Consider the following 47140-nt stretch of genomic DNA (forward strand, 5'->3'; position numbering starts at 1 on the left):
GATATTGAACACGATTTTAGTGCCTTAAAGCGAGCCAGAATGTATGCTCCTGCTGGCACATCTTTAGATGAACTTATCTGTGCCTACTGCGCTCAATAGTGTCTCTTTTTTATTTGAAATGACTATATCCTTGTGAAAAATCGATCGTACTACTTAAAAAAGAATGGGAAAATGGCGCTTAATTCCACTCTCCCAATTTTTTATTTCTTTGCTGTTTTTTCCTGTTTTAACTCTTCTTCTTGCATCTGCAATAACTCAGGAACCGTTACAAATTTGTACCCTTCTTTTCTCAATCTAGCAATAATATTCGGCAAAGCTTGTACCGTCTTCGAGCGATTGCCTCCCCCGTCGTGCATCAACACAATGCCGCCGGAATTTGCTTGCCGAAACACGTTGTCCATCAACGATTGCGTAGCACTCCGCCAATCTAAAGAATCGGCCGACCACAGGACAACTGTATATTTTTTCTTCTGTGCGTAAGCTGCTAACCCATTGTTTAAAATGCCTCCCGGCGGGCGGAAAAGCGATGTTTTTACCCCGGTTAATTCTGCAATTAACGATGACGTGCGATCGATCTCCCGAGCTGCACCGTCTTCGTTATACTTAATGTATTGGTGGTTCCAACTGTGGTTGCCGATCGCGTGACCTGCAGCCACTACTTGTTTGCCAAGTTCGGGATAAGTGTGCAGATACCTTCCTACCCAAAAGAATGTAGCTTTAATATTGTTTTTCTTGAGAATATCTAGGATTTGTGTAGTTGTTGTCGGCCAGGGGCCGTCGTCAAATGTCAGGGCGATCGCTTTGTGCCGCGAGTCGAGTTTCGCCTGACGGATTGTTACACCTTTCAACTCGGAGGGCAGGCTTGATTGAAAGCGCTTTTCCTCCAAAGAGGCGATCGCCTTTTGGGAAAATTCAACTCGACTGGCGATCGCCCCTTTGATTCCATTAACATTGGCGATCGGCTTTTGTTCTGAGGGTTCGGATACCGCCAACACTTGCGACTGCATCGGTGTCACTGGCCCAGTGGCCCGCAAGTTCATTGGCAACGTCACGCCCAGTAAAAAACTGGCGGCCGCGGCCGTAAAAGCAACGATTAAATTTTTGCGCCGCCTCAACAGCCGTTTCAATTTTGTCACGTCATTCTCTCCTTCGCACCTTGCACAGTTAATTTGAGATTTTATGTCTATGTCCTAGTAATCCACTTAAGAGAATTATCTTAAATCGGATTGCGTCTAAAAATGCTAATACTGCAAATAACCGATCGCGCAGAACTCCGACAGGATAAAAAAATTTAAGACTTATGTACAAAAAACCGCCTAACCGATGAAAATCGGCAAAATTTCAACAGGATTTACGCTCTTAAACCGGGTTTATTTGAAAAATCTGGGTTTCTCAACTAAAAAACTAAATCTAAACCCGGTTTAAGAGTCCTCATGCTTAATATCGTCTCCGATTGACGGTTGACAGCGATAAGATTCGATCGCGCCTGTCCCGTTTAGTACGCTTTCGTAGTGCCGACTTAAGTCCGCACTACGAACCGCTTTTTTTATGGTAATCTGACCCGACATCAAATAAGGATCGAAAACTTAATAACTTAAACATCTGCCACACTTCTCTCTCTCCAGAAGCTCAGGGCTAAAGAGAGGCAGAGCCTCGCCTATCTGCATTACCAGGCTCTTCCTGGTAACGAGCCAATCGCTTAAGTTATTAAATTTTCATTCCTAAGCACAATTACTAGGGTGCGTCAGACACGAAAGCCGAAATTATATCGATCGTTGCACCTGACGCACCCTACAAGTTGATTTCAAGGTGACACTAGCATTCTGGACTGTCTTCGTTATATTCTGGGGGACTCACGAGGCGGACTCTTCTCTTTTCCTGACGCTACAAGTTGATTCAACTTCAAATATTGCACCTATAGCGGTTCTCAAGCGTGGTGAGGTATGCCCACGGAAGCCTTGCCCAATGCCCTATGCGCTGCGCGGGCCAATGCCCTATGCGCTGCGCGGGCCAATGCCCAATGCCCTATGCCCACGGAGGCCTATGCCCTATGCCCTATACCGGATAGTACCTCATATGAGAGATTGAAAGGCTATATATCAATCAAAGTCTTTTTGTGAGTGGGGGGCCGATTCTCTGTTTGTACAAGCCGACAATCCGATCGATCACTTCGTCAGCAGTCAGATTGTCTGTTTGAATTTCCACAGCATCGGCAGCTTTTCGCAAAGGTGCAACCTCCCTGGTGCTGTCCTTTTCGTCCCGCAGGGCGATGTCTTGTTCCAACTGCGCCAAACTAATATTAGCCCGATCGCTCTCTTTAAGTTGTAACAGTCGCCGGCGCGATCGCTCTTGTACCGAAGCCGTCAAAAAAATCTTCAACTCCGCATCGGGAAACACATTAGTGCCGATATCCCTGCCTTCTGCCACAATTCCGCCTTTTTTGCCACAGCGCCGCTGTTCCTCCACCAGAAACTGCCGCACGGCGGGAATCGCTGCCATTTCTGAGACGCGGGATGTCACTTCCAAACTGCGAATTGCTTCGGTTACGTCTTCCCCGTTAATCTTTAGTGTCAAAGCTCCGGGATCGAGGTTGTATTCTAAATAGCTGTAACTGACTAATTCGGCGATCGCGCATTCGTCAGAAATCGGCGTCCCCGTTTTCAAAGCCAGCCAAGTCAGCGCCCGATACATCGCCCCGGTATCCAGATAAAACAGCGAGAGAGCTTTTGCTGCTTGGCGAGTTACGGTGGATTTGCCAGCGCCCGCCGGGCCGTCGATCGCCACAATCGGCCGCCGGTTCAGCAGAATTATATTGTCAATCAACCGAGTAGAGCCTACTCTGGCTGCTACGGCTAAAAGTCCTGCTGTTTCCACAACCTGCAACGGCGCGAGAGTTTCGGGATCGACAAGTTCGGCGTATTCGAGCTTGACAGCAGGCTCTCTGGCGACTTCGGCGCGCGCTGCAGCAAGTGCGGCGGTGGCAGTGCGGTCGCCTGAAGCAAAAGTTTTTGAGGCTTGTTGCAGGGCGCGGTAGAGGGCGCAGGCTTGCTGTTTTTGCTCTGCTGTTAAATACTGATTGCGGGAACTCATCGCCAGTCCCGACTCTTCGCGGGCGATCGGGCAACCAACAATCTCTACAGGCAAGTTAAAATCAACAGCCAGTTGGCGGAGAATTGCTAGCTGCTGAGCATCTTTCTGACCGAAATAAGCTTTTGTCGGTTGCACTAAAGTCAAAAGTTTAGTCACAATTGTCGCGACGCCCTGAAAATGACCAGGCCGAACTAGGCCGCACAATACTGATGTCATCGCCGGCGGCGGTACTACTTGAGTTAAGGATGAAAGCTGAATTTGTGTTTGGGCGGTTTTGTGTGTTTCTGCACGCGCGGCGAAGCTATCCCGTAGGGAATTGACCCCTGAGTTGCCGAACATTTCCGTTGCTGGGGGAGCAAAAATGGCATCAACCCCAGCTTCCGAACACAGCAATCGGTCTTGCTCCAAATTCCGGGGATAATCTTGAAAATCTTCTCTCGGCCCAAATTGCAGCGGGTTGACAAAAATGCTCACCACGACGATCGCATTTTCTTGTCTTGCTCGCTGGATCAAGCTCAGATGTCCTCGGTGCAAAGCTCCCATCGTCGGAACTAAACCGACTGTCAAATGAGGTGCAGCAGATTTTTGTGAATTTAAGTAGCAGCGAAGTGCTGCAATCGCAGTAAACAGGCGCACCGTTATATTCTCCTGAAGGCCTTTGACAGAAGCCAGATTTGTTGACTCAGAATTTGTTCCATCTGATATCTTGCACCGATGTTAGCAACAAGTTTGCCCCGCCCGATCGCGCGATTTTGGCCGCGAGAGCCAGATATTAGTGTCGATCGGATATCTGACATCACTATACCTCTGGCATTCATTCACAAGTTATCTGAAATTATCTGCGTCAATCAGTGTTGATCTACCTGAAATCTGCGGTTGAAAGATCGAGGACTTATGCAATCCAAGTCTATTCTCGATCGGCTTTTGATGAACGGACTCTCATGGGGGCTCCACAAGAAAATTAATTCTTTGTGCAGCAGGCCAGAAACCCTTTGCGAGGCAGAATGCTGCAATATCTGGCCTTTTATTGTACTGTCTGTCTACCGTTTACTGTCCCACAGTTGTTGGCTGCTGCGGTTCCATTACTTCGATTTCCACTCTCGCCACACCGCTGCCGATCATTCCTAGGACGCTGGCGGCACCTGCGGACAAGTCAATCAGCCGATCGCCCACATAGGGGCCGCGGTCATTAATGCGGACGACTACGGTGCGGCCGTTGTCGAGATTTCGCACCATCACTCTAGTTCCGAAGGGCAAGTTGCGGTGGGCTGCGGTTAAATCATTTTGGTTGAAACGCTCGCCGCTGGCGCTGAGGTTGCCGTTAAAGCCCGGGCCGTACCAGGAAGCCCAGCCGTTGAGCCGCACTTGAACGGGGCCCACAGATAGCAGGGGGCGTTCTGGTTGGGGTTGGCCTGCGACTGCTGCCAGGGGTGGAGCGTTCCCCAGCAGTCGGCGGAGGCGATTGGTTACTTGCAGCGCGTCTCGACTAAAGTCGCTGGTGCTGTCGGGGAGGATGGTTTCGGCGTTGATGTTTACCAAGTCCTCGCCGTTTGCCTGGATCAGGTAGCGGTCTCGTTCTTCCCACTTCACTGTAATGCTGTTGGGATCGATGTTGTTGCGGGCTAGCTGGTTGAGTCTTGCTGCTAAGCTCGATGCCCGCGACACAGGATCTGCTTGGACGCTGATTGCGTTGCTGGCGATGTTTCCTACTTTGGGATTGTCTTTTTGGTCTGCTATTTTTAACTGACTGCGAGCATCGGCTTGGCTGTCGCCTGTTTCTCCGATTTTGGCATTTTTTTCCGGACTGGCGTTGAGAAAGGTGATGACTGGAATGTTTCGCACGTAGACTGTCGCTGCTTGTCGCCCACCTAAGTCGTGGGACTGAATTTTGGCGATCGAGTCTCGGTTAATCTCAGCTCTTGCTTGATACTGATACTGTCCGACTTTTTGTGCTTCGACCCGCTTCGCGTTTAACTGCGGGGACGGTTGGGTGGCAATTACTTGCTGGGACTGAGAGTTTTGCTTGACGGCATCTGTTGCTTGTGCGTGACAAGAAGAGGCCGTTCCTACGACAGGAACTAACAGGACAGCGAGTAGACCACCAACAAATTTTTCCTTCATACGTCCATTTTTGTGAAGAGCCATTGCCAAGCGAGATTGGAGGATTTGCCAAGATGCGATCGGGCGCTACAGATTTTTCTGTTGGCCCTTCGCGATTCCTCCTAGAGTCACAGCAGAGTATCGGGCTGCTTTGAGTGCTTTTATGCTTCTGCCCCAAAAATTTTGGTCGAAACTTTCCCGATACTTGACAACTCATACTCGATCCGCAATTTGTGTTTTGGTAACGAACTGCAACAGACTACCACAAACTTTTGCGCTTGGGGATCGCTCACAGCACGAAATTTACCAAAAATTGAGGGTATTTTCACAAATTTCTGTCTCAGATAATGCTTTGATTCCAGTGTTTGCAGACGTTTTCGCAATTCCTGAAAACTTTACAAAACTTTACAAAAATTCACCGGATTTTATTGCTGCGTACTAGACCTCTCCCATAATTATTCTGGAAGAGGCTTTTCGAGCCTGTTTCAGACAGGCCTTTGGAGGAAGGGTCTAATGCTTGGCCTGAAAAAAGCTGTTTGTCCACTGTTAAGCGTTAACCGTTATGGGCATACACTAAAACTTAGAAATCGATTTGGCGGATTTATGGATTATCGAGAAGCAGGTGTGGATGTTGAGGCGGGCAGAGCTTTTGTCTCGCGCATCAAAAATACGGTCAAAAGCACCCACAGAGCGGGAGTTTTGGGCGGATTCGGCGGATTTAGCGGGTTTTTCAGCGTCCCGGAGGGTTTAAAAGAGCCGGTGATGGTTTCGGGCACTGACGGCGTTGGGACTAAGTTGAAGTTGGCCAGCGAGCTCTCGCGCCACGACACGGTAGGTATCGACTTGGTGGCGATGTGCGTCAACGACGTGCTGACATCCGGGGCGGAACCCCTCTTTTTTCTCGATTATTTAGCCACGGGAAAGTTAAATTCTGAACAATTAGCTGCTGTGGTGACAGGGATTGCTGAGGGTTGCAAGCAAGCAGGCTGTGCTTTGCTCGGAGGTGAAACCGCAGAAATGCCCGGTTTTTATCAAGCGGGTGAGTACGATTTGGCTGGTTTTTGTGTGGGAATTGTCGAAAAAAGCAAGTTGCTTGATGGTTCGCAGGTGCGGGTGGGAGATGTGGCTGTGGGGCTCGCTAGTTCTGGTGTCCACAGCAACGGTTTTAGTTTGGTAAGGAAAATTGCGGGCGTGAGGGGTTTTGATTGGCATTCCCAACCCTCTGAGTTGGGCGGCCAAAGTTTGGGAGAGGTTCTTCTCACTCCGACTGCGATTTATGTTAAGCCTGTCCTCGCAGCCATTAACAGCGGTTTAAAAATTCACGGGATGGCTCACATTACTGGTGGCGGTTTGCCGGAAAATTTGCCCCGCTGTTTGGGCGCAAATCAATCTGTGAAAATTGACATTGATAGCTGGCCGAGTTTGCCGATTTTTGACTGGATTGCTGAAGCTGGGCAAGTTGCGATCGCAGATATGTTCAATACTTTTAATATGGGTGTTGGGTTTGTCCTGTTGGTCGATCGCGCTGAAGTCGCAGCCACCGTTCAATGGTTTGAGTCTCAGGAAATTGCTGCTTGGGCGATCGGCGAAGTTATTGACGGAAATGGGGAATTGGTAATCAACGCAGATTAATTTTAGTTGAAGAAATCAAAAAAAAATCGCCTTTTTTTTTTCGGCTTAATGCTTGACTTTGAGTAATCGATGAAGTATTATTAAATAATGGGAGTGGTGACATTTTTAAAATTTAACTCACCACTCCCATTATCTAAAATATACCACAAGAATTCTGGAAAAGTCAATAGGTAATACCTCTTTTTTAAGCCAATTTTTTTCACAAAATTTTAGGAAAGTTGGTTTATTTTACAAGATAAATTTTTGTCCGATGAAGCGATCGCAGATTTCAGGCAGATTAACACTGATTGACGCAAATAATTTTGAATCGATCGCATCAATGCAATTGCAGTCTAATATCAATTCCGGTTGCACTCATAAGTAAGTCGGTGGGGAAAAACACAACTTTGTTAAGAAAGATAAATGAGGCTAAAACCTTAATCCCTCCTGCATTCTGTCTCCTGACTCCTGCCTCATCCCAACTACAAATATTTACGCCTTTCTACTTACATGATGTTAACAGTCAACAGTGAATTTACTATTCCGATGAAGAGAGGATTTGATATAATTTATCCAGTGGCTAAAAAACCAGTGCAAGTCCGCCTTAAATTGTGCAGAGACTTTGCTCGCTGGGCGAGAAACAAATAATCTCAAAATCCAGAAGCTTTCTGCTAGTTTTTATGAATTGCATATTTAACCTGTCCTACCGTAAATCAGCAACGCCAGGAAATATAAACTCGATCTGCAAAAAACTGCCAGAAGTACGTGGCCAATTTACTCGACAATTAAAATGGCTCAACGCTTGTGAATGTTGCCTTCATTTTTTATCCCAAAAATTAGTATTGAAGGCTTGCTTAAACTCAAAATTCTAAGCTGTGTCAGTCTAAACTTAACGCAGCTTCGTCGCCAGCTTTAGACTCTGGGGAGGCTGTTCCTCGATATCTACCTCCCCAGGCAGATCCGGGGAATGAGAAAAAATGAAATAAAATTTTTAAAATATTTATGTAGTTTTGTTACAATAGGCAAAACCTAATATTTTAAACCACACTGGATGACCTTTTTCAACGTCTCCGAACCCCTAATCCGCAGCAAACAGGAACATCTCGACGTACAAGACCGATCGGGCTTGTTGCAACTAAACTGGCAAATTGGAAATATTACTCTTTTCTCAGGATTTTATACCCGGATTGACCAAACTTTTCTGCTTTGGGGTTTGGTGACGGCGGGGATTTTTTTCACGGCTCAATTTGTGCCGCTTAGTTGGAGCTTTCAGGCGATTCTGTGGTCAACACTGACGATTATTGGCACTGCTGGGATGGCTGTGTTAACTTTGTTTTGGGTAAAAGTCGAGCGAGTTAGCTGGATTCTGTATTGTTGGGCGATGCTGATGATAACTGGTTTGGTGCTGACGGATTGCAGTATTTTTCTGGGTTGGGGTGGTTTGTTGCAGCACTTGTGCGATTTGTGGTTGGGGTTGAGCGCGATCGGCTATTTTTGTACTGGACTCGGTTTGCGATCGCGCACTTTTATCGCGATCGGATTAGCTCATCTATTTGCGATCGGATTATTGCCTTTTGTCGCACCTTGGCAATATCTAACCACAGGCATAATTATGGCCGGTTGTTTGCTGTTATTGTCTGAATTGCAGTGGGATATGCGATCGCCGATCGACAATACTTTGCTAAGCGAAGAACAGAAAGAATTTAACCGAATTCAACATCAACTGCGACAAATAAGCTCCACAGTCAACAAATAGGTCAAAAACAAACCACTTACTTTTCTTCGACTTTTAGCAAAATGTGCATGAGACATAAACAATAATTATTGTGGGTAGGCATATATCTTGCCTTTGATTCGCTGTTCTGGCAAAGTCTAATAGCTGCAAATTGTAAAGTTTTTTGTACGACCGCTAACATTTTTCCAAAATCGTACAGAATAGAACGATACAGCATAAATAAACAACCAACTTTAGCCAGAACAGGTGTTTTTCTGTTTGACCTATAAATCGCCAACCATAGGAGAACGGTGTCCGGGAAGCGACTGGCGAACAATGCTGTAACTGCGGCGATAAAAGTTAATTCTGGTTGACCTTCGTGGTTAAAACAAAAAAAGTGGTGCAGGGTTTTTACCGTTTCCCCTGCTTTGCAATCTCCGAGGAGAGGCTAAACCCTCTACTAGAACAGTCTGAGGAGATTGGCACAGAATTTGACAATTGGTCAGGCGGATTTTTGAGTCAGGCTGTTTAATAAAATTTAGAAAATGATCGCTTAGCAGCCTAGCAGGACTTACAATTAAATAAGTCCTGCTTTATCATAGGTTCGCAGTAAGGACTTTAGTCTACCCTCTTGAATTTATACCATTTATAAAAAATGTTGCAACAATAAAATTGTTGGGCGGAGTGAAACGGAGGGTTGTTTTGTTCACCCAATGTGTAAGGTGCGTCGCTATTAGATTGTCACTCTTTTTGAAAAATTTTCGATGTATCCACACCTACATATACTGTTGCATTAATTTGGAAGATTGGTATTACTTGCTTAGCTTTTTACCTGTTAATGTAGCGCGCGCTGCATGGCACTTTGCCTAACTATAATTATGCCACAATATACCACAGCCCGCGCCGCCATCGACATGGCAATCTACGACTGGCTGGGTAAAAAAGCAGGCTTGCCGCATCACCCGCAGGTATCGATTCCGAGTTTGTTGAAAGTGGTTGAATTGTACGAAATGGTGGCGGCGGCGGGTGCTTTTGTAGGGGCAAAAGTGAGCGCGATCCGCCCTTAACACTCATCGCTTAAATGAGGCAGATGCGCTGTTAGCAATAGCTGAAATTCAAGCAGAAACGGGATTATCTTGTACCTATCCGGCGCGGTTTAGCGCGTTGGTGTTGCTGGGGGCGATCGACAATCGATCTGCTACAATCAGTTACAACTAGCTAAGAGCTACAGAAAATTATGACACAAAGCATTCAAGCAAAAGCACTGACACTCGGTGATGTCCAAACAAAATTTAATCTACAATTGTCTGAAGACGAGCAATTTTTCAGAGAATGGATTGATGATTCGCCAGAAATCACAGACGCAGAAAAGCGATATTGAGACAAAGTAAATGTTGGGTATATTAACAGTGCCGAGTACCCCATGATAGAAGATACCGTAAAAGCTGAGTAACCCCAATCCTGATAGACCAACTTTTGGGCTTCTGACAAATGGCAGCAACTTCAGATTGATTAAATTGGTTAAATAAGACAATCCGCAGTACGCTTTATCTTATGAGTTCGTAATCGCGCCAAGGATTGTTACGAAGTGTTTCGCATTTTGAAGCGCGTCGCTGGTATAATTTTTATTAACACCTCTTCTACTTAAATAGATAATATGGAACTAGATTCTGAAAATAACAATAAATTCAGTAAAGCTCACTTTGATTTTAAGAATTTGCCCCAACTCACCAACCCTTGGCGACAGCTAAATCTGCAAGGAGTAGCTTTAGGTTTGATTCGCTTGCCGGCTGGCGAGGGCTACACCTTTACTCACAGCCACGCAGAACAAGAAGAAGTCTATATTGTAGTTGAAGGCAAGGGCTTGATGGTTGTAGATGGGGAACTATTGACACTTGAGGGCGGCGATATTGTGAGAGTTTCTCCTGCTGCAAAGAGAGCATTAAAAGCTGCTGAAAATACAGCTTTATTTGCGATCTGTACTGGAGGATTGGCCGCAGGTTATCCCAAGCAACCCAACGCGCGCTATCTGATAGATGATGGAATCCCCGATTATGACGATGTTCCGCCTTGGTATGAGGGAAATCCCGAAATTGCCGAGAGAAATGCACGGTTAAAAGAAAGGATGTTGAAAGCCCAAGCCAAACGAGAAAGCCAACAGGAATCATCATGAATGAAAGTCATTTTTCCTTACCCCCAAAATGCACAATCCGACCAGCGTTGAAACAAGATATCAAATCAATTAGAATGTTAGTTTGGAGCGCTAAACTCGATCCTACTCAGTTGCGCTGGGAGCAATTCTGGGTCATCGAATGTGAGGGAAAGTTGGCTGCTTGCGGACAGTTGCGGAACTTTTCCGGCGCGCAAGAATTGGGTAGTTTGGTGGTGGCGAAGGATTGGCGCGATCGCAGTTTGGGCACCTATCTCACACAATATTTAATTCAACAGGCTACGGAACCGCTATATTTAGAATGTTTGGGAAAGCGACTCGCAGCATTTTACAGTCGCTTTGGCTTCGTAGCAGTTTCTGTGCAAGATTTGCCGCAGTCCTTGAAATTCAAGTTTGGTTTGTCTCAGTTAGCTAAATTTTTATTCAGAATTCCTGTAACTATTATGCAGTATCGAGAAGGTTCTTGATAATTATGACTTTTATGAATTTAAGATGCTGAATTTATGAATTGACTTTAAGTTTGACTTGTTGAATAATTGCGATTGCAGGGTGCGATCGAGCTGCGCGGATCGAAAACTCCTAGGGCTTCGTGATGTCTGCGTCAGTCTCAGCGTGCATTTTTGATGCCTGAGTACGCAAAATCGGTTCGATCGTTCGGACTTGGGTATTCATCAGACGAGAGAGGAGTTGGGCCCTGACTAGAAACCTATAACGGTATTTTATCGGCGATGGTGTGAGTCGCGCACTAGATATGTACGGATGTTCCGGATTGGTCGATCGAGATTGCGTAAACTTAGAATTCACCGCCTGCAGTAGTCCACTTTGCTAAATTGGCACAGCCACAAGCCAGAGAATTAGCCTCAAACCATCGATCAATCGTTGTTTTACCGTTGCTTACTGTCCTGTGCCAGTACCAGAGACGGAAAGTGTCAGACCGATCGCACCACATACCTTCGACTTTTTATAAATTAGTAAGTGTAAAGCAAGCGAGTCACAACCGATTCAAAAAATCCTCAAATCAAAAAAGAAAACATCTTCACAGCAGCAGTAATGCGGAATCAGCCAAGCGCTAATGTAGCTAACAACATCTACCAGTGAGACAAATCCCAGCAACTAAGCGACAGCTAAATCCTTAATTCAATACCTTGGAATTACTCAATTTAGACTCCCCGCAACCGTCGCTCAAATCCCCAAAAAAATCAAAAAGTTTTTGTTTTTGCTCCGGATGGAAGCACCACAGACAAGAACAATGAAATATCTAGGCCATTAATCAATCTTAACCAGGAAATGCAGCCTCTCAAATAGCAGAAATAAACAATTACACATCCATATATTTTAACACAACAGGAGTAAATATCATGTTCAACGTACTAAAAGCTTTCGGCTCAATCTTTTCTACTCAAGGATACAACACCGCCAACAATATGTTAATCAAAAATTACGTCAACACCAATTTTCACTACTTCAACGAAGAAGCCGTGGTCGATGAATCGATTTACCCGAATCAAACAGGTCGCGTCCGCTTTCAAGGTAGCTGGTGGCCCGCACGGTGCGATCGCCAAATCACCCTCACACCGGGAGATACCGTTTATGTCATCGGCGTTGACAGCATCACTCTGTTAGTTTCCCTCGCTCCCGCCGACTAAATCACAGCATCGAAAATCAGGAAATGCAGCCTTTTAAATAGCAGAAACAGCATCTAAAAATTTCCTATATTTTAACACAAAAGGAGTCCGTAAAATGTTCAATTTAGCAAAAGCTTTCGGTTCTATTTTTTCTGTCCACACCTACAGCACAGCAAATAATATGTTAATCGACAACTACATCAATACCAACTTTCACTACTTCAATGAAGAAGCAATCGTCGATGAATCGATTTATCCGAATCAAACAGGTCGCGTCCGCTTTCAAGGTAGCTGGTGGCCCGCACGGTGCGATCGCCAAATCACCCTCACACCAGGAGACACCGTTTATGTCATCGGCGTTGACAACATCACCCTATTAGTTTCCCTCACTCCCGCAGACTAAATCACAACTCGATTCAAACGACCTAACTTTTTACACCTCACATAACTTTGGCAGGGTTTATTTGCATAAACCCTGCCTTTTTTATGCTTAAATAAGTTGAGATACATACTAGCCCTATTTAAACCAGTGAACTTTCAATCAATCATTGCCACCTTAAATCAATTCTGGAGCGATCGAGGCTGTCTGATCGCCCAATCCTACGACACAGAAAAAGGTGCAGGAACCATGAATCCCCACACCTTCCTCAGAGCAATTGGCCCGGAACCTTGGTCAGTCGCCTATGTCGAACCCTGTCGCCGCCCCACCGACGGACGCTACGGCGAAAATCCCAACCGCTTCCAACATTACTATCAATATCAAGTCCTGATTAAACCATCTCCTCCCAACATTCAAGAAGTTTATTTAGACTCCCTCAGAGCATTAGGAATTCGCCCGGAAGACCACGACATTCGCTTTGTAGAAGACAACTGGGAATCGCCCACCCTCGGAGCTTGGGGTGTGGGCTGGGAAGTCTGGCTCGACGGCATGGAAATCACCCAATTTACCTACTTTCAACAGTGCGGTAGCATAGATTGTCGCCCGGTATCTATTGAAATTACCTACGGGCTAGAACGCCTCGCGATGTATCTCCAAGAAGTTGATGCCATGACCAAGATTCAGTGGAAAGATGGCGTAACTTACGGCGACGTTTACCTACAAGGAGAAATAGAACAGTGTACTTATAACTTTGAAGCTTCTAATCCTGAATTGTTGTTTACTTTGTTTGGATTGTACGAGCAAGAAGCCGAACAACTGACAAAAAAAGGATTGGTTTTGCCCAGTCTTGATTATGTGTTAAAATGTTCTCACACTTTCAATTTACTCGATGCGAGAGGCGTGATTTCGGTAACGGAAAGAACTCGCTACATTACCAAGATTCGGAATTTGGCGCGACGGGTTGCTCAGCTTTATTTGGAACAGCGCGAACAGTTGGGTTTTCCATTGGAAAAAACAGTAAAAGTTTGAGAAGGAAGAGCGGCACGACACGGATGCGGACACGGATACACGGATGAATTTATTAGATAGATTTCTGACTTCTTAAAGAAGTTGGAAATCTGGCTATTATTTTTCCGATCTTCTTCCTGATTCTGACTTCGTGTGGGAGCATCTCATATTTGTAAAAATACTTCTTTTGACTCCTTCTTTCTTCCTCTTTCCTCTTTCCTCCTGTCTCCTACCTCCATTTTTTAGCTTGGCTGCTTTCATTGAGATGCTCCCCTTCGTGTCCTTTGCGTCTTCGCGGTTCAATAAAACTAATTATTCCCTATTTTAAATAAATTAAATGCTTAATTATTCACCAAATAATACAGAAACAATTCCTCAATTGCGCGTTGATGATGTAAGTTTGAAAACACCGATCGCCTCTAGCTACTTATTAGACAATATCTCGTTTGATGTGCACTCTGGCGATCGCGTCGCAATTGTCGGCCCTTCGGGGGCTGGGAAAACAACGCTGTTGCGGTTGTTAAACCGACTCAGCAGCCCCACCAGCGGCTCGATTTATCTGGAAAATCGGGATTACCGACAAATACCTGCGATCGAACTTCGGCGACAAATCACCCTAATTTTGCAAGAATCTAAGCTTTTGGGGATGTCGGTGCGGGAGGCGTTGGCTTATCCTTTGAAGTTGCGGGGCGTGACTCCATCAAACATTGCACAGAGAATTAGCGGGGTTATTGAACAACTTCATATCCCCCAAGAATGGCTCGATCGCACCGAATTGCAGCTTTCCACAGGCCAAAAACAGTTAGTGGCGATCGCCCGCGGCATCATTTTGGAACCCAAAATCTTGCTTTTAGACGAACCAACATCCGCCCTAGACGCAGGAAAAGCCGCTCACATTTTGCAAGTATTGACACAGCTAACTAACAATCAAACCACAATTTTAATGGTCAATCACCAATTAGAATTAGCCGAACAGTTTAGCACGCGAGTCCTGCATTTACAGCGCGGAAAACTCCTCGAAGATTCCCCATCTCATCAAATAAATTGGGTGGAACTGCGGCAAAATTTAATCCAAGCAGAAGCAGAAGCAGAACAAGAATGGTGAACATTTGTAGGGTGCGCCGAGGCGCTATATAATCAATGAGCGCCCCCTCCACCACCCGCACCCGGTTTCACCTTTTTAAAACCCAAAATAGCAATCCCGCTTACCAGCAATGCAATTCCCACAAAATAAAAACAATCATTAAAAGCCATCACATAAGCTTCCCGGCGCACAATATTATCAATTGCCTGAATTGCCCGATCTTTCGCCACGCTCAAATCAGCACCGCGACTCACAAAATACTGAGTCATTTGATTAATTCTTTCCTGCGTTGCGGGATTATACAAAGAAACAGATTCCCCCAATCGATTAGAGTGAAATTGCTGCCGCTGCGTCACCAAAGTTGCTAGCGCCGCAATCCCCATCGAACCTCCCATATTTCGCATCATATTAAACAAACCAGAAGCCGAACCAGCCTCGTGTTTCTCCATACCAGCCGTGGCAATAGTTGACAGCGGCACCATAATTAAAGGCTGTCCCAATGCTCGCACTAATTGCGACCAACGCAACTGATCGATACCCGTATCGTGACTCATGTTGGCATTCATAAAACAACTCACCGCAAACAAACTCACACCTGTAGCAATCATCACCCGTATATCAATTCGCTGCATCAATTTCGGCACGATTGGCACGATGAATAATTGCGGTACGCCAGCCCACATAATTACCTCGCCAATTTGCATGGCATTGTATTGCTGAATCTGACTTAAATACAGGGGCAGAATGAACACCGAACCGTACAATCCTACCCCCAATGAAATATTTACAATAGTTGCCAAGCCGAAATTGCGGCGAGTCAGCAATCGCAGGTTGATAAACGGGTTTTTTCGAGTTAGTTCAATCCAGAAAAAAGCGCTGAGGAATATGGCAGAGATTATGGTTAAACGCAAAACAAAATCAGAACTAAACCAGTCTTTGCGGCTGCCTTCTTCTAACACGACTTGCAGGGAACCTAAGCCGATCGCCATTGAGGCAATTCCCCACCAGTCGCCGCCTTTGAGCAGTTCTAGCCGCATCGGTGTCGGGGCGACGGCATACCACACAGCACTTAGCAGCATCAGCCCCGGAACCAAGTTCAAATAAAAGACATATTCCCAGCCGTAATTCTCCGTCAGCCAACCTCCCAATGTCGGCCCGATGGATGGTGCAAAAGTAGCTGTCAGGGCAAACATCGCCATCCCTATCGGCTGCTTTTTGGGCGGTAAATTTGTCAGCAAAAACGCAAAAGACATCGGAATCAAAATGCCGCCCGTAAACCCCTGCAGCGCTCGAAATACAATCATTGAACTCAAATTCCACGCCCAAGCGCAGCACATGGAAAAGAATACAAAAAAACTTGCATTTACCAAGATGTAGCGGCGAACAGAGAACACCTGCGACAGCCATCCCGTAATCGGAATAACGACTATTTCGGCGACTAGATAGGAGGTGGAAATCCAAGAACCTTCTTCTAAAGTTGCGCCTAAAGCTGCTTGGATATCTCTGAGGGATGCGTTGGTGATTTGGATGTCTAAAACTGCCATGAAAGCGCCGAGAATTGTTCCCATCACGCCGATCCAGGTTTTTAAGGGAACGCGATCGTCGCTTTGCTGTTGGGGAATTGCACTGGTATTTGCCATTGGTTGCACCTCTGGTGTAATTTTTTACCGCAGATGAACGCAGATCGACGCAGGTGGATCTAGTTAGATATTTACCGTTGCGTTTTTATGTTTGATCGGCGCTAGGAATTAAACCCATTTTTTGATAAAGTGGTCGGACTAAGTGTTTTAAAGCGGGCAACTGTTTGCTGAAAACTACCGCTGCTAAAATACAAATTATACCGCCAAGTATGACTGTGTTGGGAGAGCCGATATAATTGGCCAATCCGCCGGCTACTAAATTGCCAAATGGTGTGACTCCAAAAAATGCCATTGTGTAGATGCTCATGACTCTGCCGCGTTTGTCGTCTTCTACAATTGTTTGCAAGAATGTGTTTCCTGCTGCAAATTGGATGATGAAACCCCACCCCACGAATAACATCATGATTAATGACAGCCACAAGACGCGGGATAAACCAAAACCGATCAGTCCAAATCCCATGACGGCGGGGGAAATAGCAATTAATTTGCCGATACCGACGACACTTTTTCGTCCAATTAAATAAATCGCGCCTGAAAATGCTCCGACTCCAGAAGCTGCCATCAAAAAGCCGAGGGTTTCTGCGTCGCCGTGGAGTATTTTTGTAGCAAAAATTGGGACTAATATTGTGTGTGACATTCCGGCGAAGCTGACTAATGATAATAAGATGAGAATTGCTCTAATCGGCGGAAAGCCGAAGGCGTAAACAAATCCTTCTTTTAATCTTTGTAAGGGTTTTGTATTAGTTGCGGCAATTTGGCGCGGCTTGATTTTCATCGCTAATAAGCCTGCAATTACGGCGATGTAGCTGAGTCCGTCAATCAGGAAACAATAACTAGAGCCGATTGTTGCTATCAGCAAACCTGCAATTGCTGGCCCGATCAATCTGGCTCCGTTGAACATGGAAGCGTTGAGGGCGATCGCATTTGCTAAGTCTTCTTTTTTGTCTACGATTTCGGGCACGAAAGCTTGTCGTGCTGGTGCGTCAAACGCATTAATTGCCCCTTGAAAGAAACTCAATACCAGGATTTGCCAGATGTTCACGACTCCTGTTAGCGCTAAAAATGCTAGGGCTAAGGATTGAACCATTGCTAATACTTGAGTGGCAATTATGACTCTGTGCCGGTTCCAGCGATCGATGAAAACTCCTGCAAAAGGCAGTAAAATTAATGTGGGAATTTGACTGGTAAATCCCACTAAGCCCAGCATCCAAGGTGAATCGCTCAAATGGTAGACAAGCCAAATAGTAGCGACTTGGGTCATCCAATTGCCAATGAGTGAGATGCCTTGTCCTGCAAAAAACAGGCGATAATTTCGAGATTTGAGGGCCGGAGGAAGTTTTATGGATTTGATTTTTGCTTGTAGATTCATGTATGAGTACGGATCGAGCAATCCTATTTGATTGGTAAATATTTTGTAGCTAGCGCCCTTGGGCTATTGATTTCCACAATCGCCTAAAAACCTTTGTATTTATTGTTTATAGCGGAGTCTCCCTCCGCCTCGCATCCCCCAATCGAATGGGGAATTTAACTGTGTTGTTGACTCCTTCTTAAGGTATAGAGGATGCTCGTTGATTTGGGAGTCCGATCGCCCAAAAATAATACTTTTGACGTATTTGTGGACATTTGAGTATTCAGGATTTATGCACTCCCATCACAGAAACCGGGTTTTTTGGGGAATTTGCGGGCTGTTACCGCGTATTTTTCGACAAAAAGCCCGGTTTCTGGGCGATCGCGGGTTGCTCAGAAACCGGGTTTTTTGGGGAATTTGCGGGCTGTTACCGCGTATTTTGTCGAAACAAACTCGGTTTCTGCCCTTTTCCTCACTCAATGCTTAACAGCCAAGTCCCCAGGTAACGCATCAATGGAACGTCCCCTGGGGTGCGGATGCGGAGGTTGAAATTGTACATCCCGCCGGGACTTGGGTTCTGGACGTTGGAGAGCACAACTTCAACGTTGCTACCTGCTGGAATTGGTTCTGCGGGATAAATTTCTATGAATCGATTTTCTTTGTCCCAGATTACTTCTTGCAATTGTATTGTTTTGTCTTTGACGCGCACTTTAATATCTTTTTGGTCGAATTCGCCTTTGTAGTAGTCTGGATAGGATATGTTCAGTTGGGCGATCGCCAAACTTACTTTTTTGGAAGGAATTCGCAGCCGGTATCTGTCACCGTTCATCCCTGCTTTGCCGTAATCCAAGCGATAGTTTAATTGGTTGGCGCGCTCGGGGCCGCCGAAAATTGTGAATCCCGGCATTCCTTGGGCTAAACTGATGGCGGGTAAGCCTGTCAGCAAACAACCTGTAACTGCTAGTGCTGAAAATAATCGTCTCATAATCGCTCCTCTGACCAAAATTAGAATGGAACCTTAAATATTTACTGCGGGCAATTTGCAATGAATGCCTTTAATATAGCGATTGTTTTGGCAATTTGATGAGTGCGATCGCCCGAATTCAATCAATTTTTTTTTGCGTAATACTGACAACAGACATTTACACTACAGAATTAGGCAGCGTTATATTGTACCATACTCGGCTGCAAATTGAATAGTTTAACGAAATTGAATCTATAAGACAAGTTAAAGAAGCGAGTGTATTTTTGGCGATCGGCTTTACTATCAACGTGAGAAGCCAGCAGAATAGATTTCCACCGCCACCGGGCCAGCAATTGAAATCGCTTCTTGTCAAACGATGTCCGCGACTCGGCTTCCCTCGCCGAACACCTCTGCGGACTGGGAAATTTGAATTTCCACCTGCGTCTGCAGGTTTTGTCTGACTTTCTGCTGGCGGTTTCAACCGCCCTGTCTCGTCCAGACGCGGTTGAAACCGCCATGTATGCGTGCGGTTTTAACCGCCCTGTCTATGTCTAGAGTAAAGGAGAGTTAGTCAGGAACTCAGGGCTAAAGCCGCTGAGCTTGTAAGAAATTACAAGCTATTCTGACGGGCCTAAGTCTTAACTGACTACGTTATTCAGGTCACGACACCGGGCGAATGCGACGCTAGTTTTCTGCTCTGTCGCTAGTTGTTAAACAGTCTTAAAGTCACTCTCGACAGTGCTGCTAGCCTAACAAGCCTTTATAACCTTGACCGACAAGCGAACATTACCCCAGAAATGGGAGTTTGAGGCAACCATACCTCATCGGAGAGGTTAATTAAATTCCCTCTCCGACCCCCGAAAGGGGATTCAAGGCGATTAAAATCGCCGAGCCGTTTTCCTCTCAGGACTGAAGTCGCTGAGTTTCCCACTTGCCGAGTTTTTCTTATGAAATTAGCGATCGCCAAAGAATTTAAAGCAGAGGAACGCCGGGTGGCCTTAGTGCCCGACGCTGTAGCCCGATTAGTCAAACAGGGCGTAGAAGTTTGGGTTGAGGCCGGTGCCGGGGAAAAATCGTTTTTCTCGGATCTTGCTTACGAAGAAGCCGGAGCTCGTGTTATCGGTGATACCGCTACGCTGTGGGGCGAAGCCGATGTCGTCGTCAAAATCGGGGAGATCCAAGAATCTGAAGTTCATCAACTCCGCGAAGGAGGAGTTTTCATCGGATTTTTGAATCCTTTGGGAAATCCGGCTTTAGTGCAGCGGTTGGCCGATCGCAAAGTAACGGCATTTAGCATGGAAATGATCCCGCGCACCAGCCGCGCCCAAAGCATGGACGCACTGTCATCCCAAGCCAACGTCGCCGGTTACAAAGCCGTACTGATCGCAGCCTGTGCATTGCCAAAATATTTCCCGATGCTGACAACGGCGGCGGGTACAATTCGCCCCGCGAAAATATTGGTAATGGGTGTGGGCGTTGCGGGCTTGCAGGCGATCGCCACAGCGCGCCGTTTGGGTGCAGTTGTCGAAGCCTTCGACATCCGCCCGGAAACCAAAGAACAAGTGCAAAGCTTGGGTGCTAAATTCGTTGATGTCGAACTAAAAGAAGAAACCGTCGCCGCCGGTGGCTATGCAAAAGAGCTATCAGAAGCCGCTAAAGAATACACCCGCCAAGTGCTCACCCAACACGTCAGCGCCTCCGATGCAGTGATTACCACCGCTCAAGTTCCCGGCAGAAAAGCACCTATTTTAGTTACCCGAGAAATGGTTTCTCAAATGAAACCTGGCTCGGTAATTGTTGACCTCGCGGCGGAACAAGGCGGCAATTGCGAGTGTTCTGAAGCGGGGAAAGATGTTGAATGGAACGGTGTTAATGTCATCGGGCCGATTAATTTGCCGTCCTCAATGCCGGTACACGCTAGCGAAACTTACTCGAAAAATATCTCGGCTTTGGTTCAGTTGATGCTGAAAGATAAGGAACTCAATTTGAATTTTGAAGACGATATCATTGCTGGTGCTTGTGTCGCCCGCGACGGTGAGATTAGCAACCAGCGAGTTCGCGATGCTTTGACGGCTGAGGCATCCGTAGTCAATAGTTAGTAGTCAATAGTCAATAGTCATTAGTCATTAGTCATTAGTCATTAGTCATTGGTTATTAGTGGGGATATGGCTGGTGTAATTAGTGTCAACTTAAATCTAAAACCATTGATGAATCTCGTTTTTAGCCAAGGCCAGATCCCCCTAAATCCCCCGGATAGTCGGGGGACTTTGAATGCTTCTTCTCCTCCCTTATTAAGGGGGAGTAGGGGGCAAGCTAAGGGGTAATCTGGCCTCGGCAGTAAACAGGAGTCTGTGAATAGGTTTGAACTGATTGGGAAACGGTAAAGCTTTTACAGTTGATAACTACTAACTAATGACTAATGACTACTGACTAATGACTAATGACTACTGACTAATGACTACTGACTACTGACTAATGACTAATGACTACTGACTAATAACCAATTTCCAATTACTAATTACCAATTGTTATGGCAGAAGGATTGATTGCAGGTTTAGTAGTGTTTACGCTAGCGTCGTTTGTGGGATTTGAAGTAATTAATAAAGTCCCGCCGACGCTGCACACACCTTTGATGTCGGGATCGAATGCGATTTCGGGAATTGCGGTTTTAGGGGCAATTCTGATTTCGGGCCAGGGAAATGTGACTGTTACTTCGATTTTGGGGACGATCGCGATCGCCCTGGCCACAATTAACGTTGTCGCCGGTTTCTTAGTAACCGATCGAATGCTGCAAATGTTCAAGAAAAAAGAGGTTAAAGCGTGAGCGATTTTCTACCCAGTGGCATTCAGCTAGGCTATCTAGTGGCCGCATCTTTATTTATCGTCGGTTTGAAACAATTGGGCTCCCCGGCTACTGCGCGTCAAGGAAACGTGTTAGCTGCGATCGGGATGTTTATTGCGATCGTCGGTACGTTACTCGAAAGGCAAGTTATCAGCTACGAATTGATTGCTGTCGGCATCATCATCGGTTCCATTGTGGGAACAATTATGGCGAAAACCGTTGCAATGACGGATATGCCGCAGATGGTGGGTTTGCTTAACGGTTTCGGGGGCGCGGCTTCTGCACTTGTTGCTGTGGGCGAATTCTGGCGCTATCTCAGCATCCCGCAATCGCCTGCGCCGGATACGACGATTACGATCCTTTTGGGCGTGTTAATCGGCGGAATTACCTTTACTGGTAGCCTTGTGGCGTTTGCAAAACTGCAAGAATTGCTACCGGGTGCTCCGATTTCGTTTCCGTTTCAACAGCCGTTTAATGCGATGCTGGCGATCGCGCTTTTAGCCGGCAGCGGTTATATGGTGTTTCACCCGGAGGATGTGCCGGTATTCCTGGCTTTGGTGGCGATTTCCAATATTCTGGGGATCATGTTTGTACTGCCGATTGGCGGTGGTGATATGCCGGTGGTGGTGTCGCTGCTTAACTCCTATTCGGGGATTGCGGCGAGTGTGGCTGGGTTCATTTTGATGAACAATATGCTGATTATTGCTGGGGCACTTGTGGGCGCGTCTGGAATTATTTTGACGCAGATCATGTGTAAGGCGATGAATCGATCGATCTCTAACGTGTTGTTTGGCGCGTTTGGTGGCGGCGGCGGTGGTGCGACTGCTGGGGCTGCTGCTGGTGCTACTGACAAAACTGTTCGCAGCATCAATCTCGAAGAAAGTGCGATGATGTTAGGCTATGCGCGATCGGTGGTAATTATTCCCGGTTACGGAATGGCTGTAGCGCAAGCCCAGCATTCGGTACGCGAGTTAGCCGACGGTTTGGAAAAAATGGGTGTTGACGTGAAATACGCGATTCACCCGGTGGCTGGGCGGATGCCGGGGCACATGAATGTGCTGTTGGCGGAAGCAAACGTGCCTTATCCGCAGTTGTACGATATGGACGATATCAACCCGCAATTTGAAGAAACGGATGTGGCGTTGGTAATCGGCGCGAATGATGTGGTGAATCCGGCGGCGCGCCACGATACGGCGAGCCCGATTTACGGGATGCCGATTTTGGAGGTTGATAAGGCTAAGCATACGATCGTAATTAAGCGCGGGATGAGTGCTGGTTTTTCTGGTGTTGACAATGAGTTGTTTTATAAGGATAAGACGATGATGTTGTTTGGTAGCGCTAAGGATGTGGTTGCGAAATTAGTTGCTGAGGTGAAGCAGTTGTAGGATTTTTGCGAGGCCGAGAAACCGGGTTTTTTTACGAAAATATTTCGTTGTAGTCGATAGATTTGATGAAAAACCCGGTTTCTTTAGAGAAACTCGGCGGTTGAAACCGCGTCTACACAAACAAAGTCCGCCTTCGCGGACTAAGAAAATAAGCGGGTATTTAAGTCTAGTTTGATATCAATATTCTTCAGTCGGCGGAGGCCGACTTTGTTTTTGTAGAAGCGATTTCAATCGCCGAATCTTATCAGCCGATTCTTGACTTCAGAAGGATCTGCTGTTTCAAAAAATAGTTCCAGCGCCTCGATTAGATTTTGTCGCGCTGCTTCTATATTGTCACCTTGGCTGGCAATATCAAGTTCTGGGCAAAGGGATACATATCCGTCGCCTTCTCGTTCAATAATTGCTGTAAACTGTTGTGTTGACTTCATAATACTATAATAGCATTATTCGACATCGGGGAAGTTTTCGGGAATCCGTTACTTGGCTGATGTAGAAATTCTCAACTTATTGTCGCTCTTGTTGTCTATCAAAATTTTATCGAGGATTCAGTACCGTGAGTAATAGTGGAAAGTTCTTTAACGTCGCAAACCTGACTATCGGTGTACTAGGTTTGTTAGCGGCTGTTGGCGGTGCGGGAATTGCTATTGTTCAAGGTTGGCCGCCCCTGTTATTTGGACAAAATACTCGTTTTTCCTGCCAACTTCAGCCAGATACTCAGCGGGGTAGTGAAGTTTGGACTGTTATGTACCGTCACGATAAAGGTCAACAACCTTGGCTAAAAATGGTCACAACTTTAGGCAGTGATTATACGCCTGTAAGACGCTGCCAAATAATTTCTGAAACCTTGAACGGTTATCGCAAAGATGGTTTAATTAAGTTAGCTTATAGAGACGAGCCTAAGACGCCGAATCAATACGTGATTTGTGCTAAAACTAAGTTAAGTGGCGATGGTTGTCCGCTGGTGTTGACGTTGAATCCCGGTAGCGATACGCAGGCTTATCAAGCAATGCGAGATATGACTGAAAATTTGTTGAATGGTGGTAATGGGGTTTATCAAAATAGCGATGGTAAGTTGGCAACTTCTCAGTTTTCTCCGTCTTCGCCAGAGATTGATTTAACTCCTTTTTTGGCTGAAGAGGATCGGATTGCTGGATCTAATTCTGCTAAGTGATATTAAATTTATAGGAATTACGCATGGGGTTCAGAAACCGGGTTTTTTACGAAAATACTTCGTTACATCTCGCAGATTCGGAAAAAACCCGGTTTCTTTGGTGGGAGTGCGTAAGTCCTGATTCATTAAAAAGTTCGTTTTGGCTAATTGTTATAATCCTCAAGTTGCTGGTAATATCCTGGCTGGCAAGTCGCAGTGCCAGGTATCGGAAACCCAGACACCGCATGACTTAGTGAATTTTGACTCTCTGACAATTTTTAATAAAAACTTAAAGCCTTTATAGGTTACAACTTACAACTCTCTGCACGAGAGAAGAATATTTCTCTATGAAGATACCTCTATTGCCCAAACGACCTATTCGGGGATCATCACCAACCGGGAGGTGGGCTGATGGTGCATTGGTATTGAAAGTTAGTTGAGAGTAATTCAACCATTCTCCTTTCTCTCCTTTCTGTTTCCAGCCGATCGCCTCAGCGTAAGGTACCCATACTTTTCTATCATACTCTTTAGTGCCACCAAGACTTTGATAAATCTGCTTCTGCACCGAAAAGCCGAAGCGTCCATCACTGTATTTTACCCAAAGTCGATCCATCGCCCGCAAATCTGGACAGGAAAAATTTTCGATATTTTCACTGTCTAGCCAACCTTCTTTTTGTCTACCCGCCACTTCTAACATTTTGTTAGCAGTTTCCTCATCTGCTTCTTTCCACTTCCCGGTCGCCAACAACTGTTCCAGTTTAGTATAGTCTGCCTTAGCAAGGGGTTGATTTTCCCAAGACTGATTTGCCAGATAAGTTTTAATTGGAATTCCCCTCGGCAATTTATCCTTCGCCTGCCCGTGAACTGCCACCACTTTACCGCTAGCATCTAAAACAGGCGCGCCACTTATCCCAACAGAAACTCCAGCTATATAATTAATTCCATAGCCCTCCGTCAAGACAACATTAATCCTCGATACTGAACCTTCCAAAAATTCCGGCGCTAAATCTTCGTTTTGAAGAACAGGAAAACCAGAAATATAGATTTTATGTCCTACTTTCAGCTCGTTAGAATCGCCAAGATTGACACTTTGATAAGGACAATTTTCCCCAGCAGACTTAAACGTCACCACTGCTAAATCGTAAGTAGGACTTGTTTGAATACTGTCAGTTGTATGACCTTGTTGATCCTGATAAGTTTGCAGTTTCAAACTATAGCCTTTAACCACATGACCGGCCGTGAGAACAGTGCAAACTCCCTTTTTTCCCGGTACAATAAACCCGGTACCGTGTCCGCCTTGATTTTCGTAGTAAATCAGCACAAGGCTCTTGTTAACTGTTTCAGCAATTTCTTGAGATGACTTCTGCTGGGAGCAACTTGTTAAGGAGAGTCCGATGAGGGTAAAAATTAGCCAGCAAGAGCGGGATTTCATAGATTTTGCTGATAGTTTTAGGGAATAAGAGAGTAAATGAATAATTTCTACAACAGTGATGTGTTGTTTTCTAGGTAGGAGATTAACATGAAAGTATACCATTTTTTTGAAGTGGTAGCTACGGGTAAGGACACGGTAGTGCCCAGAGGTGACAAGTTAAGATTCAGGACTTACGCACTCCGACTAAGAAACCGGGTTTTTACCGAATTTGTGGACAGCAACGAAAGAGTTTTGTAAAAAACCCGGTTTCTGGGCCTCATGCGTAAGTTTTTACAATTAAATTCCCCATTGAACCCAAGATTAGGTAAAATTATTTGGGTGTCTGAGGATAAACTATATGCGCTTAGTTAAATATATTACGATCGCCATTGTCAATGCTTTTGGTGTCGTCATCGGTATTATTTGGGTTGCTGTGCCCGCAACAGTGGCTCAACCTTCCCTCAACTACCAACTCGCACTCTCAGGGCGACAGTCAGACGGCGACACTCCGCAATCGCTCCCGGAACTCTACAAATTGCGCGATCGCCTCAAGGTAGAATTAGATAACAGCGCGAAAAATACCGACAGCAACCTGTTTTCCCCAGAACATTGGAACCGCCAGCAATCTAAAAATCTGGCCGAGGAACTCCAAAACGCTCAAAGTCAGATTCAAACAGAAGAAAGAGCTAAAAATAATTGGGACGATGCTGCTAAAATAGCCGCCAGAGCTGTTGTAATTGGACGCACTTCTAAAGCCGACCCTGCTACTTGGGAAGAGTCACAACGCCTGTGGCAAATGGCGCTCAACCACCTGCGACTCATCCCTCACGGTTCTTTTTTGGCTGAGCGGGCGATCGACAAAACCATCGAATATCAAGGAAACCTCACTGTCGCTACCTACGAATGGCAAGTAGCACGTTCTCAACAGAAAATTAGAGCCGAGGAAGAACAGGTAAGAGAGCTAGCCAGAAAAGAGCAAGAGAAAAAAGAATTCGCCCGCCGAGAAATAGAGAGAAAAGAACAAGAGAAAAAAGAACTCGCCCGCCAAGAAATAGAAAGACAAGAATTTGCCAAACAAGAATTAATCCGCCACGAACGAGAAAAACAAGAATTCGCCCGCCAAGAACTAATCCGCCAAGAACAAGAAAAGCAGGAATTAGCCCGCCAAGAATTAGAAAAGCAGGAACGAGAAAAACAAGAATTAGCCCGCCAAGAATTAGAAAAGCAAGAACTAGCCCGCCAAGAATTAGAAAAGCAAGAATTAGCCCGCCAAGAACTCGCCCGTCAAGAATTAGAAAAGCAGGAATTAGCCCGCCAAGAACTAGCCCGCCAAGAATTAGAAATAAATCAGCAAGCAACTCCTCAACCAACTCCTGAATCAACCGCAACTGCTACTCCCGCCCCTGTAAACCTCGCAGCCTCGCAGACCAACTTCTTCTTTGCGGGAGATACTAACAGAGACGGCGAAATTAATCAACTAGACGAAGCCGGAAAAGAACAATGGTCATTGTCTAGCGGCGCGCTAATTGTGTTTAACGATCCCAAGAACGATCGCACAAAAATAGCCCCTTGGAAACAAACCAAAGTTAGCGTCCCCCGCCGCGCAGCCATGCTTTCTCAAGTTAACTTAACTTTGTCTGAAAACTTCAAAACCTCTCAATTATTTATCACTGCTGATAGCATCGCCAGCCCTCATATCAACGTTTTTCAGAAAATAGGCGATGGATGGCAAGCTGTAGATATATCCGGTACAAAACCCCTAGTTTTCAGCACGAATATTATTTTAGGTGTCGAAGCAAAACAATTTGCCGATCGCAATTGGAACGGCAAAGTCAATCTCAAAGCAACTGCCGAAAACAACGGTCAACAAATCGCCGCCACCACCATCCAAATGGGTGTCAGTCCTTGGATAATACCAGCCAATACCGCACCAGTCACAGAAGTTCAAGTCAGCGACAGAGGGGCCGCCAACAGTGAATTTATCTCGCAACTGAAACAAGCAGTAGAACCCACTGGCGCTCAATTAAAAATTATCCAGGGCGGTAATGCTTGGATGCAAAATATTCAGAAAAACGGTTACATTCAACTTCCCGAAAAATCTGATATACGCCAATTGAATGTGGCTCTCAAAAGCAATGACGAACCCAATAAAAACCCGCCGGATAAATCAAGTGAAGAGCGTAACTTGAGAGTAATTAAAATTGGCAACTCTCGCGACGATAACCCCGTAAGTCAGTGGTCAAATGGCTACGGAAATTTGCAGGTGACACCGCCGATTCCCGGATATCCAATGGGTCGAGCTTATTACGGAAATTCGGGAAATGCTAGTTTTAATCCAGAGGTACTTGATTTTATTCAAGCTCAAAGAATTCAAGGGCCTGCAGTGGATATTGATACTTCTTGGCTTTTGACTCGCCAAGTCGATGAAATTATCAATTTTATTCCCAGTCAAACTCCCGGAAAATATGTAATGGCGATCGCCAGTCCAGAAGCCGGAGTAAAGCTGTTGGAAGAATTGGCGGGGAAAGGTTACGGCGAGGTTACTATCAATCGCGGTTTGAGCAATGAAACTACAGTCAGCGCCGCCTTGAAAAATCAAGCTTTAATTCAACACAACCTCAATTTGCAAAAGCAGAAAATCAACCCGATATTAGACAAGTTGAAAAGAGAGTTTTCACTGACAGACGACCAAATCGTTCAAGTTCCAGCGATGTTTGGCTACAGCGGTTATGCTTGGTGGCCAAATATGGTCAATTCGGTACCAGTCAACGGCAATTTGTTAGTTTCTAATCCCCGCGGCCCGATGATTGACGGCAGAGATTACACTCAAGAAAGATTGCGCCAACTGCTGCTTCCTGCTGGTGTTAGTGTGAGTTTTCTAAACGATCGCTATTATCAAGAATTGAAAGGAAACGTGCAGTCGGCAACGAATACTGTGAGGAAGCCTGAACTGCAGCCTTTTTGGCAGACTTTGCCTAATAATTAGTAATCGGGAATTGGGAGTCGGAAATTGGTAATTGGTAGGGGCGGGTTTCACCAACAATACTCGCCTGTAACGAACAATCTCATAAACCCGCCCCCACCCAGCGATAAATTTACGCCTACATTTTTCCCATCAAAAAGTTTTGATTTCTGTTTGCGCTCAATACTTATATTTCAGGGCGCACTCGGAACAAAGAAACCGGGTTTTTACCGAGATTGATGATTTTGAGCAGGTATTTGGCAAAAAACCCGGTTTCTGGTCACTCGCGCCCCCTAGTTTGTAGTAAGGACTTTAGTCCTCAGCGCTAGGAATGACGCATCGGTGGTCAGAAACCTGGTTTTTGGAGAAAATACGAGCGTTACAGTTTACAGATGAGCGAAAAAACCCCGGTTTCTTTGACCTTAATAGGCAAGTCGCGATCGCGTAAAATGTCTAAAAGCAGTATTTGTACAAAAAATTTAGCCCCATGAACGACGAACAGGAAAAAAATCAAATTTTGACCCAGCAACCAGAAACAGTTTCCACAGCCAGCGATGAGTTCCCGAACGCAGAAATGGTTAGTGCCAATTCAACAGCAGAACCGACAGAAACTCCCGCTGAAATTGTGGCAAACGAAGATATTCCAACAACAATCAACGAAACAGAAACAATTCCAATTTCCGCAGAATATCCGCCTGAAACCAGTCAATTTGTCAGTGATTCCTATCCCACAACTCACACAGCAAATCCTGAACCAAAACCAACTCAATTTTGGCAAATTTTGGCTATTTTTTTCAGTGGAATGTTAGTCGGTTCTGTGCTCAGTCTCGGTAGTTTCCTAGCGTGGAAAATGTATCAGGAAAGAGCGAACATTCAAATCAGACTGCCCGCTGACGTACCCCTGCGGGAAAGCCCTCCGCCTGTCCCTGAAGCGCGCCTCAACCGCCGGCCCGGACTTCCCCCAGCACCCCAGCAGACACTGCCCCTCACCATCCCGCCGTCGGCCAGTCAGACTCCAATTCCCTCGCTCTCAGGCGTTCCGCCACTTGCTTCGCCGTTGCCGAAATCTTCTCCATCTCCTTCTGGCGCTGCGGTGGAAACTCCTGTAACTGAGCGAGTTAACTTTCCAGCAGGTGCTACGGGAACTACTCTCAATAATAGTTTGCGAGCCAATATATCCAAGCGCTACTTGGTAGAATGCAATAGCGGCCAAAGCATGACAATCAAGGTTCAAGAAGGTCAAGTTAACGCGGCAATCACTGCTCCTAACGGTGAAAAAATCGGCACTGCAGATAGCGCGAGTCAGTGGCAAGGTCAGCTACCAAGCAGCGGCGATTATACTATAGAAATTTCGGGCGATCGCCAAGCAAACTACGTTGTTAAAATAGAAGTAAAATAGTAAGTATAATTTGCTCGGGGGGCAACTACAAAAGGAAGCATCAAGCGTCAGAGCTTTTGTAGTGCTGTCCCCGTTCGTTACATATAAGGAAGCGAACGGGGACAGCACCCATACAAAAAATGCTTTTTACACTCCGCAAGAGATGCTTTGGTTGCCAAATATATCAGCCCGCCGCGCCAATTACCAATTACCAATTACTAATTAGCAATGGTCGCACAAGTATCTCCAACCATCTACGAAGCCAAGACTCAGGAAATAGCTCAAGAAATCCTGAAGGCCACTCAAGACAAAAAGCGATCGTTTTTTGGCCAACTGCAAGACCAAATGCGCTGGGACGACAAACTGATGGATTGGGCAATGGCCAGCCCCGGACTGCGCGTCCAATTGTTTCGATTTATTGACTGTTTGCCCGCCCTCCGCAGCAAGCCGGAAATTGCCCGCCACTTGCAAGAATACCTGACTGTGGAAGAGGTAGAATTGCCCGAAGCTTTGAAAAAATTGCTCAGCTTTGCTAACGCTGATTCTGTCCCCGGTCAATTGGCGGCGACGACGGTTGCGCCTGCGGTGGAAACTTTGGCACACAAGTATATTTCTGGGGAAAATATCAAGCAGGTAATTAAAACCTTAGAACGACTTCGCAAAGATAAAATGGGTTTTACAGTTGACCTTTTGGGGGAAGCTGTGATTACAGAAGCTGAGGCGGAAAGTTATCTCAACCGCTATTTGGAATTGATGGCGGAACTAGCGAAGGCAGCGCATAATTGGTCGCAGGTAGATGCTATTGACAAAGCTGATGGCGAAACTTTGCCGCGAGTGCAAGTATCTGTCAAGTTAACGGCTTTTTATTCTCAGTTTGACCCGCTGGATGCTAAAGGCAGCGAGGAGAAAGTCAGCGAGAAAATTCGCTTGTTATTGCGCCGCGCCCAGGAGTTGGGAACTGCCGTTCACTTCGACATGGAACAGTACGCCTATAAGAGTTTAACTCTCAGCATCCTCAAAGACTTATTGTTAGAGGAAGAGTTTCGCAGTCGCACGGATATTGGTATCACATTGCAGGCATATTTGCGCGACAGCAAGCAAGATTTGCGAGACATTATTGCCTGGGCTAAGAAACGCGGCAATCCCATAACTGTACGGCTGGTGAAAGGCGCTTATTGGGATCAGGAAACTATCAAGGCGATGCAGAAAGATTGGCCGCAGCCTGTCTACAACGACAAGGTTGCTACGGATGCGAATTTTGAAGCAATGACGCAGTTGCTGCTAGAAAATCATGATTTTTTGTATGCAGCAATTGGCAGTCACAACGTGCGATCGCAAGCCAGGGCGATCGCGATTGCCGAAACTCTCAACATACCGCGCCGCCGCTTTGAAATGCAGGTACTGTACGGCATGGGCGACAAATTGGCTAAGCTTTTGGTCGATCGGGGTTATCGCGTCCGAGTATACTGTCCCTACGGCGATTTGTTGCCGGGAATGGCTTATTTGATCCGCCGATTGCTGGAAAATACCGCCAACAGTTCGTTTATCCGGCAAAGTTCCGAAGAAATGCCGATCGAACAATTATTAGCCGCCCCAGTAGCCAATGGCAACGACCAGCTAGTTTACAGCAAAGTATTTCCCAACGTCGCCGATACCGACTACGCCAATACCAAATTGCGGCAACAAGCAGAAACAGCCATCAAATCAGTGCGCGCCAACCTAGGAAAAACCTATTTACCCCTAATCGATGGCGAGTACCAAAACACCGAAACCACAGTTAACTCTCTCAACCCTTCCAATCCCGCAGAAATAGTCGGCAAAATCGGATTGCTATCCGAAGAACAGGCAAAACAAGCCCTAGAAGCAGCAAAAGCAGCCTCTACGAGTTGGCGGAAAACCCCCGTCCGCCAGCGCGCCGGAGTTTTGCGAAAAGCAGCAGAATTGATGGAACAGCGGCGGCACGAACTGTCAGCTTGGATGGTGTTTGAAGTCGGCAAACCTGTCAGAGAATGCGATGCCGAAGTTTCCGAAGCTATCGATTTTTGTCGCTACTACGCCGATGAAATGGAACGCTTGGAACAAGGGCAAAATTACGATGTAGCAGGAGAAAACAACCGCTACACCTATGGGCCGCGCGGCATTTCTTTGATTATTTCTCCTTGGAATTTTCCCCTCGCAATTCCCGTAGGCATGACAGTTGCATCGCTAGTAGCAGGTAATTGTACGCTGCTAAAACCAGCGGAATTTTCCTCAGTAATTGCGGCTAAAATAGCCGAGATTTTGCTAGAAGCGGGGATTCCTAAAGGCGTATTTCAATACGTGCCTTGCAAAGGTTCAACCGTGGGGGCGTATATGGTAAAACACCCAGATGTTCACATGATTACCTTCACCGGTTCTCAGGAAGTTGGCTGTCAGATTTATGCGGATGCTGCGATTTTGCAGCCGGGACAAAAACACCTGAAGCGAGTAATTGCGGAAATGGGCGGCAAGAATGCAATTATTGTCGATGAAAGTGCGGATTTAGACCAAGCCGTGGCGGGGGTGGTTTATTCGGCATTTGGATATAGCGGTCAAAAATGTTCTGCTTGTTCGCGAGTAATTGCGATCGAATCGGTGTACGATACTTTTGTGGAAAGATTGATAGAAGCTGCGCGATCGCTCAACGTCGGTGCAGCCGAAAATCCCGGCACTCAAGTCGGGCCAGTCATCGATGCCACCGCCCAGTCGCGCATCCGCGAATACATCGAAAAAGGTCGCGCCGAAGCTAAGATAGCCTTAGAAATGGCGGCACCCGAAACAGGTTATTTTGTCGGCCCAGTGATTGTTACGGAAGTATCGCCGACTGCAACTATCGCCCAAGAAGAAATTTTTGGCCCGGTGTTGTCGGTGATTCGGGCAAAAAATTTCAGCGAAGCGATTGCTATTGCTAACGGTACGAATTTCGCTTTAACCGGCGGATTGTATTCTCGCACGCCTTCGCATATCGATCGCGCCCAAGCCGATTTTGAAGTCGGAAACCTGTACATAAATCGCGGAATTACCGGCGCAGTGGTATCGCGGCAACCCTTCGGAGGATTCAAACTTTCGGGAGTTGGTTCCAAAGCCGGCGGCCCGGATTACTTGCTGCAATTCCTCGAACCGCGCACAATAACCGAAAACATTCAGCGACAAGGTTTTGCGCCGATTGAAGGAGTAGATTAAAAAACCTATTGGTAGGGTGCGCCGGCCGGTGCACCTTACTCAACAATTTAATATCAAATAAGTTATTGCACAAATGGAAATAACTAAAAACAGCAATAAAGTGCATCCTTTTCAGGCATTGCCTCCGAAGGGACTGCGAGTTGTAATTGTCATTTTATTACTTTTAGGCATATTTTTTCGCTTCGGCAATCTCGGAGGAAAAGTATACTGGATAGATGAAGCTTATACCTCCTTGCGGATGTCCGGTTATACAGAATCAGAGTTTATTGAGCAAGTAGTTGACGGAAAAATTCGAGAAATTCAATACTTACAAAAATACCAGCGGATTAATTCAGAAAAAAGCGTAGTCGATACTGTAAAAGGTCTAGCATTAGAAGAACCTCAACTCGCTCCCCTGTATTTTATCACAACCAGATTTTGGGTGCAACTGTTCGGTGATTCAATAGCTGTAACTAGAAGTATGTCAGCAGTTTTTAGCCTGCTGGCCTTGCCTTGTATGTATTGGTTGTGCTTAGAATTATTTGAATCATCACTAACAGCTTGGTTGGGAGTTTCTTTACTAGCTGTATCGCCTTTTCAAATAGTTTACGCTCAAGAAGCTCGACCTTACAGTTTATTTGTCTTAGTAATTTTGCTGTCGGGCGCTGCTTTGCTGCGGGCAATGCGTCTAAAAACTAACAGTAGTTGGGCAATTTATGCCCTAACAGTAGCACTGGGATTTTATTCTCACCTATTATTTGCACTGGTAGCACTAGGACATGGAATATATGTAGCCATCTCGGAAATACTGCGATTTAAAAAAAATATAATTGGCTATTTACTAGCATCGATAACCGGAATTATTGCTTTTTCTCCTTGGATTTTAGTTTTTATAATCAACTCCCAAAATGTAAATCAAAAAACATCTTGGCAGTCTTTAAAGATTCCCCTTCCAGACTTAGCTGTCAATTGGGTGTATAACATTGCTAAGCAATTTTTCGATCTAGGAATAGACTCCAATGTACCGCGATTATATTCAAGATTGCTCCTACTTTTGACTTTAATAATTGTTGCATATTCTTTTTATTTACTCCTGAAGTATACAGAACAGCGTGTTTGGTTGTTTGTTATGACATTAACCTGCGTGATAGTCGTGATTTTTTTACCCGCAGATATAATTTTTGGCGGAATTCGATCGCTCAACACGCGCTACATGATTCCCTGTTATCTAGGAATGCAAATAGCTGTTGCCTATCTTTTTGCTTCCAAAATCACATCTCCTCAAGTTACAGTGCAGTTGCAAAAGCTGTGGAGGCTGGCTTTTGCTGCTGTGCTATCTGTTGGGATTATCTCTTGCTGCATCTATTTGCCGGCAGACACTTGGTGGAATAAAGACCGTTCTTATATTAACATCCCGATCGCCCGCACGGTTAACTCAGCTTCTGGGCCTTTACTGGTTGCAGATTTGTGGGTGTATAGTGTAGATACAATCGCTAATTTACTCAGTCTGAGTTACCTGCTGGTTCCCCAAACTAAATTTATCGTATTCCCGCCTCAAACCGTGGAAATTCCCCCAAATTTTCAGGAGATATTTCTATACGGAATTTCCCCTGAAGTCAAAGCAGAAATCGAAAAAAAGACTCCCTATGAAATCGAAAAAATTTATTCTCTAAAAGATGGACATACCATTTTGAGTAAGTTGCGAACCAAGTAAAAAATATTGAAAAAATGCGTTTTAATTTACCTAGAAAATGGTTGGGTTTTCTGATAATCGCCGTATTAGCGATCGGCATTTTCTTTCGATTTGTCAATCTCGATGGAAAATTTTATTGGATAGACGAAACCTATACTTCTTTAAGAGTTTCCGGCTACACGGAAGCGGAAATGCTCAAAGAAATTTCCTACAATAAAATAAACTCGCCCTCGGATTTACAAAAATACCAGCAGGTAAATTCCGAAAAAACCTTAAGCGATAGCCTGAATTCCTTAGCAACCGAAGACCCGCAACACCCGCCGCTGTATTATGTACTAGCGCGATTTTGGGCGCAATGGTTCGGCACTTCAGTTACAGCAATGAGAAGTTTGGCCGCGGTGATTAGCTTGCTAGTATTTCCCGCCATTTATTGGCTGGCTTGGGAGTTATTTGAATCCTCTGCTGTGGCTTGGATGGCGATCGCAATTTTCGCGATTTCTCCCTACCACATCTTATTTGCCCAAGAAGCCAGACAGTACAGTTTGTGGACATTAACTACTATTTTATCGAGTGCGGCCTTGCTGCGAGCAATGCGCCCCGAAGCAAATCAAAATCCAATTTGGCTGGTTTCTCACTGGGCGCTTTACGCAGTCACAGCAGCAATGGGATTTTACACCCACTTGTTATTTGTCTGCGTCGCCGCCGCCCATGCAATCTACGTCGCCTTGATTGCCAACTGGCGCGATATTAAAACATTTATTGCCTATTATGTAGCAGCTTTAATTGCTTTAATCGGCTTCATGCCTACCCTCGTAAATACTGTAGAAAATTTAAATCAAATTAGAAGCACAACAGTATGGGCAGAACAGACAAATCTCTTAAGATTAGTTAGCAGGTGGGCGGGCTCCCTCAGCATAGCATTTTTTGATATTGGCATTGATGGAAGTGCCAGCGCCACACAACTAGCCTTGATAATTCCCGCTGGTATCGCGATTCTAGCTTTAGTCGGCTATGCGATTTATTTTCTGTGCCGGCAAACACCAAAGCGGGTGTGGTTGATGGTATTGTTATTAATTGCCACAACCGCAATATTTTTAGCTTTGCCCGATATACTTAAAGGCGGCAGGCGATCGGCAAATCCGCGATATTTAGTTCCTTGTTATGTGGGAATTCAGCTAGCATTTGCTTACCTGCTGTCTGCAAAAATTAGCAACAAATTTGATAACTTAAAACAGCAAAGATTGTGGAAAATAGTTATGGTTTCACTGTTTTGTGCAGGCATCATATCCGGTGGAGTTAGTTCTGGGGCCGATAGTTGGTGGAACAAAGGCAGCGGCTGGCTGCGCGCGGAATTGGAAGTAGCGGCGATTGTCAATTCTGCCAGCAATCCCTTAATAATCAGCGATGCGAATATCGCATACATTATGGCTTTGAGTTATCGCTTGCAACCACAAGTCAAACTGCTAATAGAACCGCGCTGTTATACTTCTTGCTACAAAAATCAAGAATTGGCACGAAAAAAACCTGAACCCCCGACAATTCCCGGCGGTTTCAGCGAGTTGTTTTTATACAGACCGTCCTCAAATTTGCGATCGGCAATTGGCCAACAAAACTATCAAATAAATCCGGCGGTTAGTAATGTCGATCTCAATCTCTGGAAAATTACCAAGAAATAATCTAAAAGTAGGGACACGGCAGTGCCGTGTCCCTACAGGTACAAATGAAAATCATTGAGGATTGCTATATGTCGCAAGTAGAGTAGAATATGGCTGCTTTTCGCGGTAAGCTAGAAATTAAGCATCTAAAAATAACATAAAAAATCTACAATGACAGTAACTGAAACCTCCAATATTCGCAAACTGCTGTGCGATCCAGAGTTAGGACTGATCCCTCATCTAGAAAAGTGCCTGAAAGACTTGCACTCGTCGGCGATCGCCAGCGGAGAGAAATTTAAGGTAGAACCTTATGATATCGAACTGCAAAGCTGCCACACCCAGAAGCATCCCAACGACCAAAGACCGATCGTCACTCAGTCAGTGTTAATCAAAATTCCCTTGACAGGGAAAGCTGAAGACAAGATGCACTTATTTCTGATTGCAAGTGACTTGCAGAACCAAATCGACATCAAAATTATCGACTGGAGTGCCTTAGAACGCCGCCAATACGACATTCACGGCATCCCCTTAAAGCAGCCGATTACCAAAATTGAGGGCGAGATGAAATACGATTTAGTATTCGATCGACCAAATCACTGCTGCATCACTCTGTGCCGCAAATTTGACTTGATTTACGCCGCCAATTATTAAGGATCGGACTTGGTGGTGGACGCTGCAACTATACAAAATTAGGACTAAGGATCGAAAACTTAATAACTTAAAAACCTCCTACAGTCCTCTCTCGTGTAAGTTGCTTTCTTCAAAGGAGGCAGAGCCTCGCCTATCTGCATTACCAGGCAGAGCCTGGTAACGAGCAGTCGCTTAAGTTATTAAATTTTCATTTCTAAAGTCCTTCTTTAGATTGCGATGAGGAAAAACTAAAGTCCTGACTACAAACCGGATCGAATTTAAACCGATCGATTGGCAGTTTCCGCCAGAATCTGCTTAATTTGAGCAGGAGTCAGACTCGGATTTGCCTGCAACATCAAAGCTATCACCCCAGCTACGTGCGGCACTCCCATTGAAGTACCCGCAAAATATCGATAGGGAATCCCCGGTTCAGAAAGCGGTACAGTTGAATAAACGTCACCAGAATCTGCCCTGCCGCCATCACCACCCGGAGCAACAAAGTAATTAATTAGTTCCGATCCCGCCCGGTTAGAAAAATCGGCAAATAAGCCGTTGCGGCTAACACCACCGACAGCAATTCCTACCTCGTTGGCAAACCGAGCCGGATAATCTACCTCCGGGCGATCATCATTTCCCGCTGCTGAAACTACGAGTATGCCGCGAGCTTCGGCGGCTTGAATTGCAGTCAATTCTCGATCGTTCAACTGTTGGCCACCCAAACTCACATTAATCACTTTCGCTCCATTTGCTACCGCATAATAAATCGCCTCAATTTCATCGTTAATTGTCCCCACTCCGGCGCTATCGAGTATTTTTAAAGGCATAATTTTCGCAGTCGGAGCCGTTCCAGTAATTCCCACTCCATCTTTTTTCGCAGCAACTAAACCGGAGATATGAGTGCCGTGACTGTTATCATCCATCGGGTCATTATCGCCGTTGACAAAATCCCATCCCCGGAAATCGTCCACAAAGCCATTGCCATCATCATCAACGCCGTTGCTAGCTTTATTGCGACCACCCGCATCAACGCCGCTTTCCCCCGGATTGCTCCAAACATTCCCGGTCAAATCCGGGTGATTGTAGTCAATTCCGCTGTCGATAACTGCTACTACAATGCCGTCTCCAGTCAAGCCTTGCGCCCAAACTTCTGGAGCTTTGATTAAATCTCGACCCCACTCGTCGCCGCCCAAGTCGGGAACGTCAGGAAAAGTTGGAACACCCGCAGCCTTAGCAACTGCTGCCGCCGCATTCACCAAACCGAAGCCGAAACGACTGTCAAAACCAGGCACGTTGCTTGGATTGTTATCAGAAATAGTTGGAGGGGTTGCAGACAGATTTAGGGTAAAGTTTGTATTGCCTTGGTATTGAGAAACTCGGATAAAGTAAGTTCCTGCTGCCAAATTTTTGAGGTCGATTGACTCCGGCGATAAACCAGGTTCTTGAGAAGCAGCAATAATATCGGTAAAGTCAATAGAATTGTCACCATTAATATCTTTAATCAGCGCAACGCCAACATCGCCGGTGAAATTGTTGACTGTTAATTTAAAGTCGCTAGTTGCGGGCAAAGTAAAGCGGTAAATGTCGTCTGGTTGAGTGCTGCTAACTGAGTCGGTGATGGTTTGAGTGCTGTCCAAAACGCCTAAATCGCGGGCTTGGCTGAGTTGGTTTCCTAATAGGGTGCTTGCAGAGATGAATTTATCGGCGAGGTCTTGTGGAGATGCGTTGGCTACCAAGCCTAAAATAGCATTGGATTGGCGAATTTTAATTAATGTATTGGAAATGCCGGGGCCGATCGCGATTTCTTCGAGAATCAAGTCAGCTTCGGTAAGATTGTCAGTCAGCCCGATCGCATCCACAAAACTGTTAAAGTCTGTAATGATGTCAGCGGCTGCGGGATCGGAGACTGCCGTGTCGCTGCGGAGGACAAAGGTATCGGAGCCCAAACCCCCTGTCAGGGTATCTTTGCCCCCATCGCCTACTAAAACGTCGTTATCGCGACCGCCGTAGAGGGCATCATCTCCCCTACCTCCCTGCAGGGTATCGCTGCCAGAATTCCCAAATAAGAAGTCATTGCCGGTACCGCCGTTGAGCAAGTCATTCCCGATACCGCCGAAGAGTGTATCGGAATTGCTGCCGCCGAGGAGTCTGTCGTTACCGCTGTTACCGTTGAGGCGATCGGCATCCGAGGAACCGACAATCAAATCGTTACCTCCGAGGGCAAAAAGTCCGTTAGGATAAGGAGTCAAAAAGCCCGGAGTTAATGCGAAACTGTTGGGACTATCATCTAGAAGATAGGAAAGACCGTCAGAACTCGGGCTGGCCATAGAAATTTACTCCTTAAGTACGATCGATCTAAATTTTAGATATAAAACATGAAATTGTGGTTAAGAAATCTACAATCCCAAATTCACTAATCAGGATCGGAAAATGGGAAAACAACACTTGCATCGAGTTCAGAATTTTTTCAAGCTGGCGAAATCGCGTTTAAAGCCTTATGTTCGCTATGTAATTCTGGGCGGGACGTTTTTATTTATTGCGAAAGCTTTTTTCACTCACTGGCGAGAAGTTGCGAACATCCAAATTCGAGCCGAAAGTTTTCCCTTGCTGGCGATCGCCCTCGGCATTACTTTAGTGTCTCTGATTTTTGTCGGCTGGGTGTGGATGTTAATTTTGCGGGAATTCAATCAAGTTGTAAGTGTCCGGTGGGCGATTCAAATTTTTCTCAAAACTAATATTGCTAAGTATTTGCCGGGGAATATTTGGCATTTTTGGGGTCGAATTTCGGAGGCAAAAAAGGCTGGTATTTCGCAGAAAGTTTCTATTCTCAGCGTGTTGTTGGAACCGCTGCTGATGGCTTCGGCGGGGGGGCTGATTGGTTTGATTTGTTTTGACAAATTCAACGGTTTTTTGCGGATTTTCGGTTGTGCTGCGATTTTAACGGCGATTCAGCCCCGAATTTTAAATCCGATCGTCCTATTTGTGGAGCGGTGGAAGTTATCTAAGAAGAACGGGGAAAATTCTGAGATTGGGGAGGAAATTGGGGAGGAGATTGGGGAGGAGATTGGGGAGGAGATTGGGGAGGTTGCGGGCGATCGACCAACTTGGCGTTTTGGGTCTAGCTCCAATCTAGCTAAAAATACATCTGGTGTCAAGTCTTCCCGGAAAATTAATTTACCAATTAAACGTTATCCTTTAGTGCCGTTAATCGGACAAATGTGTTTTATCGGATTGCGGGGCTGCGGTTTTTTGCTAACGGTAATGGCTTTAAATCCGGTGAATTTGATTGATATTCCGAACTTGTTCGGTGCTTTTTGTTTTGCGTTTGTTGTGGGTTTAGTTGTACCGGGTGCGCCCGGAGGGATGGGAGTATTTGAAGCAACGGCGATCGCCCTGCTGTCCGATCGCTTTTCTGTGGCTATAATCTTGAGTGCGGTGGCGTTGTATCGGATAGTGAGCATTTTGGCGGATGTTGCGGGTGCTGCTGTGGCAAAGATCGATCGGCAGCGGGGACAGGTTAAAAGAAGGTAAATTTAACTATTTCGGCATCAGTTACCCGCTGAAAATATCGGAGAATATGTAGATTGCAGGTAATAGGAATAGTGCGATAGAGTAGGGAACCGATTAGAACCGTTGGTGTCAACTTAACCCTAAAAATCGCCAGAGGTTTAAACCCCTAGCAGACTTATGCACTCCGACAAAGAAACCGGGTTTTTACCTAATCTGTGAGTTATAATGAACTATTTTCCGAAAAACCCGGTTTCTCGGCCTTTAGCGTAAAATAGAAATTGATGATACTAGCAAAGGACTCATCCCCATGACGGCAACAATTCCCACAAAAACCTCAGCCGAAATCATCTACCCAGACAGCGACGGCAAACCCATGTCTGACAACACTAAACAGTTTGAACTAATTGTCACCATTCAAGGCGGAATAGATGCCCTATACAAAGAAGACGAAAATATTTTTGTAGCAGGTGACTTGCTGTGGTATCCAGTCGAAGGAGATAACAAAACTCGCCAAGCACCTGATACGATGGTAGTGTTTGGCAGACCGAAAGGTTACAGAGGTTCCTACCAACAGTGGCTGGAAGACAATATCGCCCCGCAAGTTGTCTTTGAAATCCTATCACCGGGAAACCGAATGGGATCGCTGTTTAAGCTGTTTAATTTCTATCAGAATTATGGAGTAGAAGAATATTATGTCTACAATCCAGAGGATAATGAATTAATGGGTTGGCTGCGAAGTGATGGAAAACTCAACTATATTGAATTAATTGATGGTTGGGTGAGTCCGCGTTTGCAGATCCGTTTTCAAACTGCATCGGGAGATTTAGAAATTTATCGGCCTGATGGAAAAAAGTTTTTGTCTTATGTGGAGTTGTCCAGACAACAGGAATCAGCACAACGACAAATGGAACTGACACAGCAACAAATGGAACAAGAACGACAGGAGAAAGAATTAGTACAGCAAAAAGCCGATCGCCTTTCCGACAAATTGCGAGAAATGGGCATCAATCCCGACGAAATTTGAACAAACAAGACGGCGGTTGAAACCACGTCTATACTGATTTCAATCGCCCTTTCCCGACTCTCCCGACAAAATCCCAACAAAATCCGCGTGTTCCGGCGAATTAATCCCCTCCTGCAAAACCGCCATCACCTGCGCCAAATCTCCCGACAACAAAGCCGGTACAGCCAACCACAAACCCGGAAAAACTCTACTGCAAATAACACCATTATCATCCGGTTGGATAGAAATATAGTTGCCTTTTTCCAACCTAAACCAATGCAAACGTTGTTTGTTAATCTGCCAAACCATATACTCCTGCACCCCATTTCGCCGATAAGCATTTTTCTTATCGTGCAAATCCTTAGATGCTGTACTTGCAGCTATTTCTACAATCAATTCTGGCGCACCTTGCACGTAATCATTATCAGTAATTCGCGAATTTCCTCCATTCTCAATTCGCAGCAAAGCGTCGGGCTGCGGTTCATTTTCTAAATCTAAAAATACAGTAGTTTCAATCCCTAAATCTACCCCTGGTGTTGCCACTTGGTAATTCAACAACAATCCGGTAATCGCAGCATGGGGTTTACCGTGGCTTCTGTGACGTACTGGGGATGGCATATACACAATTCCTTCAATTAATTCGGCTTTCTTGACCTGCGGCATGGCGAGATAGCGATCGTGAAATTCAGGTCGTGAAAGCCGATCGCCATTTTCCAGCGGCAGAATACTCGCATCGTCATCAGCAGGAGTTGGTTGCTCAATATTTCTTGTACTTTTTACAGATATTTGAGTCATCAGAAATCACCTTTTACTACAGGTATAGAAACTCGAAATAGTCAAATAAATAAGCAGTTATTTACATTATACACTTAACATCAACCTCGTTTTATCTTGTGAAAACAACGCTTTCAATCCTCAGACAACCTATAATAACTTGACATATCAACCAACCAGCCATGCAAAATCCGCGCCAAATAGCCTTTCTCGCACTCCGCGAAGTCCACCGCCGAGGTGCGTTTGCAGATGCCGCCCTCGATCGCACTTTAGGCAATTCTCAACTCAACGACCTCGATCGGCGTTTAGTCACAGAATTAGTTTACGGTAGCGTCAGGAGAATGCGGTCGATCGACTTTATCATCGACAAACTAGCAACAAAAAAATCCTCCCAACAACCGCCAGACATCCGCACCATCCTACATTTAGGCTTATATCAACTGCAATATCTCAACCACATCCCCCCCTCCGCCGCCGTCAACACCACCGTTCAACTAGCAAAAGAAAACGGATTTTCAGGACTCAGCAGTTTTGTCAACGGTTTGCTGCGACAATACATCCGTTTAACCCCCCCAAGCGGGGCCCGCACGCACCATCCATTACCCCTAGAAGAAGGGGCTAAGAGTGCTCCGAATTCCCCTCAGCAACCAGAGACTGAAACCACATCAAATCCCCCCCCTTACCAAGAAGGGGCTAGGGGGAGTTTGAATTTCCTAACATTACCGGAAAATCAAATCGAACGCCTAGGAATTCTGCACAGCTTCCCCGACTGGATTGTCAAATTGTGGATCGAACAAATAGGCGAAAACGAAACCGAACAACTCTGTGAATGGTTCAACAAATCCCCCAAAATTGACCTAAGAATAAATCCCTTAAAAAGCTCGATCGCCCAAATCGAAACCGCCTTCACAGCCTGCAACATCTCAACTAGCAGAATCCCCAACTTACCCCAAGCATTAAGACTAAATAGCAGCACCGGCGCAATTAAAAACCTCCCCGGATATAGAGAAGGTTGGTGGACAATCCAAGACAGCAGCGCTCAATTAGTCACCCATTTACTCGATCCACAGCCTGGAGAAATCATCATCGATGCCTGCGCGGCCCCAGGAGGGAAAACCACCCACAGCGCCGAATTAATGCAGGATACAGGCACTATTTACGCCTGCGACAAAACCGCCAGCAGACTCAAAAAACTTAAAGAAAATGCAGACAGACTCCAGATGAAATCTATCAAAATTCATACCGGAGACAGCCGCCAATTCCCAGAATTTATCAACCTAGCAGACAGAGTGTTATTAGACGCACCTTGTTCCGGCCTCGGAACCCTCCACCGCCGCGCCGACGCCCGCTGGCGGCACACACCTGAAAACATTCAACAACAATCCCAACTGCAATCAGAATTATTAGCAAATGCAGCGAAATTTGTCAAGTCCGGCGGCGTATTAGTTTATGCAACTTGCACGATTCATCCCTTAGAAAACGAACAAGTTGTGCGATCGTTCTTAGACAACAATCCTCACTGGCAAATCGAACCGCCAACCATTGATTTACCTGTACAACCATCACCCGAAGGATGGGTGAAAGTTTGGCCGCACAAATATCAAATGGACGGCTTCTTTATGGTTAAACTCAAGCAAAATTAACTTGCAAGACGATTGAAATCTGCAATTGCATCGGCGTTAATCAGTGTTAATCTGCGGTTCACCATTCACAATTTAGATGGTTGCAATAAATCCAATGTACATTTAAATTGTTGGTTGGGCCGGACGGTTTTTTTCAATTGTTGGTGAGAATGAAGGATTGTTGGTGAACCCTGCCCGGAAGGATTGTGAGATCGTGTATTTTTGATGAAGGGGCGATCGCACTGGTATTGCAAAGAAGACCGGGCGGTTGAAACCGCATCTATACAGACAAAACCCGGATGGTGCGCGGGTTGAATACCCGGCCGTTTAAATTACGTTGTTTTCTTCAGGTTTCAACCGCCGTCTTATCTTTTTCACCACCAATCAACCAAAATTCAACGGATCGACATCAATAGTTAGACTAACAGAACGCGGCGTGCGTGAAGCGAAGCTATCCCGAAGGGAATCGCGCAACCCGATCAAATCCGACAAATCCACAGACTCATCCACAGGTAACTTCAGCAAAATCTGCCACCGATAGCGATTCGCCACCCGCATAATCGCCGCCGGTGCAGGCCCCAACATCTCGCAGCCAGTCACCGAAAGTCGATCGATATACTGTTGACAAACAGACGCCAACTGTACCGCAGTCACCGCAACTTCCGCCGCATCAACACTACTCAACCGCAACAAAACCAACCGCCCCGAAGGTGGATAATTCAACAGCGCCCTTTCTGCTAATTCCGTCTCCACAAAACCCGCATATTCATGCCGCCTCACCGCTTGAATTACCCGATGTTCGGGAGTGTAAGTTTGGATAATTACCCGCCCCGGATCGTCACCTCTCCCCGCACGGCCCGCCACTTGAGTTAATGTTTGAAAAGCCCGTTCGCTGGCCCGATAATCCGATAAATTCAGCAACCCATCAGCAGACACAACTCCTACCAACGTGACTCCTGCTAAATCTAACCCTTTCGTCAGCATTTGCGTCCCCAACAAAATATCAGCTTCCCCCTTCGCAAATTGAGTTAACAATCTGCGGTGGTCGCCCTTATTTCTAGTAGTATCGCTATCAAACCGAATCGCCCGCAATTCGGGAAACAATCTGGTTAATTCCTGTTCCACTCGCTGGGTGCCACTGCCGAAGTTTTTGAAGTAAGGAGAACTGCAATCTGGACAGTTTTGAGGGTGTCGTTCCGTGTGGTTGCAGTAGTGACAGCGCAATATTTCTGCGGTTCCTTCGCCGACGTGGTGATAGGAAAGCGAAACATCGCAATTCGGGCATTCCATCACGTAGCCGCAACTCCGACAAGAGACAAAGGTACTGTGTCCTCGGCGGTGAATAAATAGAATACCTTGCTGTTGTTTTGCTTGCAATTGTTCCAGGGCGTTTTGCAGGGAAGTGCTGAAAATTGAACGATTTCCTTGCCGCAATTCTTGCCGCATATCGACTACTTCCACGGGCGGCATCGGGCGGGAATAAATGCGAGTTGGTAATGATAAATAATGGATAGTTGGTAACGAGTGATAATCTCGGCGCGTCCCCACTAATGTCTCTAAGGCTGGCGTTGCAGAACCTAAAATTAAGGGACAATTTTCTAATTCCGCGCGCCATTTGGCAACAGTGCGGGCGTGGTAACAGGGCGCTGGTTGGTCTTGTTTGAAGCTGCTGTCGTGTTCTTCATCGAGGATAATTAAGCCGAGGTGAGGCAATGGTGCAAAAATGGCCGATCGCGTGCCGATGACAATTTGCGGGGTTCCAGCGAGCATCTGCCGCCATGTATCGTAACGTTCGCCGTCGGATAGGGCGCTGTGGTACACGCAAATTTGCTCGCCAAAACGGGCGCGGAATCTGTCTGTAAGTTGCGGTGTCAACCCGATTTCGGGGACGAGCACGAGGGCGGATTTGCCGCTGGCTAGGATTGGGGCGATCGCCTGCAAATACACTTCAGTCTTCCCGGAACCTGTAACGCCGTGCAGCAGCACTTGACGGAATCCCGAAAAACTGTTAATAAACGCTAAAGCTTCAGCTTGAAAATGAGTTAAATTTTTCGGCGCATCGGGTAATTGAGCAATTGCGCGATCGGCCCTGAGCACTTCCCTTTGATCGATCACAATACAGCCTTTTTCTGCCAATTTTTTGACAACGTAGGAACTCGTACTGCAAATTCTCAGCAAATCGTTCATCCACATTTCACCGCCGCCCAGCCGCAAAACTTCTAATACTTCTTGTTGTCGCTTGGTTAAATCTACAACAAAGGCGCTAGGAATTAATGTCACTGCCGGTTTGAATTGTGCTTTGGGAGGATTGGGCGGCTCTATATAACTTTCTACCCAACCCCGTTTCAACAAATCTCGCAATCCCCGATAGCTTCCCTTGACTTGTCCCTGAAGATATTTCCAAGTGTAATCGCCGTTTTTTTGAGCTTGCAGCAATTGCAATATTTGACTAGCAGCGGGATTTAGAAATGTTTCGGCATTGGGAGAAATAGCTTCTTTAATTAAGCGAATGCGGCGCACAGAACGGCTTAATAAACCGGGCGGTAGCGAAGCTCTAATTACTTGAATTAATGGCGTGCAATAATAAGTAGATACTCGTTCTAGTAGTTGCCAATAACTAGCCGGAAAAAATCCCGTAGTGACAATATCTTCGACATCTTTCACCCGCGCCGGATCTAAGTCGGTTGGCAGTTGAGAAACGAACCGAATGGCGATCGCCCCTACCTGTTGACTGCCAAAGGGTACGCTCAAAATATCCCCCGGCTGCACGTTCAATTGGGCTGGTAAGCGATAGGTAAATAGTTTGTTTTCCTCCCCCGGCAAGTCCCCCGCGCCCCTGAAAGGAGAGTCCACCAACACCTCGATCCACTCTGCTGGCGCGCTGGGGCGCTGGGGCGCTTGGTTGCTATCGTAGGATGCCCCCGGCTCTGCGGCTGCAGGGGTTGATAAACCAAAAGTGACAGTAGACATAGGGTTGCACATCAAACTAGGAGGAGCCGCAATCAAAGGGCGTTTTGATTATCCCTCAGTTTACCGCAGTCGATCGAGACTTAGACAGAACCTATATTTTACTCGTTTTACTCGTTACCAAGCTCTTCCTGGTAACGCAGATCCGCAGGCTCTGCCTCCCTAACTCTGTGTCGAGGCAGAGCAAGAGTGATATAGGTTCCCAAGCAGAGCCAGAGAACCAGTGAACTCCCCCTCTCCCCCTCTCC

The 47140-nt window shown here is 45.9% G+C and carries 36 protein-coding genes and 1 pseudogene; 25 read left to right on the forward strand and 12 right to left on the reverse strand.

All coding sequences use genetic code 11. The features are described from left to right. Positions 1-99: pseudogene (locus IQ263_RS13510) on the forward strand (IS630 family transposase); the annotation flags it as partial. A 101-nt stretch (positions 100-200) separates the two neighbouring features. Here IQ263_RS13510 and IQ263_RS13515 read toward each other — a convergent pair. The 4 genes from IQ263_RS13515 to IQ263_RS28520 all read right to left on the reverse strand — a co-directional run bounded on the left by IQ263_RS13515 (position 201) and on the right by IQ263_RS28520 (position 5519). Next, complete coding sequence (locus IQ263_RS13515) at positions 201-1136, reverse strand: polysaccharide deacetylase family protein (RefSeq protein ID WP_194067878.1); 936 nt, start codon at positions 1134-1136, stop codon at positions 201-203. Between the two features lie 967 nt (positions 1137-2103). After that, a complete protein-coding gene (locus IQ263_RS13520; protein ID WP_194067879.1) occupies positions 2104-3726 on the reverse strand; it encodes a bifunctional pantoate--beta-alanine ligase/(d)CMP kinase in 1623 nt (540 codons plus the stop codon). Positions 3727-4137: 411 nt separating this feature from the next. Further along, on the reverse strand, positions 4138-5211 hold the full coding sequence (locus IQ263_RS13530) for a septal ring lytic transglycosylase RlpA family protein (RefSeq protein ID WP_194067881.1): 1074 nt from the start codon (positions 5209-5211) through the stop codon (positions 4138-4140). Positions 5212-5351: 140 nt separating this feature from the next. Continuing rightward, positions 5352-5519: a hypothetical protein gene (locus IQ263_RS28520; RefSeq protein ID WP_228050026.1), complete on the reverse strand. Its 168-nt coding sequence runs from the start codon at positions 5517-5519 to the stop codon at positions 5352-5354. Positions 5520-5793: 274 nt separating this feature from the next. Between IQ263_RS28520 and purM the strand changes: the two genes are divergently transcribed. From purM to IQ263_RS13580, 10 genes are all read left to right on the forward strand, one after another. After that, a complete protein-coding gene (purM, locus tag IQ263_RS13535; RefSeq protein WP_194067909.1) occupies positions 5794-6822 on the forward strand; it encodes a phosphoribosylformylglycinamidine cyclo-ligase in 1029 nt (342 codons plus the stop codon). 1030 nt (positions 6823-7852) lie between these two features. Beyond that, positions 7853-8557, forward strand: coding sequence for a hypothetical protein (locus IQ263_RS13540; protein WP_194067882.1), 705 nt, complete (start codon positions 7853-7855; stop codon positions 8555-8557). Between the two features lie 836 nt (positions 8558-9393). Continuing rightward, on the forward strand, positions 9394-9582 hold the full coding sequence (locus IQ263_RS28525; protein WP_228050027.1) for a hypothetical protein: 189 nt from the start codon (positions 9394-9396) through the stop codon (positions 9580-9582). A 170-nt stretch (positions 9583-9752) separates the two neighbouring features. After that, positions 9753-9896: a hypothetical protein gene (locus IQ263_RS28530; protein WP_228050028.1), complete on the forward strand. Its 144-nt coding sequence runs from the start codon at positions 9753-9755 to the stop codon at positions 9894-9896. Positions 9897-10172: 276 nt separating this feature from the next. Continuing rightward, entirely contained in the window at positions 10173-10688 is a 516-nt protein-coding gene (locus IQ263_RS13555) for a cupin domain-containing protein (protein ID WP_194067883.1), read from the forward strand. After that, positions 10685-11152 carry a GNAT family N-acetyltransferase gene (locus IQ263_RS13560; RefSeq protein WP_194067884.1) on the forward strand — a complete coding sequence of 156 codons (468 nt, stop codon included), beginning with the start codon at positions 10685-10687 and terminating at the stop codon, positions 11150-11152. Before IQ263_RS13555 ends, IQ263_RS13560 begins: the two co-directional genes overlap by 4 nt. A gap of 891 nt (positions 11153-12043) precedes the next feature. After that, positions 12044-12331 carry an NfeD family protein gene (locus tag IQ263_RS13565; RefSeq protein ID WP_194067885.1) on the forward strand — a complete coding sequence of 96 codons (288 nt, stop codon included), beginning with the start codon at positions 12044-12046 and terminating at the stop codon, positions 12329-12331. A gap of 94 nt (positions 12332-12425) precedes the next feature. Continuing rightward, a complete protein-coding gene (locus IQ263_RS13570; protein ID WP_194067886.1) occupies positions 12426-12713 on the forward strand; it encodes an NfeD family protein in 288 nt (95 codons plus the stop codon). 126 nt (positions 12714-12839) lie between these two features. Next, positions 12840-13718: a glycine--tRNA ligase subunit alpha gene (glyQ, locus tag IQ263_RS13575; protein ID WP_194067887.1), complete on the forward strand. Its 879-nt coding sequence runs from the start codon at positions 12840-12842 to the stop codon at positions 13716-13718. A gap of 316 nt (positions 13719-14034) precedes the next feature. Further along, positions 14035-14802 (forward strand): ABC transporter ATP-binding protein, encoded by a 768-nt coding sequence (locus IQ263_RS13580; RefSeq protein ID WP_194067888.1) that lies wholly within the window; start codon positions 14035-14037, stop codon positions 14800-14802. A 32-nt stretch (positions 14803-14834) separates the two neighbouring features. Here the strand turns inward: IQ263_RS13580 and IQ263_RS13585 are convergent, their stop codons facing one another. The 3 genes from IQ263_RS13585 to IQ263_RS13595 all read right to left on the reverse strand — a co-directional run bounded on the left by IQ263_RS13585 (position 14835) and on the right by IQ263_RS13595 (position 18754). Further along, on the reverse strand, positions 14835-16421 hold the full coding sequence (locus IQ263_RS13585; protein ID WP_194067889.1) for a DHA2 family efflux MFS transporter permease subunit: 1587 nt from the start codon (positions 16419-16421) through the stop codon (positions 14835-14837). An 85-nt stretch (positions 16422-16506) separates the two neighbouring features. Next, positions 16507-17790 (reverse strand): MFS transporter, encoded by a 1284-nt coding sequence (locus IQ263_RS13590; RefSeq protein WP_194067890.1) that lies wholly within the window; start codon positions 17788-17790, stop codon positions 16507-16509. A gap of 451 nt (positions 17791-18241) precedes the next feature. Next, entirely contained in the window at positions 18242-18754 is a 513-nt protein-coding gene (locus tag IQ263_RS13595; RefSeq protein ID WP_194067891.1) for a DUF2808 domain-containing protein, read from the reverse strand. Positions 18755-19099: 345 nt separating this feature from the next. Here IQ263_RS13595 and IQ263_RS13600 point away from each other — a divergent pair, with 345 nt between their 5' ends. From IQ263_RS13600 to IQ263_RS13615, 4 genes are all read left to right on the forward strand, one after another. Next, complete coding sequence (locus IQ263_RS13600; protein WP_194067892.1) at positions 19100-19288, forward strand: hypothetical protein; 189 nt, start codon at positions 19100-19102, stop codon at positions 19286-19288. 392 nt (positions 19289-19680) lie between these two features. Next, positions 19681-20832, forward strand: a complete 1152-nt coding sequence (locus IQ263_RS13605) for a Re/Si-specific NAD(P)(+) transhydrogenase subunit alpha (RefSeq protein ID WP_194067893.1) — start codon at positions 19681-19683, stop codon at positions 20830-20832. A 431-nt stretch (positions 20833-21263) separates the two neighbouring features. Further along, a complete protein-coding gene (locus IQ263_RS13610; RefSeq protein WP_106150865.1) occupies positions 21264-21557 on the forward strand; it encodes an NAD(P) transhydrogenase subunit alpha part 2 in 294 nt (97 codons plus the stop codon). Further along, positions 21554-22960: an NAD(P)(+) transhydrogenase (Re/Si-specific) subunit beta gene (locus tag IQ263_RS13615; RefSeq protein ID WP_194067894.1), complete on the forward strand. Its 1407-nt coding sequence runs from the start codon at positions 21554-21556 to the stop codon at positions 22958-22960. Before IQ263_RS13610 ends, IQ263_RS13615 begins: the two co-directional genes overlap by 4 nt. Positions 22961-23187: 227 nt before the next feature. Here the strand turns inward: IQ263_RS13615 and IQ263_RS13620 are convergent, their stop codons facing one another. After that, on the reverse strand, positions 23188-23388 hold the full coding sequence (locus IQ263_RS13620; RefSeq protein WP_194067895.1) for a type II toxin-antitoxin system HicB family antitoxin: 201 nt from the start codon (positions 23386-23388) through the stop codon (positions 23188-23190). Positions 23389-23513: 125 nt separating this feature from the next. Between IQ263_RS13620 and IQ263_RS13625 the strand changes: the two genes are divergently transcribed. Next, positions 23514-24131: a COP23 domain-containing protein gene (locus IQ263_RS13625; RefSeq protein ID WP_194067896.1), complete on the forward strand. Its 618-nt coding sequence runs from the start codon at positions 23514-23516 to the stop codon at positions 24129-24131. Between the two features lie 277 nt (positions 24132-24408). Here IQ263_RS13625 and IQ263_RS28535 read toward each other — a convergent pair whose 3' ends face one another. Continuing rightward, positions 24409-25542: a GUN4 domain-containing protein gene (locus IQ263_RS28535; RefSeq protein ID WP_228050030.1), complete on the reverse strand. Its 1134-nt coding sequence runs from the start codon at positions 25540-25542 to the stop codon at positions 24409-24411. A 337-nt stretch (positions 25543-25879) separates the two neighbouring features. Between IQ263_RS28535 and IQ263_RS13635 the strand changes: the two genes are divergently transcribed. The 6 genes from IQ263_RS13635 (at position 25880) to IQ263_RS13660 (ending at position 37040) form a co-directional block, all read left to right on the forward strand. Then, entirely contained in the window at positions 25880-28507 is a 2628-nt protein-coding gene (locus IQ263_RS13635; protein WP_194067897.1) for a protein-arginine deiminase family protein, read from the forward strand. Between the two features lie 463 nt (positions 28508-28970). Beyond that, positions 28971-29882 carry a hypothetical protein gene (locus IQ263_RS13640; RefSeq protein ID WP_194067898.1) on the forward strand — a complete coding sequence of 304 codons (912 nt, stop codon included), beginning with the start codon at positions 28971-28973 and terminating at the stop codon, positions 29880-29882. 207 nt (positions 29883-30089) lie between these two features. Next, positions 30090-33062: an L-glutamate gamma-semialdehyde dehydrogenase gene (gene pruA / locus IQ263_RS13645; protein WP_194067899.1), complete on the forward strand. Its 2973-nt coding sequence runs from the start codon at positions 30090-30092 to the stop codon at positions 33060-33062. Between the two features lie 73 nt (positions 33063-33135). After that, positions 33136-34755, forward strand: coding sequence for a glycosyltransferase family 39 protein (locus IQ263_RS13650; protein WP_194067900.1), 1620 nt, complete (start codon positions 33136-33138; stop codon positions 34753-34755). A gap of 14 nt (positions 34756-34769) precedes the next feature. Next, positions 34770-36410, forward strand: coding sequence for a glycosyltransferase family 39 protein (locus tag IQ263_RS13655; protein ID WP_194067901.1), 1641 nt, complete (start codon positions 34770-34772; stop codon positions 36408-36410). Positions 36411-36560: 150 nt separating this feature from the next. Then, on the forward strand, positions 36561-37040 hold the full coding sequence (locus IQ263_RS13660; protein WP_194067902.1) for a hypothetical protein: 480 nt from the start codon (positions 36561-36563) through the stop codon (positions 37038-37040). Positions 37041-37297: 257 nt separating this feature from the next. Here IQ263_RS13660 and IQ263_RS13665 read toward each other — a convergent pair whose 3' ends face one another. After that, positions 37298-39343 (reverse strand): S8 family serine peptidase, encoded by a 2046-nt coding sequence (locus IQ263_RS13665; protein WP_194067903.1) that lies wholly within the window; start codon positions 39341-39343, stop codon positions 37298-37300. A 103-nt stretch (positions 39344-39446) separates the two neighbouring features. Between IQ263_RS13665 and IQ263_RS13670 the strand changes: the two genes are divergently transcribed. After that, positions 39447-40547 (forward strand): putative bifunctional lysylphosphatidylglycerol flippase/synthetase, encoded by a 1101-nt coding sequence (locus IQ263_RS13670; RefSeq protein ID WP_194067904.1) that lies wholly within the window; start codon positions 39447-39449, stop codon positions 40545-40547. A 286-nt stretch (positions 40548-40833) separates the two neighbouring features. Next, positions 40834-41550: a Uma2 family endonuclease gene (locus IQ263_RS13675; protein WP_194067905.1), complete on the forward strand. Its 717-nt coding sequence runs from the start codon at positions 40834-40836 to the stop codon at positions 41548-41550. A gap of 39 nt (positions 41551-41589) precedes the next feature. On the opposite strand, the gene IQ263_RS13680 is transcribed toward IQ263_RS13675, so the two are convergent. Further along, complete coding sequence (locus IQ263_RS13680; protein ID WP_194067906.1) at positions 41590-42324, reverse strand: Uma2 family endonuclease; 735 nt, start codon at positions 42322-42324, stop codon at positions 41590-41592. Positions 42325-42485: 161 nt separating this feature from the next. Between IQ263_RS13680 and IQ263_RS13685 the strand changes: the two genes are divergently transcribed. Further along, positions 42486-43946, forward strand: a complete 1461-nt coding sequence (locus IQ263_RS13685) for a 16S rRNA (cytosine(967)-C(5))-methyltransferase (RefSeq protein WP_194067907.1) — start codon at positions 42486-42488, stop codon at positions 43944-43946. Between the two features lie 363 nt (positions 43947-44309). Here the strand turns inward: IQ263_RS13685 and priA are convergent, their stop codons facing one another. After that, entirely contained in the window at positions 44310-46895 is a 2586-nt protein-coding gene (gene priA, locus IQ263_RS13690; RefSeq protein ID WP_194067908.1) for a primosomal protein N', read from the reverse strand. Between the last annotated feature and the right edge of the window lie 245 nt (positions 46896-47140).

Source organism: Tychonema sp. LEGE 06208 (assembly GCF_015207505.1).
Taxonomy (GTDB): Bacteria; Cyanobacteriota; Cyanobacteriia; order Cyanobacteriales; family Microcoleaceae; genus Microcoleus.

Bases quoted from the DNA above. Each gene is read 5' to 3' on its own strand.
- IQ263_RS13530 (WP_194067881.1), bottom strand. From the start codon at position 5,211: ATGAAGGAAAAATTTGTTGGTGGTCTACTCGCTGTCCTGTTAGTTCCT.
- purM (WP_194067909.1), top strand. From the start codon at position 5,794: ATGGATTATCGAGAAGCAGGTGTGGATGTTGAGGCGGGCAGAGCTTTT.
- IQ263_RS13540 (WP_194067882.1), top strand. From the start codon at position 7,853: ATGACCTTTTTCAACGTCTCCGAACCCCTAATCCGCAGCAAACAGGAA.
- IQ263_RS28525 (WP_228050027.1), top strand. From the start codon at position 9,394: ATGCCACAATATACCACAGCCCGCGCCGCCATCGACATGGCAATCTAC.
- IQ263_RS28530 (WP_228050028.1), top strand. From the start codon at position 9,753: ATGACACAAAGCATTCAAGCAAAAGCACTGACACTCGGTGATGTCCAA.
- IQ263_RS13555 (WP_194067883.1), top strand. From the start codon at position 10,173: ATGGAACTAGATTCTGAAAATAACAATAAATTCAGTAAAGCTCACTTT.
- IQ263_RS13560 (WP_194067884.1), top strand. From the start codon at position 10,685: ATGAATGAAAGTCATTTTTCCTTACCCCCAAAATGCACAATCCGACCA.
- IQ263_RS13565 (WP_194067885.1), top strand. From the start codon at position 12,044: ATGTTCAACGTACTAAAAGCTTTCGGCTCAATCTTTTCTACTCAAGGA.
- IQ263_RS13570 (WP_194067886.1), top strand. From the start codon at position 12,426: ATGTTCAATTTAGCAAAAGCTTTCGGTTCTATTTTTTCTGTCCACACC.
- IQ263_RS13580 (WP_194067888.1), top strand. From the start codon at position 14,035: ATGCTTAATTATTCACCAAATAATACAGAAACAATTCCTCAATTGCGC.
- IQ263_RS13585 (WP_194067889.1), bottom strand. From the start codon at position 16,421: ATGGCAAATACCAGTGCAATTCCCCAACAGCAAAGCGACGATCGCGTT.
- IQ263_RS13590 (WP_194067890.1), bottom strand. From the start codon at position 17,790: ATGAATCTACAAGCAAAAATCAAATCCATAAAACTTCCTCCGGCCCTC.
- IQ263_RS13595 (WP_194067891.1), bottom strand. From the start codon at position 18,754: ATGAGACGATTATTTTCAGCACTAGCAGTTACAGGTTGTTTGCTGACA.
- IQ263_RS13605 (WP_194067893.1), top strand. From the start codon at position 19,681: ATGAAATTAGCGATCGCCAAAGAATTTAAAGCAGAGGAACGCCGGGTG.
- IQ263_RS13610 (WP_106150865.1), top strand. From the start codon at position 21,264: ATGGCAGAAGGATTGATTGCAGGTTTAGTAGTGTTTACGCTAGCGTCG.
- IQ263_RS13620 (WP_194067895.1), bottom strand. From the start codon at position 23,388: ATGAAGTCAACACAACAGTTTACAGCAATTATTGAACGAGAAGGCGAC.
- IQ263_RS28535 (WP_228050030.1), bottom strand. From the start codon at position 25,542: ATGAAATCCCGCTCTTGCTGGCTAATTTTTACCCTCATCGGACTCTCC.
- IQ263_RS13635 (WP_194067897.1), top strand. From the start codon at position 25,880: ATGCGCTTAGTTAAATATATTACGATCGCCATTGTCAATGCTTTTGGT.
- IQ263_RS13640 (WP_194067898.1), top strand. From the start codon at position 28,971: ATGAACGACGAACAGGAAAAAAATCAAATTTTGACCCAGCAACCAGAA.
- pruA (WP_194067899.1), top strand. From the start codon at position 30,090: ATGGTCGCACAAGTATCTCCAACCATCTACGAAGCCAAGACTCAGGAA.
- IQ263_RS13650 (WP_194067900.1), top strand. From the start codon at position 33,136: ATGGAAATAACTAAAAACAGCAATAAAGTGCATCCTTTTCAGGCATTG.
- IQ263_RS13655 (WP_194067901.1), top strand. From the start codon at position 34,770: ATGCGTTTTAATTTACCTAGAAAATGGTTGGGTTTTCTGATAATCGCC.
- IQ263_RS13660 (WP_194067902.1), top strand. From the start codon at position 36,561: ATGACAGTAACTGAAACCTCCAATATTCGCAAACTGCTGTGCGATCCA.
- IQ263_RS13665 (WP_194067903.1), bottom strand. From the start codon at position 39,343: ATGGCCAGCCCGAGTTCTGACGGTCTTTCCTATCTTCTAGATGATAGT.
- IQ263_RS13670 (WP_194067904.1), top strand. From the start codon at position 39,447: ATGGGAAAACAACACTTGCATCGAGTTCAGAATTTTTTCAAGCTGGCG.
- IQ263_RS13675 (WP_194067905.1), top strand. From the start codon at position 40,834: ATGACGGCAACAATTCCCACAAAAACCTCAGCCGAAATCATCTACCCA.
- IQ263_RS13680 (WP_194067906.1), bottom strand. From the start codon at position 42,324: ATGACTCAAATATCTGTAAAAAGTACAAGAAATATTGAGCAACCAACT.
- IQ263_RS13685 (WP_194067907.1), top strand. From the start codon at position 42,486: ATGCAAAATCCGCGCCAAATAGCCTTTCTCGCACTCCGCGAAGTCCAC.
- priA (WP_194067908.1), bottom strand. From the start codon at position 46,895: ATGTCTACTGTCACTTTTGGTTTATCAACCCCTGCAGCCGCAGAGCCG.